Genomic DNA, 57,671 nt, shown 5'->3' with positions numbered 1-57,671 from the left:
TTAAAAAAGATTGAGGAGTGTATACCGTTTCATTTTTGTAGTCTTTTAACTTCAACTACAAAACAACAGCAAGTTTGTTATGAAAATCCTACTTATTAGTATAAAACGGAATAACTAAAAGAAGTTTTCATAGATGAGTTTGATACTCATAATAGTGGAAACGGTAATAAGCATTGGTCTTATCAATTTTCGCCCTTTAGCGATAACCATTTTGGCCCCTAATCTTGCGCCAATAAATTGACCAACAAGCATAACAAGACCAATTGACCATACCACTTCTCCACCAACAATAAAAAAGATTAAGCCCGCTAAGTTAGAGGTAAAATTGAGTACTTTGGTATGTGCAGTGGCTTTGGTTAAATTAAAACCGGCAAGGGTGATATAGGCTACTGCGTAAAATGAGCCAGCTCCGGGCCCAAAAAAACCGTCATAAAATCCGATAGCTAATGCTGGTAATAAGGCGAATTGGATTATGGTTAGGCGACTTTTACGGTCATTTTCACCAATGGTCGGGGAGAGTAAAAAATAGAGCCCGACACTAATAGTTAAGATCGGTAAGAGTAATTTTAAGAAGTCAGCTTGTATATGCATGACAGATAATGTGCCAAGCGCCGAGCCAATAAAGGCACAGGTAATTGCGAATTTTTGCTGTTTTAAATCAACCATGCGTTCACGAATAAAGTAAAGGCTGGCAGAGAAAGATCCCCCAGTACTTTGTAATTTATTGGTGGCTAAAGCGCTGGCTGGCGGTAAGCCTACCGCCAAAAGTGCCGGTACTGTTAATAGCCCACCGCCACCAGCAATAGAATCAATAAAACCAGCCAACATGGCTATAAAAAAAAGTAAAGCCAGTAATTCGTAACTCATGATTATTTTACATCACTACATTGTGCAAGGTGTCGAAGATAATGATCCATTAAAACAATTGCAACCATTGCTTCAGCAATTGGTACTGCTCGGATCCCCACACAAGGATCATGTCGACCATGCGTCGATACTTCAACGCTATCACCATAAACATTAATCGACTGCCCGGCAATTTCAATACTTGGCGTAGGTTTTAAAGCAATACTTGCCAAAATGGTTTGCCCGGAGCTAATACCGCCTAAAATACCGCCAGCGTGATTAGATAAAAAGCCTTCAGGGGTAATTTCATCACGATTTTCACTTCCGCGTTTGTTGACAGTAGCAAATCCGTCACCTATTTCTACCCCTTTGACGGCATTGATGCTCATTAGGGCATGGGCAAGATCGGCGTCGAGTTTGTCAAAGACTGGTTCTCCTAACCCTACTGGCACATGCTCAGCCACTATACAAACTTTAGCTCCGATAGAATCACCCTCTTTTTTTAGTTTTCTTAGTAATTCATCAAGAGCTTCCAATTTGCTTTCATCAGGGCAAAAGAAAGGATTTTGGTCTACTTGTTGCCAATCTTTTAGTTGGCACTCGATATCACCCATTTGAGCTAAATAGCCGCGAATAGTGATACCCAGTTTTTCATGTAAATATTTTTTAGCAATAGCACCTGCAGCAACTCGCATGGCGGTTTCACGAGCTGATGATCGACCACCACCACGATAATCACGAATTCCGTATTTTTTTTGGTAGGTGTAGTCAGCATGACTAGGTCTGAAGATATCTTTTATTTTGCTATAATCTTGCGAACGTTGGTCAGTATTTTCAATAAGTAATCCAATGCTGGTTCCTGTAGTTACCCCTTCAAATACACCTGAAAGAATTTTTACTTGATCCGCTTCGCGACGCTGAGTTGTATAGCGAGATGATCCTGGGCGACGACGATCAAGGTCATGTTGCATATCGGATTCGTTTAAACTCAGTCCTGGTGGTACACCATCGACAATGCATCCTAATGCAATGCCATGTGATTCACCAAAGGTAGTGACTTTAAATAATTTACCAATTGAATTTCCTGCCATAGTTCTCTATTCCGATTTTATTTTTTATATTTAATTTATTTAAAATAGTGTTGATAAGCTTTTAGGTCATTATAGGTCAGTGAAAATACACCTAGTCCACCATGTTCAAAAGTTATCCAGTTAAATGGTACGTCTGGATACTGTTCTTGTAAAGATACCCAGCTGTTGCCGACTTCGCAAATTAATAAGCCTTCTGGTGTTAAATAGTTACTTGCATCATGTAAAATTCTTTTCACTAAATCTAACCCATCAAGCCCAGCTTCAAGCGCCAATTTTGGTTCATATAAAAATTCGTCTGGAAGATCATTCATGTCTTCATCATCGACATAAGGCGGATTAGTGACGATTAAGTCATATTTGTTATCAGGTAATCCATTAAACAGATCAGATAGAATTGGGGTGACTTGATATTGCATATCGTGCATTTCAATATTGGTTTGAGCAACATCAAGAGCTTCAAGTGAGATATCGGTAATATCAACTTGCGCCTCAGGGAAGGCATAAGCACAGGCAATCCCAATACAGCCACTACCGGTACAAAGATCTAAGATTTTCTTTGGTTGACTAATAATTAAGTCTTTAAATTGATTGTTAATCAATTCGCCTATCGGAGAGCGAGGTATTAATACTCTTTCATCAACATAAAAGCAGTGACCACAAAACCATGCTTGATTGGTTAAGTAAGGTGTTGGTAAGCGATCAGTAATTCGCTTATTGATGATCGCATTTAATTGTTGTTTTTCATCGCTAGTTAGATTTGATGCATAAAACTCAGGGGGAATAAATAATGATAAGCCTAACGTTGCTAAGATAAGTTGTTTAGCTTCATCTATAGGATTATCTGTTCCATGCCCTAGAAAGATATCTGATTGACTAAGTTGTGACGTGGTCCAGCGTATATAATCCTGAACGGTGCGTAAATTTTCCATATTAACTCCGGAAGATCAAGGAGAAGATGAGGTTACTCGTCAGGTCATTAACCTTGTGCGAATATGTCACCAGTAATGAGATAGAACCTCTGGGTTCTTTGCTGCAATGACTAAATAAATTTTAATGGCGGTGAGGAAGGGATTCGAACCCTTGATACGTTGCCGTATACACACTTTCCAGGCGTGCTCCTTCAACCACTCGGACACCTCACCTTAATTTAGCACCCGCTTTAAAAAAGCAGGGTGCATACTATAATTATCTGGACCAAATTAATCAAGTCTTAATTCATGCAAACAACAACGCCAAAAGCTGCAATAATGGATAAAATTAATACGGTTGCAACTAAAGCATATTTTAAGTCAGTACACATAGTCTTTTCTCCTTACTTTTGTTTTAACACTATTCAATTGGTGTATCTAAAGATAAAAATCCACCTAAGTTTTTACTTTCTTCAATACTTGGATAATTAGGTATTAAGTCAAACAAGATCTCTACCGATTCATCTAAGAATGGATCTGGCTGTTTATAATCTTTAGGTAGTTCCTTTAAATTTTTAATAGGTGCTAGACCTGCACGGTTTAAACGTTCATTCATACGCTTAAGGTCTCGCTCTTCTTTAGTTTTTTGCTCTGTTTCACGTTCATTTTTATTTAATGAGACAGTGAGATTGTCATTTTTTTTGCTATTAAATTCTTTAATGTCTTCTTCGATATAGTTGAATTCTGGGTTTTTAGCAATTCGAGCTTCATGTTGCGATTTTAAGTTTGCTAATAGTGGTTTGATGTTTGCTACAGTTAAATAGTCTGCAGAAGGAATTTTATCCCATGGCATAGCATTATCTAAGAATCGTTCACCAGTTTCATCAACATATTGGCTTTTGGTCATTTCAATATCAGGATCAACACCCTTTAATTGGGTACTGCCACCATTAATACGATAGAATTTTTGGACAGTATATTGAGCACCACCAAGTTCAGGCCAGCTTGGGTGTAAACGGGCATCAACTGGGTATGAGATACCTCGTGAAGTTTGTACTGTTCCCTTGCCATAGGTGGTTTCACCAACAATTACTGCCCGACCATAATCTTGCATCGCTGCTGAGAAAATTTCTGATGCTGAAGCACTATAACGGTTAATCATCACAACAATTGGACCGCTGTAATCAATACCTTTATTTTTGTCATCATAAGTCGTGATTTTTTGAAGGTTATCACGCACTTGTACGACTGGACCATTGTCAATAAATAAACCTGTTAACTCAATAACTTCAGCTAAGGAACCACCACCATTATTGCGCAAATCAATAACTAGGCCTTGTAATTTTTCGCTGTTAGCTTCCATTAATAATGATTGAACCTTTTTGCTTAACCCAATATAGAAGCTTGGTATTTCAATAATACCGACTTTGCCTCGGCTATTATTGATAACTTTTAATTTTGCTTCTCGATCTTCAAAATGAATTTTGTCACGTTTGAGTTCAATGATTTTAGGTTTGCTGTTATTGCCCGCTGGTAAAATTTCTAATTTTACTATGGTGTTTTTAGGACCGCGTATTTTGTCAACAATATCCTCTAATCGCCAACCGATTACATCTTCTATAGGAGAATTGCTTTGCCCTACCCCGATAATTTTATCGCCAACTGTTAATAATTTACTTTTTTCGGCTGGGCCGCCAGTTACAAATGACATGATTACAGTATAATCATCTTGTTGACTAAGTGTGGCACCGATTCCTTCAAAAGATAAACTCATTTCAGAATCAAAATCCCGTTTTTTACGCGGCGCTAAATAGCTAGTATGAGGGTCAATTTCGCGAGCAAACGCATTCATAAAGACTTGGAAACAATCTTCATTATTAGATTGTTCAATAGTTTTTAATACGCGTTTATATCGTTTAGTTAATACTTCACGAATCTGAGTCTCGTTTTTACCCGTTAATGCTAAATTTAGCTCGTCATATTTAACGCGTTTTTCCCAATAGTCATCAAGTTCTTTTTCATTAGTTGCCCATGCTAGGTCTTCACGCTTAAAATTAATTTCGTCTTTAGCGCTAAAGTCCATTGGACGTTGCAATACTTCAAGCGCATATTGATATCGGTTGTAGCGTTTTTGTAAAAAAAGGTTGTAGATATCATAAGCTGTTTTTAGATCGCCATCTCTTAATTCTTGACCTAATTGTTCTTGGTAAATACGGAATTTGTTTACATCATCTTGAAGAAAGATAGTTTTATTACCATCTAATAATTTGAAATAGCGATCGAAAATTTTAGCTGAAAATGCACCATCTAAGGAAAAATCACGATAATGTGATTGAGTAAAGAAATTAGTTACTCGTTTGGCAACAACTTGATGAACTTCATCTTGTTTTAAAACTGGAATTTGTTCCGTTGCAGGAGCTTTGGCCTGAGCCGTTGTACTAATAATACATATAATGAGACCGAATTTAACAAAACCTTTCAGTAACTTATTCATATAAATTCTCTATCGATTAATAATATGCTCAGGTTTGACTGTTAGTTCCATTCCTGTTCCTACTTTGACTTTGATGTGCTCTTTTTCAATAGTAATGATCTGTCCTTTAACTGGTTTTTGACCAACATTGACTCGAACAAAATCACCAATTTTCAAAGCTCTAGGTTTTCGAGAAGGTTTAGGGGCTGCTTTACGTTTTTGTTTTGCCCTTTCCTTAGCTTGCTCCTTGCTTTCTTTTAATTGTTGCTGAGCATGTTCCATTTGTTCTTTGGTAATAACTTCAGTTGGGTTACCATCTAAGTCAACGCGATTTGCACCTTCCTTTATGCAATATAGATAGCGCCAACCCATGGTGTAGGCTCTAAGTGCAATGCGAAGTTTGGTTTTGCTCAATAATTCACTATTTTCTAGGCGAGAGATAATATCTTGAAAGATGCCAATTTTTAAAGGCTTTGCTTCCCCTTCAATAGTAAAACAATTAGGAAACTGCTGGTTTAAATAATTAATAATCTCTTTAGTATTTGTTAATTGAAACTGATTTTCCATTGATTATTCCATTGCTACTAAAAATTTTCTGACTATAAAGTATATCTCAGCTTGTACAATAACACTAATTATCTTTTTTGTGTTTGTTAATAAAAGAAACAAAATCTTTGATACCATTTCGCATTATCCATGAACTGACAATCGTTTGTTCTTCTGCAGATAATTGTTCAAATGCTGTCATCCACAGTTGTAGTGGATTAATTGGCGAAACAACATAAGTTGCACTCTCTTCCTCAAGATACAAAGCTTTTTTAACTTCTATTGACAAGCTGCTAATGTGATACTCAATAGCTTTACCACGAACACCTGAACGTTTACGAGAAGTCCAGTTTTCAGATCTTGCTTTACGATTTATACCTTGTGTTGTTGATGGCATCCCTGCAATACTTAATAGTTCTTTTGGTGAGAACCACTCTTTCATTCTAATAATCCTATTTTTAAGAAACAAGAAAAAGTTATAGAAATTAAAGAAACTTTGTTACAATACTAAGAAACTACCTACCATTGTTATTTAAAGTTAAATTATAAACTTACTGGTTTTGATAACTAGAAAGCATAACATAGATATTTAAGGTTATAAACTAAGAAGGAAGAAAAAAATGGAGATTAAATCTAATGATTGGCATAAAGCAGACATTATTGCCGCATTAAAAAAGAAAGGGACAACTCTCGCTGAACTATCTCGTCAATCCGGACTAAGTTCTTCAACACTTAGCAATGCGCTTGTTAGACCTTGGACAAAAGGAGAGTCAATTATCGCTAAAGCTCTCAATTTAAAACCTTCGCAAATTTGGCCAAGCCGTTATATCAATTCAATGACAAGACAGCCAATTAAGCGAGTTTTGAGAAAAAGTTCAGATAATACATCTTCAAATTATTAACTGACAACAATCTAATTAACACTTTTTTACAAACATATGGAAACATATAGAAACACTTGTTTTCATGTGTTCGTTTTTGCTTTATTCTTTTATCAATTCAATTCATCTATTCTCCTTATTTAAACTAACTTGATTATTTTCATCAATATTAATCCTATGCTATGATTAGCCATCTTTTGATATAAATCATAGTTTAATAGGCAATTATTATGAAAAATCTTAGTAAAATTTTGGTGCTTTTATTTTCAGTATTAGCATTATCCGCATGTTCACAAAAAAATTATTTAGAACAAGGTACCCCACTAAGTCATGAGAAGGTGGATAAAATTGTTGAAGGCTCAACCACTGAGGCACAACTGCTGCATATTTTTGGTCAACCAGCAAGTAAGGTTAGTATTAATGCTAACGAATCAAAATGGACTTATACATATCTTAAAAAAAGTTCAACCAAAAATGCAATTTTTGGGGAAACTCAATACGACATTCTTGAGGGTACGTTAGAAGTAGTGGTAAACCAAGGTGTTGTAACTTGGTTTAACTATTCGCAAAACAATAAACAGAAGAAGTGGTAATTATCATTTGATTATTAAGCACATCAATTAGATGTGCTTTTTCATCTATTTGCTTAATGATTGTTTTTACCGTTAAATCACATTATTCTCAGATTTTCATTTCATATTTTGTTTAGATTCCATTCATATACATTATTCCGCTCTGGACAAAAGTCTTTATTACGTTATACTCGTTTGCGAAATTAACCAGACAATCGCTGCTTTGTTGTTGTCCTTTGTAAAAGGGAGACAAACAGAGGGGAGGAAAGTCCGGGCTCCATAGGGCAGAGTGCCAGGTAACGCCTGGGGGGTGTTGGCGAGAGCGAATACTCACGACTAGTGCAACAGAAAGTATACCGCCGATGGCTTAGCAATAAGATCAGGTAAGGGTGAAAGGGTGCGGTAAGAGCGCACCGCGCAGCTGGTAACAGTTGTGGCACGGTAAACTCCACTCGGAGCAAGGTCAAATAGGGATTCATTGGCGCGGCCCGCGTTGAATCCGGGTAGACTGCTTGAGCTAATGCGTGAGTATTAGCCTAGAGGAATGATTGTCCACGACAGAACCCGGCTTATCGGTTAATTTCACCTTTTTATTCTTTACGGTTTTGCTTTGCTTGTTTTTTATTACTTAACCAACGCTTTACTGCTAACCAAATCGAAAATACTAATCCTAATACCAATAAAAATACTGGTATTAACATTAATAAAGACATAATCTGTTTTTCGTATGTTTTAAAAATTGGTGATAAACCAAATAAATAGCCTAATGTAACAATCAAAAATATCCATAATGTTGCACTTACCCAATTGTAGATGTGAAATTTACGGCTATGCAAACCTGATAACCCCGCCATCATTGGTAATAATGTGCGAACAAATGCAATAAATCGTCCAATAAATAGTGCTTGTAAGCCATATTTGTGGAATAGTACCTCTGATTTATGGTGATATTTTTCTGGCAAATGTGCCATCCAATTCTGTACAGTTTTGGTATTACCCAGCCACCGGCCTTGTGCATAACCGAGCCATGTGCCGAAGGCAGCACCAGCAATTAGAATTAAGTTTATAAGACCAAAATGAAAAACATCAAGACTTATCAATACGCCAGTTAGAAACAGTAAACTATCACCCGGTAAAAAAGCTGCGGGTAACACACCGTTTTCTAATAGAATGATGACAAATAGCATTCCATATAATATCCATAACACATCTGGGTTTGAGAGTGTTTTTATATCCATATGAACAAATGCTTGGTATAGTGTAATGATTGTATCCATTTAGCTTATTTTCTCATTAATGTATTATTATTAGTGGTTAATAGTACCACCTACGGTTAAATTATTCACTTTTAAAGTCGGTTGACCAACTCCAACAGGAACGCTTTGCCCTGCTTTACCACAAACACCAACACCTGGATCAAGTTCGAGATCATTGCCTACCATTGAAATCTGTTGCATCGTTTCAATACCTGATCCAATAAGCGTTGCACCTGTGACCGCCGTAGTAATTTTACCTTTTTCAATTAAATAGGCTTCTGAAGTTGAGAAGACAAATTTTCCTGAAGTTATATCGACTTGCCCACCTGCAAAATTAGGTGCATATAGTCCATAATCTACACTTTGGATGATTTCATCAAAACTCGATGTTCCCGCTAGCATGTAGGTATTGGTCATTCTAGGCATTGGTAAACAGGCGTACCCTTCACGGCGACCATTGCCAGTCGAATGGCAATTCATTAATTTTGCGTTGAGCTTATCAAACATGTAGCCTTTTAAAACACCGTTTTCGATTAATACCGTTTTTTGACTTGGCGTACCTTCATCATCAATAGAGAGTGAACCTCGACGATTTTCAATGGTTCCATCATCAACGATAGTACAAAGCTCTGAGGTAACTTGTTCGCCAATTTTTCCTGAAAACACAGAACTATTTTTACGATTAAAGTCTCCCTCTAGCCCGTGTCCTACTGCTTCGTGAAGTAACACACCTGGCCAACCTGCACCTAAAACAACTGGCATAGTCCCTGCTGGAGCCGGTTTGGCTGAGAGCAAAACTAAAGCTTGACGCACAGCTTTTCGGGTATAACTATCTACATAACTTTCACCTGTTTCGGCGTTAGTCGTTAAAAAATAGTCATAACTAAATCGACCACCACCGCCACTACTCCCTCGTTCACGTTTACCATCTTGTTCGACAAGGACGGATACTGATAAGCGAACTAAAGGCCTAACATCTGCACATAAGGTACCATCAGTGCTAGCGATTAAAATGTCTTCATAACTACCAATTAAGCTTGCTGAAACTTCAATGACTCTTGGATCAATTGAACGTGCTAACTTATCAACTTGGTGTAATAAGGCAATTTTTTGCTCTTGCGAAAAGCTATTTATCGGATTAAGCGATGGATACTTGATGATATTGTTAGCCGTTTTAAATGGAGTAACCATAATTGGTGTTTGATTTTTAGTAATAGAGTTTGCGGCTAATACACTTTGCTCTAATCGAGCTAAAGAAAGCTGATCAGTATAGGCAAATCCTGTTTTTTCACCAATAATCGCTCTAACACCAACACCTTGATCGCGATGAAAAGAGGCATTTTTAATAATGCTATCTTCAAGAGACCAACTTTCGTAATAACCAGATAAAAAATATAAATCACCAAAATCAATTTGCCTTGAACTAAGCATATCAAGCAAATTTACTATATCTTGCTGATTTAAGTTATTTGGATTGAGTAACCGTTCACTCACTTGGGCTACGTTCATAAATTCCTTAATCTAATGATTATCAATATAAAAACTGTAAAATTTATTATTACATAAGTACTACATCATATTGTTCTTGAATATAAAGTGGTTCAACTTTTACTTCAACACGTTTACCAACAAACACTTCAACTTCTGCTAGCGCATGTGATTCATCCGTCGTTAATGCATTAGCCACTGCAGCTGAGGCATAAACCAAAAAGTATTCAGAGCGGTGAGCTTTGTATATACGAACAATTTCACGGAGTATTTCATTACAAACCGTTTCTACTGATTTAACAATCCCTCGACCTTTACATGCAGGACACTCTTCACAAAGTATATGACCAATACTTTCTCGAGTCCGCTTACGTGTCATTTCAACTAACCCCAAACCAGAGAAAGTGTTCACAGATGTTCGTGCTCGATCTTTAGCTAAAAAGTCTTGTAAAGATAATAACACTCGTTCACGGTGAATATCTTCTTGCATATCAATAAAATCGATAATGATAATACCGCCTAAATTGCGTAATCGTAATTGACGCGCAATCGCAATAGTTGCTTCGATATTGGTGTTGAAAATAGTTTCTTCTAAATTACGATGACCTACAAATGCACCAGTATTAATATCAATGGTCGTCATAGCTTCGGTTTGATCAATAATTAAATAACCACCCGATTTTAATTTGACTTTACGGTCTAACGCTCGTTGAATTTCGTTTTCAATATCATACAGATCGAAAATAGGGATATTACCGCGATAATGGGTTAATTTGTTGGTAACTTCTGGCATAAATTCCTGTGTAAACTCAACCAACAAATCATAAGTAAGTTTTGAGTCAACCAAAATTCGTTCAATTGGGTCGCCAACAAAATCCCGTAATACTCGCTGAGATAAAGCAAGCTCACCATAGACTAAATATTTGCTGATTGGACGCGCCATTCGTTCTTGAATTTTTGCCCATAAACGTTTTAAAAAATTGGCATCTTGTTCAAGTTCGTGAGCATTTGCTCCTTCGGCAGCAGTTCTAACAATAAAACCACTTTCATCGGTAACATATTGTTCAACAATTTTTTTTAGCCTTTCACGCTCTTCTTCCGATTCAATTCGTTGCGATGTCGCTACATGAGCAGAGTTTGGACCAGGCATTAAAACTAAATAACGCGAAGGTAAAGTTATATCTGTAGTAAGTCTGGCACCTTTAGTCCCCAAAGGATCTTTAACAACTTGTACCATTAAATCTTGGCCTTGACGTACCAATTCAGAAATATCTTTAACTTGAAACTGTTCTTGTTCACTGTCCGATACGCATTCGGTATGCGGCATGATATCCGAAGCGTGCAAAAAAGCAGCTTTTTCAAGACCGATATCAACAAACGCAGCTTGCATACCCGGTAAAATACGAATGATTTTGCCTTTATAGATATTACCGACAATACCACGACGTGATTCACGATCTACGTGGATTTCTTGTAATATCCCATCTTCAATATATGCCACCCGAGTTTCTGATGGCGTTACGTTCATTAATAATTCGACAGACATAATGATCCCTTATTAATTAATAGCAAAGTTCCGTCTTATTAGTCGTAAGAATAGATAAATCACTATCCATAATACCCCATCAACAAAACTAGATACTAAAATTAAAGGTGAAATCGTTATGGTATGATAAATACTAACTTGAAACAGAAATACTAATATATTATAACAAAGCGAAACGGCAAAAATAATAATTGATTGTTGCCATAAAGCTAAATTACGGATTAACTGGAATTTAAACATTAACAAATAAGCCACGCATGAAAAAATAAATGCGTGAATACCTAAAAGCGATCCTGAGAATAGATCTAAAATGATACCTAATAAAAACGCCATGCCCATACCAATTCGGTGCGGTAATGCTATTAACCAATAGGCCATAATTAACATTAATAAATGTGGCTTAAACATATTATATTCAGGTGACCACGGTATAATTTGTACACATAAGCCAATTAGCAACGTTAACCAAATAACCAGTATACTAATTCGATTATTACCCCTCATGTTTTACTCCTTGATCGCCCCACAATAACAGTAGATAACGTAAACGTTTTAAATCTGCGGTTGGCGTAGCAGAAATAATGGGGGTGGAATCACTTATATCAAGCTTTACTGAACTAACCACAGCCACTGGGTACCCTTCTGGGAAGCGACCATCAAGTCCAGAAGTGACTAAAACATCACCAACTTTGACATCAACATTGTTAGGTAAAAAATCAAGCGTTAAATCGTTACTGCATCCATTACCAACAGCTACCATTGAAATATCATTTCTTAATACTTGTACTGGAATTGCATGTTGATAATCACAAACTAAGATTGCTCGGCTTGTTGATTGAGCGGTTTGATAAATTTGTCCAACGATACCTTTTTCATCTACTACCGGCTGACCTATATATACACCGTCATTTTTACCTTTATTAATTACCACTTGATAAACGTAAGGATCAGTATCAGCTAATAATACTTGAGCAGCCATTTTATGTTCATCATGTCTTAAAGGTGAACCTAATAGCCCTCTTAGGCGGTCATTTTCATGCTTTAAATGTTCAAGCAATAATAGATTACTTTTTTGTTGCATTAAGGTTTCTTGCAGTTCTGCATTTTCTTTAATTAGTGTCTCTTGTGTTTTCGACATTTCATACAGCGAATCAAATGATGATTTTGGTGCATTTGAAACATGATAAAGTGGCGAAATTAAGGTATCTAAATAATAACGAACCTCTTTAAAAGGACGATAATTGATATCTAACACTATTAACGTCAAAGCGAGTGCCAGTGATATAAATAATTGAACACTCAGAGGCGAACGTTTAGAAAAAAGTAATTTCATTGTCCAGTATTTACCTGTTATATATCTAGAATTTAACTATTTTAAGATATGACTCCGCCGACAATGTCGGCGGAAAAAATGAAATATTCGTTACTTGCTAGTAATATTATTACTCTTCACTGAAGAGATCACCACCATGCATATCTACCATATCAAGAGCTTTACCACCACCACGAGCTACGCAAGTAAGTGGGTCTTCAGCTACAACAACGTGAATCCCTGTTTCAGCAGATAATAATTTATCAATATTACGTAATAATGCACCACCACCAGTCAATACCATACCATGTTCTGAAATATCAGAAGCTAGTTCTGGAGGACACTGTTCTAGAGCAACTTTAACAGCACTAACAATACCACTTAATGGCTCTTGTAATGCTTCTAAGATTTCATTCGAGTTTAGTGTAAAACTACGTGGCACACCTTCAGCTAAGTTACGACCACGTACTTCGATTTCAAGGACTTCATCACCTGGATAAGCACTTCCAATGAAGTGTTTAATTTTTTCTGCGGTCGCTTCACCAATTAATGCACCATAATTGCGACGAACATAATTGATTATTGCTTCATCAAAACGGTCTCCACCAATGCGTGCAGAAGCGGAATAAACTACACCATTTAATGAAATAACAGCAACTTCTGTTGTACCGCCACCGATATCAACAACCATTGAACCAGTTGGTGCAGAAACTGGTAAATCAGCACCAATTGCCGCAGCCATTGGCTCTTCAATTAAATAAACTTCACGAGCACCAGCACCTAATGCTGATTCACGAATAGCACGACGTTCCACTTGTGTTGCGCCAACTGGCACACAAACCAATACACGAGGGCTTGGTCTTAAGAAGCTATGGCTATGAACTTGTCGAATAAAATACTGTAACATTTTTTCAGTGACGGAAAAGTCTGCAATCACACCGTCTTTCATTGGTCTGATAGCTGCAATATTACCAGGTGTTCGCCCTAGCATCTGTTTCGCAGCATGGCCAACGGCAGCAACACTTTTAGGTGTTCCTGAGCGATCTTGACGAATGGCAACAACTGAAGGTTCGTTAAGCACAATGCCTTGCCCTTTTACATAAATAAGCGTGTTGGCTGTACCTAAATCAATCGATAAATCATTTGAAAACAAGCCGCGAACTTTTTTGAACATAATAAAAACTCTTCCTAGAATTAATCTTGTTTAAATATATTTGAGTATTAGAAGCAAACTTAGGCGTCTACAAAATATATATTTTAATTTTATCCGACAAATAATAGTTCATTTAGCAGATAAAAACCACAGCCAGCCTCAATAATAATTAAGGGTTATATTGTATCGCAATTTAAAAATAATACCTAGAAAATAGTATAACAAGTGTTTGTAAAGGAGATATATAATGACAAATTATGATTTACAGTGTATCCTTCCGCGTTAATGTTGAGTTACTATTTTTAGTATCGAATTAAAAGATTACTTTTAAGATATTAAAGGTACATTAAAATAATTGTTATTTATATCAAATAAACACGGTGTAATTCATGGATATACGTAAAATTAAAAAGTTAATTGAATTAGTAGAAGAATCAGGTATTTCTGAGCTTGAAATTTCTGAGGGTGAAGAATCGGTTCGAATTAGTCGGTCGACACCTACCTATACAGCTCCAGTGCAAAACATTCAAATTCCCCAACCGGTTGCTGTTCCTGCTCCAACAGTCACTGCGGCTACAGTTGAAGCAGAAGTCATCACAGAAACTAATAGTGGCACAACCATAAAATCACCAATGGTTGGTACGTTCTATCGAACTCCAAGCCCAGAATCTAAAGCATTTGTTGAAGTCGGTCAGTCTGTAAATGTTGGTGATGTGCTTTGCATTGTTGAAGCAATGAAAATGATGAACCAAATTGAATCAGAAAAAGCAGGGACTATTAAAGCTATCTTAGTTGAAAATGGTCAACCAGTTGAATTCGATCAACCACTATTCATTATTGAATAATCAGAATTATTTGTTAACTTAGACGATTAAGAGATTGAATATGCTTGATAAAATTCTTATTGCTAACCGCGGAGAAATCGCTCTTCGTATTTTAAGAGCATGTAAAGAACTTGGAATTAAAACTGTCGCTGTTCACTCTTCGGCAGATAAAGACTTAAAACATGTGCTACTTGCAGACGAAACCGTTTGTATAGGTCCAGCAGCTTCAGCCAAAAGTTATCTTAATATCCCTGCATTAATCTCTGCTGCCGAAGTAACCGGCGCAGCAGCTATTCATCCTGGATATGGATTTTTATCAGAAAATGCGGATTTTGCTGAACAAGTTGAACGTTCAGGCTTTATATTTATCGGTCCAAAACCTGATACTATTCGTTTAATGGGTGATAAAGTTTCAGCCATTGAAGCAATGAAAAAAGCAGGCGTACCTTGTGTTCCTGGTTCTGATGGTCCTCTTGGCAGTAATATGGACCTTAATAAGCAAATTGCTAAAAAAATTGGTTATCCAGTTATTATTAAAGCGTCCGGCGGCGGCGGTGGTCGTGGAATGCGTATTGTTCGTGAAGAAAAAGATCTCGAACAATCAATCAAAATGACTAAACTTGAAGCAAAAACCGCATTTAATAATGATATGGTTTACATGGAAAAATTCCTAGAAAACCCACGCCATATCGAAATACAGGTTTTATCTGATGGACAAGGTCATGCAGTTTATTTAGGTGAACGCGATTGTTCAATGCAAAGACGTCACCAAAAAGTACTTGAAGAAGCACCAGCGGTTGGTATTACACCGAAAATGCGTAAATTCATCGGTGAACGTTGTGTTAATGCATGTATCGAGATTGGATATCGTGGTGCAGGTACTTTTGAGTTCTTATTTGAAAATGGTGAATTCTACTTCATCGAAATGAATACTCGTATTCAAGTAGAACACCCAGTTACTGAAATGGTTACTGGAGTTGATCTTATTCGTGAACAAATTCTGATTGCAGCTGGACAACCTTTGTCAATTAAGCAAAGTGACATTGAAATTAAAGGCCATGCAATTGAATGCCGAATCAATGCCGAAGATCCTAAAACATTTATGCCATCTCCGGGCAAAATAACACGTTTCCATGCTCCGGGGGGATTTGGTATCCGTTGGGAATCACATATATATGCTGGCTATACTGTACCACCATATTATGATTCAATGATCGGTAAATTAATCGCCTATGGTGAAACTCGTGAAGTCGCTATTGCCCGCATGAAGAATGCATTAGCAGAACTGGTTATTGATGGTATAAAAACCAATATCGAACTTCATCTAGAGATTTTAAATGATGAAGGCTTCATAAAAGGTGGCACGAACATTCACTATTTAGAAAAGAAATTAGGTATTTATGAGTAAAATAAGCCCTCAATAATTTGAGGGCTTATTGCTGTATAGAAGTAAATAAAGTATAGGTAATACATATGAAAAATTGGAAAAAAAGCGCTGAAGAAATTTTAACATTAGGTCCAGTAGTTCCTGTTATTGTTATTGAGCGTTTAGAAGATGCCGTTCCTTTAGCAAAAGCATTGATTGCTGGTGGAGTGAAGGTTTTAGAAGTCACATTAAGAACAGCTTGTGCACTTGACGCAATTAAGAAAATTATTAACGAAGTTCCAGAAGCTGTAGTCGGTGCCGGTACTGTAACCACAGTAGAGCAACTTAAACAAGTAACTGAAGCGGGTGTAGAATTTATCATCACTCCGGGTATTACTGACTCTATTTTAAAAGCAGCAGTTGAAGGCCCTGTGCCAGTTATTCCTGGGATTGCAACCATTTCAGAATTATTAACAGCTCAAGAATATGGTTTAACAGCATTAAAATTCTTCCCTGCTGAAATTAATGGCGGTGTTGCTGCATTAAAAGCGTTTGCTGGCCCTTGTGGTTATATGAAATTCTGCCCTACTGGCGGTGTGAATCCTAAAAACTATCGCGATTATTTAGCGCTTGATAATGTTCTTTGCGTTGGTGGAACTTGGTTTATTCCAACTGATGCAATTGCTAAAGGTGATTTTGCTAAAATTACTGAAATGGCAAAAGAAGCCGTTGCAGGAGCAAAATAAGTTTTATCTTACCGCCGACATTGGTCGGCGGTTTAGTCAGTTCTGTCTAACTTCTAAGACCTCTTCCACTTTCAATTATTCGCCATGCTATAAAATATAAAATGCTAACAAATAATATAAGCATCGAAAAAGTAATGACTAATGAAACATCACTAATACCTAAAAAACCATAGCGAAATCCATTAATCATATAAACAATAGGATTAAGTTTAGAAACCCATTGCCAAAAAGTCGGTAACATAGTGATTGAATAAAAAACTCCGCCCAAGTAAGTTAACGGTGTTAATACAAAGGTTGGAATAATACTTATATCATCAAATGATTTTGCAAATACTGCATTTAACAATCCAGCTAATGAAAACAAAATTGAGGTTAATAATAAGGTGAAAACTACAAAAGTCCACGAATGAACTTCATATCTAACAAAAAATAACGATACAGCAGTGACCAACACACCAGTTAATAAACCACGCATTACACCACCACCAACATATCCCCAAATAATAATATGAGTCGGAACAGGAGCAACAAGTATTTCTTCAATATTACGTTGAAATTTAGCACTAAAAAATGAAGAACAGACGTTTGTATATGAATTGGTTATGACCGACATCATAATTAAGCCTGGCACAATGAATGCCATATAACTAAAGCCACCCATATCACCAACTCGCGAACCGATTAAATTACCGAAAATAATAAAATATAGTGACATTGTAATAACAGGAGGAATCAGTGTTTGGATCCAAATTCTTAAAAATCGGGTAACTTCTTTACGCCAAATACTTTTTAAGGCAATCCAATATAAATTATTCATCAATAGCTCCTTTGGTATCATTTCGCAACAAATCTACAAATAATTCTTCTAATCGATTAGCTTTATTACGAACACTAATCACTTTTATGTTTTGTTGATTGAGTTGTTCAAATAACTGATTTAATCCTTGTTGTTTATCTACATTTACTTCTAACATGCCAGATTCAATATCAGTATAATTATACCCTTTAAGGGAGATTGGTGTTGATGTTGGTACATAATCAATAATAATTGTTTCAGATTGACTTTTTGCTAGTAAATCACGCATTGAAGAGTTAGCAATTAATTCTCCGTGCTGGATTATACCAATGTGACGGCAAAGCATTTCTGCTTCTTCCAAATAATGCGTGGTTAATATAATGGTGATGCCTTGTTTATTAATCTCACGTAGAAAATCCCACATGGAACGACGTAACTCTATATCAACCCCAGCAGTAGGTTCATCCAGAATTAATAATTTAGGTTCGTGGACAAGTGCGCGAGCTATCATTAGTCGTCTTTTCATCCCACCTGATAACATATTAGCTCGACTATGTCGTTTATCCCATAAATCTAAAATACGCAGATACTTTTCAGCTCGTTGTAAAGCCAATTTTCGTGGCAACCCATAGTAACCACCTTGATTGGTAACAATTTGGATTACTTCTTCAAATTGGTTAAAGTTAAATTCCTGAGGAACAAGTCCTAATTGTCTTTTTGCATTAACAAGATCTGTATCTAAGTCATATCCAAAGATTTTAACTTGGCCTGAGGTTTTAGTAACTAAAGAGCTAATAATACCAATGGTGGTTGACTTACCTGCACCATTTGGTCCAAGTAAAGCATAAAAATCTCCTGCCGCTACAGTTAAATTAATTCCTTTTAATGCTTCTACACCATTTTTATATTTTTTCTTAAGCGCTATAAGTTCTAGTGCAGGTGTTGACGACATAAATGTATCCTAATTGAGTAAATTGCTATTTGAATAATATGATATCATGTTTAATCAATTGACAATATTGTTTAATATTTAGATAAATATATGGATTAAGGAATAAATGTTATGGTTAAAATTGGATTAGTTTCAATATCAGATAGAGCATCACAAGGCGTTTATCAAGATGAAGGTATTCCAGCATTGTTATCATGGTTAAAATCTGCATTGAAAACAGCTTTTATTACCGAACAACGCATTATTCCCGATGAACAAATCATCATTGAAAAATCATTATGCGAATTGGTTGATGATTTGCAATGTAATCTGATTTTAACCACAGGCGGCACAGGACCAGCAATAAGAGATGTAACACCTGACGCAACTTTAGCTATAGCAGATAGAATAATGCCCGGATTTGGCGAACAGATGCGGCAGATTAGTTTACATTTTGTTCCAACTGCGATTTTATCCAGACAAGTTGGTGTTATTCGTAAGCAATGTTTAATTTTGAATTTACCAGGCCGACCAAAATCAATCAAGGAAACACTTGAAGGTGTAAAGGATGATGAAGGTAACACTATTGTTACTGGCATATTTGCAAGTGTTCCATATTGTATTGATCTGCTAGAAGGTCCTTACATCGAAACACATGATCACATCATTAAATCATTTCGTCCCAAAAATGCTATAAAATCTAATCTTTAATTTTATGCAAATGTCATGCATAATTATGTAGATTATATTCAATATTTGAATGAAGCTTTATAAGAACACTTGCTTAATTAGCAATCATTAAAAATAACTGACCGTAATCAAGCATTTTAGTTAACCCGTTAATATGACTTATTGTTTTAATCAGTTAGTCATAAATTAAATTTAAAGGAACAGTATGAAACAAAAAGATCTCACTAAAACTTTCAAAGAAATGCTTTTACAAGAAAAGTTTAGTTCTCAGATAGGTATCGTACAAGCCTTACAAGAACAAGGATTTGATAATATAAATCAATCTAAAGTATCGCGAATGTTAACTAAATTTGGCGCTGTAAGAACTCGCAACGCAAAATCTGAGATGGTTTATTGTTTACCTGCTGAAATGAGTGTCCCAACAACAAGCAGTCCATTAAAAAATTTAGTGTTAGATATTGATTACAATAGTTCAATGGTTGTTATTCGAACAAGCCCAGGCGCAGCTCAGCTTATTGCGAGATTGTTAGATTCAATCGGTAAATCAGAAGGGATTTTAGGCTCAATTGCCGGTGATGATACGATTTTTAGCACACCAACTAAAGATTGTTCTGTGAAAAAACTATATCAAACGATTATTGAATTATTTGAACGGAGTTTATAATTAACAGTTTATTTTAACAAAGCTCTATAATTTTTTTTAATATTTAACCTATTGACACATTTGGTAAAATCGTTAATCCTATACGACACTGAAATCAGAATTAAGAAGAGGCGCATTACTCAGGCAGATCATTTTAGGGACTGGAGCCGCAAATAAATGATTGAGGGGATGTAATGCCGAGGTTTAATTGTTATTCCAGAAAGCAATTAAATCGACTGCAAGGGCTGAATCCCTTGGGTTGTCACCCTAACAGGTGGAGCGCTTCATGGTATGTATTTTTTTAATTGTATTAGGACATGCCCGCTCTATCTCTGTTAAAAATAAAAATTTTTAATATGAGGAATACATGGAAAGATCATTTATAATTGCTAAGTTTGGCGGTACTAGTGTTGCAGATTATCCCGCAATGGTTAATAGTGCCAATATTGTTATAGCTAATCCTAGTGTCAAAGTTGTTGTGTTGTCTGCCTCTGCAGGTATAACAAATTTACTGGTAGCATTAGCTGAAGGTCGTGATGCCAATGTAAGAGCAAAACATATCGCTAAAATTCAATCGATTCAATACAACATATTAGAAAATCTTCCTGAAAATCCAACCCTACGCGCTGAAATTGACCAAATAATTGCAAATATTGCCTCATTATCAGAAGCAGCAAGCTTGGCAACTTCCCCTGCTTTGACGGATGAATTAGTCAGTCATGGCGAAATAATGTCATCAAAACTATTTGTCGAAATATTAAAACAAAAACAAAAAAATGCCCTATGGTTTGATGTACGTAAAGTCATGCGTACCGATGACAAGTTTGGTAAAGCCGTACCAAAAATTGACGAAATTAAACAACTTTGCTGTGCACATTTGAAATCTTTGAATCCAGAAGCTATCGTAGTTACTCAAGGATTCATTGGTAGTGAAAGTACGGGCAAAACCACAACTTTAGGTCGTGGTGGTAGTGATTATACCGCAGCTCTTCTTGGTGAGGCTTTAAACGCCACGCAAATAGACATTTGGACCGATGTTGCTGGTATTTATACTACTGATCCTCGTATCACATCAGGTGCGAAACGAATTGACGAAATATCATTTGCTGAAGCAGCTGAAATGGCGACCTTTGGTGCTAAAGTTCTACACCCTGCAACACTCGTTCCTGCTGTACGTAGCAATATTCCAGTATTTGTTGGTTCAAGTAAAGCGCCAGAAGCTGGTGGAACTATCGTTTATAACACACATAGCATAAAATCTGCACTACCTTCATTTAGAGCGTTAGCGCTTCGTCGCAAACAAACATTATTGACTTTAACTAGCTTAAATATGCTACACGCACAAGGCTTTTTAGCTAATGTCTTTACCATATTGGCTAAACATAATATTTCGGTTGATTTAGTCACCACCTCTGAAGTTAGTGTCGCATTAACCATTGATACTACAGGCACTAATACCAATGGAAATAGCCTATTAACAAAAGCATTATTCGATGAATTATCAACAGTTTGCCATGTTGAAGTTGAAGAAGATTTAGCACTAATTGCCATCATTGGTAACAATCTAACCACAACAAAAGGTATCGCTAAAGAAGTCTTTGGCGCTTTAGATGACTTTATTATTCGACTTTGTTGTTACGGTGCTAGCACCCATAATCTTTGCCTTCTAGCAAGAAGCAATGATGCTGAAGATGTAATAAAGGTTCTACACAAAACGATTTTCGAATAGTTTAATATCAGGGGCGATTACATTATCGCTCCTAATCATTAATCATATAAATCAACAATTAAACAAAATACCTAGAATATTTGAAAAAATAATTGTAAACTACGCCTAATATTTGTATGAATTTGTGTTTCATACATCTATAGCTTCATACTGTTCTACATAATAATCATTTTTCTTCATATTTAGATAACAATTTTTAAAGCTGTAAATTTACGTTTTATTAATATCTGTTCAACAACTATCATCGTTATTTTTTAGCTATACTAGTAACTTTCAACTTAATTAGACGAAGGAAATTATTATGGGTATTTTAAGCTGGATTATTCTAGGATTAATTGCTGGATGGATCGCTAAGTTTTTTATGCCATTAGGCCGTGTTGGTGTGATAAAAACTATCCTGCTTGGTGTAGCTGGTGCATTAGTCGGCGGTTATATCAGTACCTTCTTTGGTTGGGGTAGTGTGACTGGTTTTAACTTCCCAAGCTTGTTTATCTCTGTGCTTGGTTCTATTTTACTTATTTATCTTTACCGCCTTTTTAAATAAATTCAATAGTAATTTAAATTGGCGAGTTTACTCGCCAATTTTCACTGATCTATCCAACCAAAGTTCTCTCATTTATATCGATGTTTAAAACCTATTAACTTAAATAGCTTTTTAAGTATCCAAATTAATATATATACAATTATGATAATGCTTAGTAAAGCAACCAAAGCCCCTAAAAGGCATACTAAAAAAATAACAAAAAGTGCAATAAACTTATAAAATCCTATATCGCCAAAGCCACCTAACCTCCTGTTAACAGCCTCCACAAATAATAATATTGCTAAAAAAATCCACGCAAGCCAAAATAGTAATTTTTTAAAGCGATTATTAAATTCAATTTCCATTACAAAACTAATAACTTCAATGGCCATTAATATTACAATGAAACTATACAAAAAAGTTATTCCCAAAATTTGTGATATCATCAATTAATTCCATTTAATTTATTTAACGAGATTATAAGAAGTAATTTCGCCACTTCCAGTTTTTTGTTATATTAAACACTAAAATTTATCAAATTTATTCTGCAGGATAAAATGCTCAAAATATTTAATACATTATCACGTGAGAAAGAAATATTTAAACCAATTACACCAAATAAAGTTGGGCTATATGTTTGTGGTGTTACTATCTATGATCTATGCCACATTGGCCATGGCCGTACTTTTGTCGCATTTGATGTCGTTACTCGTTATTTACGTTTTTTAGGTTACGATCTCACTTATGTTCGTAATATTACCGATGTCGATGACAAGATCATCAAGCGTGCATTAGAAAATGGTGAAACTTGTGACGAATTAACTGAACGTATGTTAAATGAGATGTATGCCGATTTCGATGCACTTAATATCAAACGACCCGATGTCGAACCTCGAGCAACTCGTCATATGTCACAAATCATTGAACTTGTTGAAGAGTTAATAAGAAAAAATCACGCTTATATTGCTGACAATGGAGATGTGATGTTTTCGGTAGATAGTGATCCTAACTACGGTATTTTATCACGCCAAAATTTAGAACAGTTACAAGCAGGTGCTCGAGTTGATGTAGTGGACGTAAAACATAATCCAATGGACTTCGTTCTCTGGAAGATGTCAAAACCCAACGAACCAAGCTGGGATTCACCATGGGGGAAAGGTCGACCTGGTTGGCACATTGAATGCTCTGCAATGAACAGCCATCAATTAGGCAACCATTTTGATATTCATGGCGGTGGTTCTGACTTAATGTTCCCACATCATGAAAACGAAATTGCCCAATCAACCTGTGCCCATAATGGTCAATATGTAAATTATTGGATGCACTCAGGCATGGTAATGATAGACCAAGAGAAAATGTCCAAATCACTGAATAACTTTTTCACTATCCGTGATGTTTTAAAACATTATGATGCTGAAACTGTTCGATATTTCTTATTATCAGGCCATTATCGTAGTCAACTTAACTATAGTGAAGAAAATCTAAAACAAGCTCGTACCGCTTTAGAAAGACTTTATACGGCTTTGAGAGACACCGATGCTAACTATCCGCACAACACGCCAGATAGCGATTATCATCGACAATTTTGTCAGGCAATGGATGATGATTTCAATACTCCTGAAGCTTATTCAACTCTATTTGATTTGGCTCGAGAGATCAACAAAGCTAAGTCAGAAAATAATATGCCATTAGCTAATGAACTAGCTGCTGAGTTACGTTATTTATCTTCTGTACTTGGTTTACTTGAACAAGATCCGGTTAAATTCTTACAAGGTAATAGTCAAGATGATGAAGATACACAGCTAATTGAAGCGTTAATTAAACAACGCAACGATGCTCGAGCAAGTAAGAATTGGGCTTTAGCTGATGAAGCTCGAGACAAACTCAATCAGATGAATATTATTTTAGAAGATGGTGCTAACGGCACAACTTGGCGTAAAAAAACTTAATAATATAAATGAAAAATCCCCTAGATTTACACAAAACTAGGGGACTAATCTCACTATTTTTTATCTATTGACGTTAAAATTCCCCGTAAAATATTGAGTTCTTGCTGTTCAATACCAGCTCGCGTAAATAATCTACGTAAACGACCCATAATCTGCCCAGGATGATTAGGATTAATAAATCCGGTTTTTAATAACGTCTGCTCTAAATGCTGATAAAACCGTTCAATATCTTCGCTTTTAGGATACTGAACCTCATTCAGATTATCATCATCATGTTTTAAAGATGCCTCTAAAGTTGACAACATTGACATTCGAATTTCGTAAGTTAGAACCTGAACTGACATAGCTAAATTTAAAGAGCTATAATCTGGATTAGCTGGAATACCAACATGAAAATGGCACTTTTGTAATTCATCATTAGTTAATCCAACTCTTTCTCGACCAAAAACTAAAGCCACTTGAGCATGATGCGCGGTTTCAGCAATAATTTTGTCGCCACATTCTTTCGGGGTTAAGTTTGGCCATTGCAAACTTCTAGGGCGCGCACTAGTACCTATAACCAATGAACAATCTGCTACCGCCTCCTCAAGGGATGAAAAAATCTGTGCCTGTTTGATAATATCACTCGCCCCGGCTGCCAGTGAAATCGATTGGGAATCGGGTTTTATTACAGGGTTCACTAAACATAAACGAGTTAATCCCATCGTTTTCATTGCACGAGCAGCAGACCCCATATTACCAGTATGCGAAGTTTCAACTAAAACAATCTTAACATTATCTAAATAGCTCACATATTCCTCATTAAATAACTAAACTTAATACTTTAAATCAATCTAAATAAACCACAGTATATAATAAAAAACAGATTAAAAGCAGTTCTGTGCTACCTAATATCAAATACCAATAAATTATTTTAGACAAAAGTCACAAAAATCTTAATATAAACCTAATAACCTATTGACGAAATGTGAAAAATTTGTCAATGTAATCAATATAATAATAGCTCAATTAGTAAGTAAACATAGTGGAGGTCAATTATGACTTTAAGTATCACAAGTAAACAAATGGACATTACTCCTGCAATTCGTAGTTATCTTGAAGATAAGTTTTCGAAATTAGATAAATGGAGAGCTCTACTAATCAACCCTCACTTTATCTTATCTAAAGAGCCCGATGGATTTATTATTGATGCAACCATTGCAACCAAAGGCTCGCCACTAGTTGCTTCCGCTAAACACACTGACATGTATGCTGCAATTAATGATTTAGTTGGTAAACTTGAAAGACAACTAAATAAACTCCAACATAAAGGTGAGTCGCGCCGTGCATTTGACAGTATTAAAAATACAGTAATTGAAGAAGAATAATAATTTATAATTTAACAAAAAGGCACTTTAATAGTGCCTTTATTTTTTTGCTTGTTATAATATTACCCATCGAATTTTTAATCTATTAATGAATATGACAACCAGTCCCTTATTGCCTTTACGAAACAAAATTAACCAACTTGATCAAAAATTAATTGAAATCATTGCTGAAAGACGCCAAATTTCAGCCGAAGTTATCCAGGCTAAAATAAAAGCAAATATCCCTGTGCGTGATTTAGATCGTGAACGTTTATTGATTAAGGCATTAATCGAACAAGGTAAACAATATCATCTTGATGACCTATTAATTAAGCGTTTATACCAAATTATTATTGAAGATTCGGTTCTACTACAACAGAAGTTTTTACAAGAAAAACTCAACCAAGGCGTTATCTCATCAGCTAAAATTGCTTTCTTAGGACCAAAAGGTTCATATTCACATTCAGCAACTCGCCGTTATGCTAGTGCCCATTTTGATCAATTGACTGAATCAAGTTGTAATACATTTAAAGATGTTTTTGAAAAGATTGAATCAAAAGTTGTTGATTATGGAATTGTACCGATAGAAAACTCGAGTTCGGGATCTATTAATGAAGTGTATGATTTGTTACAAAAAACCAATTTACATATTATTGGTGAACTATCCTTAATGATTGATCACTGCATTTTAGCTCTTCCTAACACTAAACTTGAGCAAATAGATACTATTTATAGCCACCCGCAACCATTCCAACAATGTAGTAATTTCTTAGAAAAGTATCCGCATTGGAAAATTGTTTATTGTGATAGCACTTCGTCAGCAATGGAAACCGTAGCTAAATTAAATCAACCAAACATTGCAGCTATGGGAAATAAAGACGGTGGTGAATTATATTGTTTACAAGTTCTGGAGCACAATTTTGCTAATCAAAAAGAGAATATCACCCGCTTTATTGTGTTATCGCGTGAATCGATTGAAGTTTCCGATCAGATTCCGGCCAAAACTACAATCTTGATGAAAACGGGCCAACAAGCTGGGGCTTTGGTAGATGCTTTATCCGTATTACGTAATCATAATATTGTTATGACAAAACTTGAATCACGCCCTATCCATGGCACATCTTGGGAAGAGATGTTTTATATTGATTTACAAGGTAATATTAACGATTACGAAATGCAGATCGCACTTAAAGAATTAGCTTCCATCACTTTATATACTAAAGTGCTTGGTTGTTATCCTAGTGATTCTATTACCGCTGTCATGTAATGACTAACTTAAGTTTTTCAAATGCCGTACTCAAATGGTATGGACAGTACGGCAGAAAATCATTACCATGGCAAATTGAAAAAAGCCCTTATCATGTTTGGTTGTCAGAAGTTATGCTGCAGCAAACACAAGTTTCAACTGTTATTCCATACTTTAAACGCTTTACTAAACAGTTTCCTAAAATTACCGATTTAGCGAAGGCTCCAATTGATGATATCTTACATTTTTGGACTGGACTTGGTTATTATGCACGTGCTCGTAATTTACATAAAGCAGCACAAGTTATAGCTGACAAGTTTGGGGGAAAATTTCCAACCAAATTTGAGGATGTTATCGCCTTACCAGGCGTTGGGCGCTCAACCGCTGGGGCTATCCTATCTCTATCACAAAATCAACATTATCCAATATTAGATGGTAACGTAAAACGGGTTTTAACCCGAACTTTTGCTATAGACGGATGGCCTGGTAATAAAAATGTCGAAAATCAACTTTGGCAATTAAGTGAGCAAGTCACGCCTAAAAATGAAGTTGCTAAATTTAATCAAGCCATGATGGATATTGGTGCAATGGTTTGTACTCGTTCTAAACCCAAATGCACTTTATGCCCTTTACATCAATTATGTATTGCTTATAAGACCGACAGTTGGCAACAATATCCAACTAAAAAACCTAAAAAGACTATTCCTGAAAAAACCGCCTACTTTTTAATGCTTGAACATGACAACATGATTTGGCTTGAAAAAAGACCGCCTGCTGGTATTTGGGGCGGATTATATTGTTTACCACAATTTGCAAGCGAGCAAGCATTAACTGACTGGCTAGACAGCCATGGTATTAAAACTAGCAAACCCAAACAGTTAATTGCATTTCGACATACTTTTAGCCATTTTCATTTAGATATTGTGCCTATTTACTGTGAGATCAAAGGCAATACTAAATGTCTAGATGAATCGAATGGTTATTGGTATAAACTAAAATCGGAAAATGCAAAAATTGGCTTAGCAACACCTATTTATAATCTATTAAATCAATAATCAACACAATCTATCAGTATCTAACAACCTTTTGATATATAATTACACATTATTTATTTTCTAAATTGTTTATTATGAATAGCAAACAAGCTCAAGGGCTATCTGCATGGTTAGTATTCCTAATGGCATTTGCCATTGGCGTCGCGGTAGCGAGTAATTATTATGCGCAACCACTATTACACTCGATAACTAATGATTTACATATTGCAATTAAACATGCAGGTTTTATCATTATGGCTGCACAATTTAGTTATGCTGTTGGCTTGCTGTTCATTACCCCACTGGGTGACAAAATAGAACGTAAACGATTAATATTGACCTTGATGATATTATCAACCTGTGGGCTAATTATTAGTGCAACTTCACAAAACTTATGGTTACTTATGCTTGGTACGGCTATGACAGGTCTATTTTCAACCGTAGCCCAAGTATTAATTCCATTTGCCGCAACACTATCACGACCAGAGCATCGAGGTAAAATTGTCGGTACATTGATGAGTGGTATGTTGCTAGGTATATTATTAGGTCGTGCATTCGCTGGTTTTGTTTCTTCGATGACAGATTGGCATTATGTTTATTGGATTGCCGCGTCAGTAATGATCATTGTTACTTTGCTACTTTGGTTATCATTACCAACTTATAATAACACCATCAGTATTAACTATTTTCAACTGTTATTATCAATTGGCTCACTATATAAACAAGAACCTGTTTTACGAATTCGCTCATTGTTGGCAGTTATTTCCTTTGCGTTATTTTCACTGTTATGGACGCCGCTTGCCTTTTTATTAAGTAATAAACCTTACTATTATTCTGATTTTATAATCGGTTTATTCGGCCTAGCCGGTGCCGCTGGTGCACTAGGTTCGCCTATCGTTGGCAAATTATCAGACAAAGGAAAAGGCTTTTTAGCCACGACCATTGGCCTAATATTACTTCTTGCTTCATGGGTACCACTTTCTCTTGCTGAATATTCACTTTTAGCCTTAATTATTGGGGTAGTATTGCTGGATTTTGCTGTTCAAGTTACTCATGTATCAAACATGAATGCCATTTATCAAATTCGACCAGAAGCACGTAGCCGTATGAACACAGGTTATATGGTAAGTTATTTTATCGGAGGCATGTTGGGTTCTATCGCTTCTACTTATTTGTATAGCAACTATGGTTGGATCGCGATAATTATTGCTGGAACAGTTTTAGGATTATTGGGTTTATTATGTTGGCGCTACTATCTTAAATCAGTTCGCAAACCATAAACGATTTAATTGCAAAAAAAAGTTGAGGAACGGGGTTTTTTAACGTTTATTTGCTCTAATATTCCGTTTTTAAACACTATATACTATTCGTCAGTTAACTTAAACATTTGCACCATTAATAAAAACAGGAGTCATCCATGGCTAAAATAGCCTATATTAATACGCCATTTAAAGTAAAAAATTTATCACTCAAAAATCGTATTGTTATGTCGCCGATGTGTCAATATCAAGCAAAAGACGGATTGGCTAATGATTGGCACTTTGTTCATTATGTTTCACGAGCGGTTGGTGGCGTGGGTTTAATAATTTTAGAAATGACCAATATTGCTCCAAATGGTCGAATATCGCCAAATTGCTTAGGTCTATGGAATGACGAGCAACGCGATCAGCTTAAACGTATCGTTGATGCGGTTCATGCTCAAGAAGGAAAAATCGCTATTCAAATTGCCCATGCAGGACGTAAAGCTTTGGGTGAGTCTGACGTCGTATCCTGTTCTCCTATCCGCTATGATGGGAACGTCGAAGCGAATCAAAAATGGCAATATCAAACGCCAAGAGAATTAACCAAAAGTGAAATCGCTGATATTATCGAAAAATTTAAACAATCAACCAAACGTGCGGTTGAAGCAGGTTTTGACGCAATTGAAATACACGGTGCACATGGTTATTTAATCCATCAATTCAGCTCATCAAAAACGAATATTAAAACGGACGAATATGGTAAGGATAAATTATTATTTGGTGAACAAGTAATTAAGGCAGCAAAATCAGTGATGCCAAAAGATATGCCACTAATTGTTCGGTTTTCGGCTCAAGAATACGGTACTAATGGTTACGATATTAATTATGGTTACCAAATTGCTAAACGTTTTACACAAGCAGGCGCAGATGTTTTAGATGTGAGTGGCGGTGGTGATGGTCAGTTAGATCCAAAGCATACGCCTCTATTTCATGCTGGATACCAGGTTTATTTAGCGCGTGCTATTAGGAAGGTCACTAATTTGCCAATTATTACTGTTGGTATGCTTGAAGACCCTTATCTTGCTGATTATGTATTAAGTACTGGCGATGCTGATTTAGTTGCAATTGGTCGAGGTTTATTGAAAGATCCTTACTGGCCACTAAGAATTCCAGCATCTCCATTTATCCCAACATCTTATCAAGTAGCTTTTAAATAAACTAATGATAATCCTGTAGTGTTAGCTACAGGATTAATTTACAAACTAAATTTTCATGGCATATTTGATGAGACGTTTCTTTATTGGCGAAAAGTTATCAATTGCGTTCATCCCAACTGTTCTCACCATTTTTTTAAAAGCATTATCGCCATTAAACATATCTTGAATAGTTCGCATTGCGGTTAACATGACTAAAGCATCTTTACGGCGAGTGAATTGGAATGATTTTAAGTTTTCTACTAAACCAATATCTTTATGTTCATCAATAAGTTTATTAATGGTTGCCACCAATAATGCAGAATCTTCAAATCCTAAATTAACTCCTTGACCAGCCAATGGATGAATAGTATGGGCAGCATCACCAATTAGCACTAATCGATGTTTAATAAATTGTTTTGCAAACCGGGCTTTTAATGGAAACACCATTCTCGGATTGACCAACTGACATTGTCCTACTTTATCACCGCTTAATTTAAACAGCTCTTGGCAAAACTCAGATTCAGTTAACGAAGTTAAAATAGCTGCTTGCTCTGGTTTAGTTGACCATACTAAACAACTGTAATTGGGTTGCCAAAGTGGTAAAAATGCTACAATACCATTAGGGTAAAAAATCTGCCTAGCACATGCTTGGTGAGGATATTGTGTTTCAACAGTTGTAATCACTGCATGATGAAGGTAATCACGCTCAAACACAGAAATTTTTTCCTGTCTGCGCAGCCAAGAGTGTGCGCCATCAGCACCTATAATCAGTTTTGCTTGTAACCGAGTATTATCCGAAAGCGTTAAAAAAGCATAATCTTCATTATAGCTATTGTCTATAGCGGCCAAATTGAAAATAGTGATATTTGAATTTGCTTGAGCATGTTGATACAGGTAATAAGAAATTAAATTATTTTCGATGATATACCCAAGATTTGGATAACCATAATCTTTAGCATGTGCAGTAAGATGCGCTAAACCGTTTTTTTCCCAAACACCGATCTCGCTAAAAGAATGAACACGTTCGCTCGCACATAAATCGTTCCAAATACCAATTTGAGAAAAATATTGCTGACTTGCGCCATTAATTGCAGAAGCTCTAATTCCTATTTCGTCAAAAGCAAAATTTTGATTATCATTAACGTTAACATCAACAATAGCTACAGTTAAATTAGATTGGCTAAGAGCACATGCAGTTGCTAAACCAACCAATCCACCACCAACGATGGCCACATCAAATTGCGTTTTCATATCAATAAATAGGGTTATTTCTTATCAAGCTTATTATCATCTTCAACATCATCATTCATCGCTTTTTTAAAACCTTTCAATGCTGAACCAAGATCAGAACCTAAATTACGTAACTTCTTTGTTCCGAAAATGAGAACCACCACGGCAAGAAAAACTAATAGATGTGGAATGCTAAATGACATAATTAAAACCTCATTTAAAAATGTATCGCTATTTGAACAAGCTAAACGAACAAATAGATTATTAAATATTGGAATTGATTATACTCTTTTTATGATGGGATTTCATGACAAGTTAATTTAGATAAAAAAAAGACCCGCATAAAATATACGGGCCAACATGAAATATAAGGAATATAAGGAAAGAAAACAATGAAAAATCCTTACGCTGCTTATTATCCACTTTTTTTCTTTTTAGTCAACGTTTTTATTTGCCTTTCAGCAAATGTAGCAATTTTAGCTAAAAAATGACTTTAACCATTATAAATCAATAAATTAAAATAACACCCAACATATAAATAAGAATAATACATATTTGATAAATATCAATTACGCATTAAAAAAAACTTAATATCTATAAAACTACTTGAAATTTCAACGGAAAAACAAAGACAATAAAACGGAAAAAAAAGCCATACTTCTTATTATAACACTCGCTGTTTTTTTATTTTTATGCGAGAAAAGAATATTTTTCCATAATATAAAACGCGTTTAAACAAAAAATCGCATTAAAACTTAATAAAATTAAGAAGATTGATTCAAATTCATATATAAAACTCATAAAAAATACAATATAATTATCAAACGGATGAAAAAATAAAAACGAAATAAGTATGATTAAAAATAAAAATGTAAAAACTTTTAAAGATAGGCTACATTCGTCAATGCAAGGATTATCTGTTTCATCCTTTGCAAAAAAATGTGATATGTCAGAAACGGTAATACGAGATTATTTGTCTGGAAAAACCTACCCTTCACTAACTCGTTTAGAAGTAATTGCTGAAAAATGTAATGTTTCATTCAACTGGTTAGCTACCGGTTATAAATTGGAAGTGTTGGATCCTAAAGACGATGATAATAACGAAGTTTATAATGAAAATATCTATCGTATCCCGGTTTATAAAAAACAATTACCAACTAAAGAAGAGGCGCAAAATCAACGTTACGTACGTGAAACGCCACCAGTAATGAATTATCCTATTGTTGAAGGTTGGGCTTCTCATCGTGGTTTAGATATCAAAAAACTTATAATCTATTGGGCGAAAGGTGATTTAATGGCACCTGAAATCGAAAATAATAATGGATTAATTATTAATACAGAAATAAACGAAATAATCGATGGCGCAATTTATTTAATTGAATACGAGAATTTCACTCTACTAAGAAAAATTCGCCTATCACTCGGAAATTGGATTTTGATTTGTAATAATCATCAATACCCAACGATTGAGGTTCCTAAAGCTCATTTCGAAAAATATAATATTGTCGGACGCGTTGTACAAATTATTAAAGATGTTTTTTAAGACAATTATTAGTAATCTAGTACTTTTAACTATATAATTTGCCATGAGGAAAGCTCAAAAACCCCTTTCCTCAACTTTTTTTAATTTTTATTAATGTTAGTTTAATAGGTATTGGAGTGATGTCTCTTTTAATTTAAAAATATCATATTTCGCTTATAGCACTTAGCATTTGGTAATAAAACCCTCACTTTTTAGATCATTGGTAAACCTATCAATGAATAACCTTTTAACTAATAGGTCTAATATGTATCGATTTTTTGAAAAATTGGTATCACCTTATCCACAAGATGAACCACAGCCGATGGCTAAAAGTTTTTTTAGTTTTATTTGGCAATCGACGAAAGGCACACGTTCTTTCCTTCTATTATTAATCATACTGAGTTCATTAGCTGGCGCTTTTGAAGCCTTTTTATATGCTGCACTCGGTAAAGTTGTTGACTGGCTGGCAGCTGTTTCACCAAGTCAATTTTGGCAGCAGGAAAAATCAACCTTAATTGTATTTACGATTATTATATTAGCTAGCACGATCATTATTGCCTTACAAACCATCATTAAACATCAATGTTTGGCGGGAAACTTTCCAATGCGACTGCGTTGGAATTTACATCGATTAGTGCTAAATCAAAGTATGCGCTTTTTCCAAGATGAATTTGCCGGCCGTATATCAGCAAAAGTGATGCAAACCGCACTTGCGGTTAGGGATACCTGCTTTTTGGTTGCTGATATCTTTATCTATGTTTTGATTTCGTTTATTACTATGGCAACAATCATAGGTCAGTTAGATCTTTGGTTATTAGTACCGTTTATGGTTTGGTGTTTTGTTTATGGCATTGCAATGTATTACTTTATTCCACGACTAAGTAAAGTGGCAAGTATGCAAGCAGATGCACGTTCTACCATGACAGGCCGAGTGACTGATGCTTACACGAATATTATGACAGTTAAACTGTTTTCTCATGCAGGCAATGAAGCAAAATATGCACAAGAGTCGATGGACGAATTTTTAGTTACCGTTAATAAACAAATGCGTTTAGTTAGTAGTTTTGAAATTGTTAATCATTTATTGTCTATTTTTCTCGTTCTTGGTACTACTGGCTTATCATTATGGCTATGGACTAATGATTTAATTGGTGTTGGAGCTATCGCCACTACAACTGCTGTCGCACTTAGATTGAACGGCTTTTCACATTGGATTATGTGGGAAATGGCAGCATTATTTGAAAATATCGGCGTGGTTAAAGATGGTATGAATACGTTTTCTGTTGCTAAAACCGTTGTTGATGAACCTGATGCACCAACTCTTAAGGTGACTGATGGTAAAATCGAATTTAAAAATATTAATTTTAGTTACGATGCAAAATTAAACAATGCCATTATCGACAACTTAAATTTAACCATTAAACCAGGTGAAAAGATCGGTTTAGTTGGCAGATCAGGGGCGGGTAAATCCACTTTAATCAATTTATTGTTACGATTTTATGATTTACAAAATGGTCATATTTTTATTGATAATCAAGACATCACCAAAGTCAATCAAGAAAGCTTACGCGCTCAAATTGGTATGGTTACCCAAGATACTTCACTATTACACCGATCAGTAAGAGATAACTTATTATACGGTAATAACCATGCCACCGAACAAGAGATGATAATCGCAGCTAAAAAAGCCCATGCCGATAGTTTCATTGAAACCTTAGTAGATGCTAATGGAAGAACTGGATATGATGCTTTTGTTGGTGAACGTGGGGTTAAATTGTCCGGAGGACAACGCCAACGTATCGCTATTGCTCGAGTTATTTTAAAAAATGCACCAATTCTATTGTTAGATGAGGCAACTAGTGCGCTTGATTCTGAAATTGAACAAGCTATTCAAGAAAGCTTATATACGTTAATGGAAGGTAAAACGGTTATTGCTATTGCCCATCGATTATCTACAATTGCGGCGATGGATCGATTAATCGTTTTAGATCAAGGAAAAATCATCGAACAAGGAACACATCAAGAGTTGCTTAGTAAAGATGGACTTTATGCTCAACTTTGGAAGCATCAAAGTGGAGGTTTTTTAGCTGAAAATTTTTAACTTAAAATTTAGGGCGATGAGTAAATAACATCGCCCCAAAATCTTAATTCTCAAATTAGTCAAATCTAATTAATGAAATTTTTATAAAACTCAGATTCGAACTTCATAACTGCCCCGTTTTTAGGTTCCCCTTTACTATCAGCCCGATACCCTGATAATAATTGAACAAAAGCGACATAACGTCCGTCTGATTTTTGAATAAATCCGGCTAAATTATAACTACCTTGAATATAGCCTGTTTTAGCCATAACTACATCTTTAAATGGTGCTTGACTGAAGCTTTTACGGTTTTGCAACGTTCCATCAACACCCGCAATTGGTAATTTTTCAATAAAAGCGAGTTGATTGTTATGTGCTGAAATATACTGCAACACTTCCATTAGTTTGTTGGCGCTAACTAGATTAAGACGAGATAAACCCGAGCCATCGGCAATCACTAAGTTTTCTAAGTCAATACCTGCTTTTTTGCGAAGGATTTGTTTAACCGCATCACCACCATTACGCCATGTTCCTGCAGTATTATAATAGCGTGCGCCAAGTGTTCTAAAAATGGTGTCAGCATACAAATTATTTGATTTTTTGAGCATAACCGTTATTAACTCAGAAAGCGGTGCTGATTGACTTGATGTTAATAACGTTAAGGAACCAGTGGATTTTTGTTTTCTTTCAAAAACACGTCCACCATAAGTTATTTTTTGTTGTTTTAATTCATTTTTTAAAACAGTCGAAAAATATTCAGTTGGATCCATTACTGCAAATTTTAATGGTGTTTTATCCGCATTAGAAGCGATGCATCCAGATAAATAGTAGCGATTTTTATCGGCATTAACATCAAGCTCACAATATTTATCATGTGCATCTTTACTACTAGCGGAAATCGTTCTGACATCACCTGAAACCATAACTGGAATATTAGATGAAACAGAAACTGATGCTTTACCACCTACTTTACCCGGGGTTATTGTTGCATAAAAGCAGTTATCATCAATTGTTGCAGCTGATGCAGGGGCATTGTAACAAGCAGTTAAATTATTCCATGACCACCCTTCTGCTTTATCATGACTAGCAAAAATTGAAGTGTCTAAAATAACATTACCTGAAATTTTTTCTACACCCTTTTGACGAAGGGCGCTAATCATATTTTTTAATCTTTCTCGACTAAAAGTGGGATCACCACTCAATTTGATAATCAGATCACCATTGAGTTGTTTATTACTAACTGAACCATTCGCGTACATTCCAGTAACAAACCGAAAGTCACTACCTAGTTCAAGCTGTGCAGCTAGTGCAGTTATTACTTTTTGTGTACTAGCTGGCTGTTTAAATTGATCACTTTTGTATTTGGCTAATGTTTTAGGATTGCCATCAACAGTTTGCACTAAAATTGATAAATCACTCCCTTTGGGTAATGATGATATATATGGTTCAACCGATTGTGCTTGCAATAAGCTTGAATAAAAAGCAACGATAAATAGAAAAGATACCCTTATATTTGTCATGAATGTATGCTCAAAAAATTTATTAAATATATTAGTGTGGAAACAAATATATCTTTTTTTGATAAGCCTATCAATATATACTCAGTCTCTTTAAAAATAATGTTCTAAATACCATTATATTTTATATTTTTGAATTTAATCCAAGAGATAATTTAATATAGGTAACAAGGCTATGATTCATCATTCATTAGGTTTTCCAATCGAAACTGTACTGATGTTCGTCATTTTGGCTTTAACTGCGATTATAATTGATTTATATGCTCACCATAACGATAAACCCATTAGCCTAACCAGCGCAATATTATGGTCTTTATTCTGGGTTGCTGTTGCATTAGGTTTTGCACTTTATCTTTATCTTCACCATGGAAGTGAGATAGCAAGTTTATTTATCACAGGTTATGTGCTTGAAAAAGCGCTTTCGGTAGATAACTTATTCGTTATTATGGCGCTGTTTTCATGGTTTGCTATCCCTAACAATTATCGACATCGATTACTTTATTGGGGCGTAATTGGTGCGATTATTTTCCGAGCTATTTTTGTTGTAATAGGTACGGGTTTATTATCGTTAGGTCCTTGGATGGAATTGTTCTTTTCAGTAGTGGTTGCATTAACTGGATTTATGATGCTGAAAAACCAAGGTCAAGATGAAAAAATTAAAGATTATTCAGAACATTTTGCTTATCGTATTGCTAAACGTATTTTCCCCTCTTACCCTAAGATAGTTGGTCATCACTTTTTATTAACCCGAAAACAACTAAACGCGGAGTTAACGAAGCCAGAAAATAGCGACCTGATTCATAAAATGCCAAAAAGTGCCTTATATGCAACACCACTATTTTTATGTGTTGTGGTGATTGAGTTGAGTGATGTTATGTTTGCATTTGATTCTGTTCCCGCAGTAATCGCGGTCAGCCAAGAACCTCTCGTTGTTTATAGTGCAATGATTTTCGCTATTTTAGGGTTACGGACTATGTATTTTGTTTTAGAAGCAATGCAACAATATCTTGTTCATTTAGGCAAAGCTGTAGTCTGCCTACTATTTTTTATCGCAGCAAAACTGGCTTTAAATGCTAGCGACCATCTATTTAATTATGGTATTAACATAAGCCCTACTCTCAGCCTTTATATAGTATTAGGCATTTTATCTTTAGGTATTGTTGCAAGTTTTATTTGGCCAAATAAATCATAAAAAATAATAAGGGAATTGATAATCGGCAGTAAACCTGCCGATTAAAGATGAGAGCTATTGGCGTGTTGATGAACGAATAAAGTAACTCACACCTAAAATAATAAACCATAGTGGGGTCGCGATCAGCGCTTGGCGAGTATCAGCTTCAAATGTCAATAACACAATCACAAAAGCAAAAAACGCTAAACAAACATAACACATAAAAATTCCACCAGGCATTTTAAATTGTGATTCATGATGCAAATTAGCTTTTTTACGGCGATAAGCAATATAGGAAATCAATATCAACGACCAAATAAACATAAATAAAATGGCAGAAATAGTCGTTACAATAGTGAATGCTTCCATCACATTTGGTACTAAATAAATCAGTACTACCCCACCGAACAAGCAGGTACATGAAAATAACAAACCATTAGCGGGGACTGAACGTCTTGATAATTTACCAAATGGTTCTGGTGCATCTTGTTTTTTAGCAAGACCAAACAACATTCGACTGGTTGAGTAAATACCACTATTTGCTGAAGAAGCCGCCGAAGTTAATACCACAAAATTGATAATACTTGCCGCAGCAGGTAAGCCAATCAAGGTAAATAGTTCAACAAATGGGCTTTTATTGGGTGAAATAAACTGCCAAGGTGTTACACTCATGATAATAATCAAGGCAAAAACATAGAAAAAGATAATTCGTGCTGGCACTGAATTAATTGCCCGTGGTAAATTTTTATTTGGATCTAGTGTTTCAGCCGCTGTAGTTCCAACAAGCTCAATACCAACAAAAGCAAAAATTGCAATTTGGAAACCAGCAAAAAATCCCATCGTACCATGGGGAAAGAAACCACCATACTCCCAAAGATTAGAAAACGCAGCCGTAGTATTGGTTTGTTCTGAATGATAAGCCGTGAAGACTAAAACAAGTCCAATAGCTATCAAGGCTAAAATGGCCACTATTTTGATCATAGAAAACCAAAACTCAGTTTCACCAAACATCCTAACAGTTAACAAATTCAAAGTTAAAAGCACAATAACTGTAAGTAGCATTGGGATCCATGCTTGTAGTTCTGGAAACCAGTGTTGAGCGTATCCTGCGATAGCAACAACATCTGCAATTCCGGTAATTACCCAACAAAACCAATAAGTCCAACCAGTAAAAAAACCAGCCCAAGGACCCAATAAATCGTTAGCAAAATCACTGAATGATTTATAATTTAGGTTGGATAATAAAATTTCTCCCATTGCCCGCATAACAAAAAATAAAACAAACCCAATAATCATGTACACAAAAACAATAGATGGTCCGGCAAGGCTGATTGTCTTCCCAGAACCCATAAATAATCCCGTACCAATTGCACCACTTATTGCTATTAGTTGAATATGTCTACTGGAGAGATTTCGTTTAAGATCATTATTTGAAGACGTACTGTTCATCGTATCGATTACCTGTCGTTTTTACAATTTTCGTTTTTTTATAAGAAGTAAAGGACTATAAAGTCTACAGCGCTAAATCGCAAGCTCAATCACATGAAAAATTTTTATAGCAATATCATAATTATTGGTAGTTTCTTATAATAGAATTGTGTAGCATAACCAACCATATCATTTAACTTATTACAATAAATTATCAAGATGAAAGAAAACAAATTTCACATTTATCTATTATGTTTAGCATTTATCATGTCACTACTTGCTGGCTGCCAGAGTGATCCTAATTCATCAAGTAAACAATTTAAAGACGGTAAACTACCACATGATTTAAATGCCAGTCGTCCGCATTTAGCTGTGCCTGTAAATATTTCTGACTATACGATTCAAATTGAAAAAATAAAAACAACCTCGCCTTCTTTGTATCGTAAAAATGAACATATTTATAAAGCCGTTGATGCCTGGATTAATCGCTCATTGGGCTCAGCAGAATTCCATAAAGTGGGTCTAAAAAGTTATGAAATGGCTGGTAAAGATGGATATGGTAATGTACATCTAACCGGTTATTACACTCCGGTTATTAAGGCTAGATACCAACCAACTGGTGAATTTAAATATCCAATTTATAGAATGCCAACCCAATCTAAAGGGCAATTACCAAGTCGAGAACAGATCTACAATGGCGCATTAGCTGGAAAAGGACTGGAGATCGCTTACAGTAATTCGTTAATGGACAATTTCATAATGGAAGTCCAAGGAAGTGCCTATATCGATTTTGAAGATGGCAATCCACTCGTTTTCTTCTGTTATGGTGGAAAAAATGGCCATGGCTATTCAAGTATAGGACGCTTATTGGTTGAATCAGGAGAGATCGCTAAAGAAGATATGTCTATTCAATCCATAAGAGATTGGGCAAAAAGTAAGAGTGAAAAGAAAGTCAAAGAGCTATTAATCCAAAACCGATCATTTGTGTTTTTTAAACCGCAATATAACGCCGAAGTAAAAGGCGCAGCAGCAATACCCTTAGTTGCCAATGCGGCAGTGGCATCAGATAAAACATTAGTCCCAACCGGTTCAGTTGTATTAGTTGATGTACCACTCCTTGATAATGATGGTCAATATCGTGGAAGGCGCGAAGTTCGTTTAATGGTTGCGCTGGATGTTGGCGGGGCAATTAAAGGCCATCACTTTGATCTTTATCTAGGTATTGGAAACAAAGCAGGTAAACAAGCAGGTTATTACAATCATTTTGGTCGAGCTTGGGTGATACAACCTTAACCAACCAACATCGACGCCATCAAAAGAACCTGCTAGAATAAGATAAAAAGCAGACTTTAAGGATAACTTATGAGATTATGTGACCGTGATATTGAAGCATATTTAGATAGTGGTAAATTAAAAATCACGCCACAACCTGCATCAAGTTGTATTAATGGAGCAACAGTAGATGTGCGATTAGGTAATCAATTTCGTACTTTCAGAGAGCATACAACACCTTATATTGATTTAAGTGGACCTAAAGAAGAAGTTGCAGCCGTTCTGGATCGCGTTATGAGCGAAGAGATGATATTAGCTGAAGGTGAAGCATTTTATTTACATCCTGGCGAGCTTGCTTTAGCAGTGACACTTGAATCAGTTACTATTCCTGATGATTTGGTTGGCTGGTTAGATGGCCGTTCATCATTAGCTCGCTTAGGACTTATGGTACATGTTACTGCTCATCGTATCGATCCAGGCTGGCATGGACAAATTGTTTTAGAGTTTTACAACTCAGGAAAGATACCAGTAGCACTTAGACCTGGTATGACTATTGGTGCGTTAAGTTTTGAAACACTTAGTGGACCAGCTTCTAGACCATATAATCGCAGACAAGATGCAAAGTATAAAGACCAACATGGCGCTGTCGCCAGTCGTATTGATAAAGACTAATACAGTTCATAACCTTAATAAAGGACATTAATATGATAAAAAAAATATTGGTTACGCTATTTATCTTAATTTTGGTCATTGTTATCAGTATCGCTTCCCTTATTATATTTGTTGATCCTAATAATTTTCGTGGTTACATCTCACAAACAGTGAAAGACAAAACAGGGTATGAACTGACTATAGAGGGTAATCTACGTTGGCATATTTGGCCTCAAGTTAGTATTTTAACTGATTCGGTTAAATTATCCGATAGCGGTGCAACAAAACCTCTTTTAACCGCTGACAACATGAGGCTTGATGTTGAGCTTCTTCCTTTGTTTTCAAAAAATTTAGCAATTAAAAATGTATTTATTAAATCAGCAACAATCAATATTACGGATGAAAGCAAAGGTGAAAATGCTAAAAATAGCACTCAAGCTATAACTAATTCTTCAGAAAAACAACCATCTGAAGATAAAAAAAATCCATCTGATTGGAAGTTCAGTTTAAATAAGTTTGAAATAGCGGATAGTACAATTGCATTTCAGCATAATCGTGATTTGATAAATTTTAGAAATATTAATCTGTTATTAGAAAAAAATAACGATAAAAACCTTTCTCTTGAACTCAATGGGAATATCGATAAAAACCAGCAAGACTTATATTATTCATTAAACGCCAATATTGATTTAGTCCAATTCCCTGAAAAAGCAGTTATTGATTTAAAAAAATTGGATTACACGTTTAACGGCATAGTCAATTCAGAAAAAGAGATAAAAGGTAATGTAACTGGTGTATTTAATTATCAAAAAGCACCAATGCAATTGGATAGCCAAAATTTGCTTTTTTCAATTAACGATAATGATTTTACAAGTAAGATCAATATCCGTTTTGATAACAAACCGGTGATCGATTTCCAATTAAATTCAAATAAATTTGATTTAACACCTTTTATCCAAAAAAATGAAAATTCAACGAAAAGTACTAACGTTCAACAAACTTCGCCAGTTGTATCGAATGTTTCCAAAAATGATAATGAATTAAGTATGCTTAATTCATTTGATGGAAAAGCAAAAATAAATATCAAAGAAGTCAAAGCGGATAAAATTGCATTAGGTAATTTGAATGTTGAAATTGACAATCAAGATGGTATAGCAAACTTAAAAAATCTAACTTTCAATTTTGCAAATGGGCAAATTGCTGCCAACGGCACCGCTAATGGTAAACAAAAAAACCCACAAGTTAAATTGAATACTAAAGTTAGCAATATCAATTTAAGCTCATTTTTTACGCAGATGAATATGGCTTATGATCTTGATGGTATATTCAATGCTTCTGGAGTATTAGAAGCCAATACATTATCAACAACTAAATTATTAGAGAACATTAAAGGTAATGCTAATATCGTCATTACTAATGCTAAACTAAATAATATTAACATCCAAAGCATCATCGAAAATGCCGCCGCGAAATATAGCAATGGTAATATAAATTCTGAAAATCATAAAAAATATACTGAGTTTCATAAAATCACAACCAATGCTTATATAAATCAAGGTAACATTGATCTTAATTCACTCAATGCAAACTCTGAAACATTAGATGTGATAGATAGTTCAGGAAGAGTGGGAATGGTTAATCGTGATTTAGATGTTAATCTAAATATAAAAATATTAGGTGGTTGGAATAGTAAAAGTGAAACTATTGCAAAACTACAAAAAGTGACTATACCACTACGCATATATGGTCAATTTTCTAATTTACACTATCAACTAGATATTGCCAAAATAGTATCTGATGTGCTTAGTGATAAATTACAACAACGTTTAGATAAGCTACGTGATAAATTAGAAAACAATGGTTCCAGAGATAAAGATAAATCTAGACAAAAAGCAGTTGATATTTTAGGTGAATTTATCAAGAAATAAATATTTGATGAAATAATTATAATGGATATAAAAAAGGTGAGCTAAATAACTCACCTTTTTTTATTCAATTAATCTAGTTGATTATAAAATGAATTTGCTCAAATCTTCATCAGCAACAAGTTTATCAAGATGATCGCTGACATATTTAGCATCAATTGTAATGGTTTGACCACCCAATTCACTGGCTTCGAAAGAAACCTCTTCCATCAAACGTTCAAGCACAGTATGCAAACGGCGAGCACCGATATTCTCATTTTGTTCATTAACTTGCCAAGCAGATTCAGCAATTTTACGAATCCCATCTGGTGTAAAATCAATATTAACACCTTCTGTTGCCATTAATGCTTTATATTGCACTGTTAACGACGCATTAGGTTCCGTTAAAATACGCTCAAAATCTTCACTAGTTAATGCTTGTAATTCAACGCGAATTGGTAAACGTCCTTGCAGCTCAGGAATCAAATCTGAAGGACTTGCAGTTTGGAACGCACCTGATGCGATAAACAAAATATGATCAGTTTTTACTGAACCATGTTTAGTTGAAACAGTACAACCTTCAACAAGTGGTAGTAAATCACGCTGAACACCTTCACGTGAAACATCAGGACCAGATGAATTACCACGCTTACACACCTTATCGATCTCATCGATAAACACAATACCATTTTGCTCGACAGCTTCAATGGCTTCGTGTTTAAGATCATCGGGATTAACCAATTTAGCAGCTTCTTCTTCAATTAGCTGTTTCAAGGCATCTTTGATCTTCATTTTACGAGCTTTGGTTTTTTGACCACCTAAATTTTGAAACATTGACTGAAGTTGGTTGGTCATCTCTTCCATACCTGGCGGTGCCATAATTTCAACACCAATATTAACGCCAGCTATTTCAATCTCAATTTCCTTATCATCAAGAGCGCCTTCACGTAATTTTTTTCTAAATGCTTGTCTAGCAGTTGAATCATTATTGTTTTCAACTTGTCCCCAACCATCTTTTGCTGGCGGTACTAGCACATCTAAAATACGTTCTTCAGCTAATTCTTCTGCTCTATTACGATTTCGTTCAATTGCTTCTTGACGAATCATCTTAACAGCAGAATCGGTAAGATCACGAATGATTGAGTCAACTTCTTTACCTACATAACCAACTTCCGTAAATTTTGTGGCCTCTACTTTGATAAATGGAGCATGTGCAAGTTTAGCTAATCGTCTTGCGATTTCTGTTTTACCCACCCCTGTTGGGCCTATCATAAGAATATTTTTTGGGGTAACTTCATGACGTAATGCTTCATCAAGTTGCATACGACGCCAGCGATTACGTAAAGCAATAGCAACAGAACGTTTTGCTTTATCTTGTCCAATAATATGTTGGTTTAATTCGCTTACAATTTCGCGAGGAGTCATTTCAGACATAATAATATTTCTCTTAAATCAGTTTTAATTAGTAATTAAGCTCTTCAATAGTTTGGAAGTTATTGGTGTAAACACAAATGTCACCAGCTATTGATAGCGATTTTTGTACAATATCATGTGCAGATAATGAAGTATTATCTAATAAAGCTCTTGCAGCAGCTTGAGCATAAGGTCCACCAGATCCAATCGCAATCAGATCATCTTCTGGTTGAATAACATCCCCTGTACCAGTAATAATTAATGATGCGGTTTCATCAGCTACAGCAAGTAATGCTTCTAACTTACGCAACATCCTATCGGTTCGCCAATCTTTGGCTAGTTCAACTGCTGCTTTAGTTAAATGACCTTGGTGCATTTCTAATTTACGTTCAAATAATTCAAATAATGTAAAAGCATCTGCTGTACCTCCAGCAAATCCTGCTATCACTTTATTATTGTATAAACGGCGAACTTTTCGAGCATTACCCTTCATAATAATTCGTTCACCTAATGTAACTTGCCCATCGCCTCCAATAACGACTTGACCTTCACGACGGACACTGACAATTGTTGTCATATTCTGCTCCTTCTCTTACTAAAACACTTATTTCGGAATGAATAGAGAATATATTGGGATGATTAGTAAATTTTCAACATCTGATTATTAAAATGCGAAATATTTATTTATTAATAGATGGAATAGTTAAATATGGTATTGAGATTTAAGCAGTTCAGATCTTACTTATTTGGGTTGGAAATCAATAGTCATTGTTTTAACTTCATTGTATAACTTACTAGAAGGTTTTGGTATAACCGCTAATTTAGTAGCTGCTAAAGCCTCTCGACATAAATCAGCATCACCGCCTTTTGAGGTTACATTCAGCAATAAACCATCAGGCGCTATCTGGATTTGTAATGTACAAGTTTTTCCTCGATAAAGATTTTGCGGATTAATAAACTTATTGCTAATTGCATTTTGTACTAACGATCGATATTTATTTAATTCGCCATCTGAGACACCTCTACGACTAGCTGCACCACCGGAAACATCAGGAGAGCCTGATGTAAGACCGCCTAAGAGATCATTAAGCGCTTTATCCTTTTTTGCTTGCTCAGCCCTTTTTGCAGCTGCGGCCTTTTCGGCGGCAGCTTTCTCGGCAGCGGCTTTCTCTGCAGCAGCCTTTTCTGCAGCGGCTTTCTCAGCAGCAGCCTTTTCTGCAGCGGCTTTTTCTGCGGCAGCCTTTTCTGCAGCAGCTTTCTCTGCAGCAGCCTTTTCTGCAGCAGCTTTCTCTGCAGCGGCTTTTTCTGCAGCAGCTTTTTCGGCAGCGGCTTTTTCAGCAGCAGCTTTTTCGGCAGCGGCTTTTTCAGCGGCAGCTTTTTCGGCAGCGGCTTTCTCTGCAGCGGCTTTCTCAGCAGCGGCTTTCTCAGCAGCAGCCTTTTCAGCAGCAGCTTTTTCGGCTTCGGCTTTTTCGGCTAATTCTTTAACTTGTTTGTCTAATTGCTCTTGACGCTGTTGATTTGCTTTTTCCTGATTAACTTGCGCCTGCAATTGTCTTTGATATTGTTCGGTCATAACTGACGGATCAATCATGATTGCGTCAATAGAATTACCATTAATGCTACCGTAATTTTCTCCATTATCATCAGGAATAAATTGATATCCTAAAACAATAATCAATATACCATGTAAAATAATGGATATGATAACTGGTAGACTTAGTTTTGATCTTAACTTGTTAGACATTGCTGACATTTTTTATAATTATTAATTTAAATTGGTTGAGTCATCAAACCGACAGATTTAACACCCGCAGATTGAAGCAAATTCAAAGCTTTTATAATTTCTTCATAAGGAACTTGTTTAGCTCCACCGACTAAAAATACTGCTTTATCATTTAATGACATTTGCTGTTTAACTTCTGCAACAATTTGCTCTTGAGGTATATTCGATTGTCGATTTTGATCAATAATTATTGCATAAACACCAACTCCGGAAACCTCAATAATAATTGGTTTATTATCGGAAGGTGAAACAGTTTTTGACTCTGTCGCTTCAGGCAGATCAACTTCAACACTTTGACTAATAATTGGGGCTGTCGCCATAAAAATCAATACTAATACAAGCAATACGTCAAGTAACGGTACAATATTGATTTCTGATTTGGTTGAATAGCGTGAACGTCTACTCATAATTATTTCCTAACAGCTACTGCTTGACGTTGTAAAATTGTAGAAAACTCATCAATGAAGTTCAAATAGTTTTGTTCCATTCGACTTACACTTAATGATAATCGATTATATGCTAATACCGCTGGAATCGCCGCAAACAAACCAATAGCTGTTGCAATTAACGCTTCCGCAATACCTGGTGCAACCATTTGTAATGTAGCTTGCTTAACTGCGCCAAGTGAAATAAAGGCATGCATAATACCCCAAACAGTACCAAAAAGACCAATATATGGACTGATTGAACCGACTGTTCCTAAGAATGGGATATGCAATTCTAAGTTATCTAATTCACGATTCATTGCTAAACGCATTGAACGAGATGCGCCATCTAATGCAGCTTCAGGCATATTTGGATTAATTTGATATAAACGAGAAAATTCTTTAAATCCCGAATAGAAAATATGTTCTGTGCCACAGATCTCTTCTTTATTGAATTTTGCTTTATCAAAGAGCACATTTAAGTCTTCGGCAGACCAAAAACTATCGTCAAACTGTTCGACTTGTTTTTTTGCTTTGCTTAAAATTTTGCTACGTTGGAAAATGATAGCCCAAGACATTACCGAAAATGCTAATAACAATAACATAACACCTTGTACTAAAAGTCCAGCTTGTAAAAATAGATCAATAATATTGAGATTATCCACTTAAATTAACTCCAAAACTAATAACTTGGGAAGCGCACACGGCTTCATTTTAGTCATATTGACACAAGCAATAACGACATCAGCGCTGCTGATAATTTGCTTATTCTGGTTTAAAATTGTCTGTTTAAAAATAATAGACGCCTTACGAATTTGCTCAACCTTAGTGCTGATAGTTAGCATGTCATCTAAACGGGCTGGAAAATCGTAGCTAATATCCATCTTTTTGACAACAAATGCAATACTTTCCTGTAATAACTTTTGCTGACTAATATCAAGATGTCTTAGCATTTCCGTTCTAGCTCGTTCAAAGAAGGCTAGATACCTAGCATGATAAACTACTCCGCCAGCATCTGTGTCTTCATAATAGACTCTTGCATTCCAATTGAATTGTTTCATATTTTATAATTTGAACAAAAAATTTGCGTCATTATATATGATTATAAAATTCGCTGCACTATGATATAAAAATAGTTAAATGAAAACAATTATCATTTGTTAATTATTTGTCTAATATACAGCCCTATAACTAAAAAGGTGGCAATTTGCCACCTTTTTATCTATTTTATGACTCTTTAGTTTCTTTATCGTTATTTTCAAGCCAAAGTCCTGTAACAACTGCAAGCATACAAGCTGCAATTAATCCTGCTAACCATAGAAAGTAATACATAATAAATCCTTAATAAAGTGAATGTTTATTATTTTCAATATGATTTTTATCTAAACGGCCAAACATCTTAATGTAACACCATGTGGTATAGAACAGAATGAGTGGTACAAAGATTAGTGCTACACCAAACATGATATTAAGTGTTAATTGGCTAGAAGATGCGTCCCAAATTGTCAAACTCGCATTTGGCATAATGCTTGAAGGAATGATGAATGGGAATGTCGCAATACCATATGTCAGTAATACACAAGCAATGGTTAGTGCAGAAGATAAAAACACTAATCCATTTTTATTTAAACTAGAAAATAAAATAGTAAATAAAGGTAATAAAACACCTAAAGCTGGTACAACCCATAATATTGGATAGTTCATGTAATTTTTTAACCATGAAACATCTGTCGAAACAGTTTTGCTCAATGGGTTTGAAACACCATTAGGATCTATAGCGCTAGTTACCTCATAACCATGAATACCGAAGGCAACCCAAACTCCAGCTAATACAAATGCAATTAACATAATTAAACTAGCTATTTGAGTTGCTTTTCTTGCTCTTAAATAAAGTTCACCAGAAGTTTTCATTTGCAACCAAGCACCACCATGAGCAACGATTAACATTAAACTCACAACACCTGCTAATATTGCAAATGGGTTAAGTAAACCAAAAAATGAACCATCATAAAAAGAGCGATAACTATTATCAAATCTAAATGGAACGCCTTCTAACAAGTTTCCGAATGCAACACCGAAAACAAGAGCAGGAACAAAGCTACCTAAAAAGATTGCAATATCCCACATATTACGCCATTTAGAATTTTCTAATTTACTACGATAATCAAACCCAATTGGTCTAAAAAACAGTGCACATAACACCAAAATCATCGCAATATAAAATCCGGAAAAAGATACCGCATAAGCCATCGGCCAAGCAGCAAAAATACCTGCACCACCAGTAATTAACCAAACTTGGTTACCATCCCAGTGCGGTGCTATTGCATTTATCATAACACGGCGTTCAGTATCAGTTTTGCCAATAAATGGTAGTAAGATACCAACACCCATATCAAATCCATCGGTGACAACAAAGGCGATTAACACAACGCTAATCAGCACCCACCAGGTGACTCTTACAATTTCATAATCAATCATTGTATATACTCCCTATGCCTTACTCTGATATCGATTGTGTTTTTTCATAATGATAGCTGCCAGTACCTAAAGAGCTTGGTCCTAATCGAGCAAACTTAAACATTAAGAACATCTCAGCAACTAAGAACATTGTATAAAGTCCACAAATAAGAACCATAGTGAATAGTACTTCACCTGGAGTTAATGATGAATTAGCTACTCCAGTTGGCAATATGTCTTGAATTGCCCAAGGTTGACGACCATATTCTGCAACAAACCAACCACATTCACATGCTAACCAAGGGAATGGGAGTGATAAAAGAAGTAAACGGCATAACCAACGTTTTTCACCAATTTTATTTTTGTAAGTTGACCATAAAGCAAGGCCAGTACCTAAAATCATTAATAAACCAAAGCCAACCATTCCTCTAAATGCCCAGAATAAAGGCCATACAGCTGGGATTGAATCTTCAGTCGCTGCTTTAATATGTTCTTCAGTAGCTTCTGGAATTGTTAGGTTATCTTTATCGGTAAAACGTTTAACTAGGTAACCATAGCCTAAATCAACTTTATTATCTTCAAAGGCTTTTAAAACCGCAGGGTCTTTATCGCCTTTTTGAATTTTTTCTAAACTAGAATAAGCGACAATACCATTACGAATTCGAGTCTCATTATCCGCTAAAATATCTTTTAAACCAGTTACTTTGGTATCTAATGAGCGAGTTGTCATAATTCCCATCACATAAGGAATTTCAACCGCAAACAAGTTCTCTTTTTTCTCTTGTGAAGGGAACGCTATAACGTTGAACGATGCAGGTGCTGGTTGAGTTTCCCATTCAGCTTCAATTGCAGCTAATTTAACCGGCTGTACAGTAGTCATTTCATGACCAGCTTCATCACCCATAATAGCGACCACAATTGACATAATAAAACCAAATACTGCAGCTACAGCAAAAGAGCGCTTAGCAAATGGTAAATCACGTTTTTTGAGTAAATAATATGAACTAATACTTAAGACAAAAATAGCACCAGTTAAATAACCCGCTGCTACGGTGTGAACGAATTTATATTGAGCAACAGAATTGGTAATTAACTCAAAAAAACTTTGCATTTCCATTCTTGAGTTAATCGGATTAAAGTCTGAACCGACAGGGAACTGCATCCAACCATTGGCAACTAAAATCCAGAGCGCAGAAAGATTAGAACCAAAAGCCACGCACCAAGTGACCATTAAATGCTTGCCACGGCTTAATCTATCCCATCCAAAAAAGAATAAACCAACCATGGTTGATTCTAAGAAAAATGCCATTAATCCTTCTATTGCAAGCGGTGCACCGAAAATATCACCTACATAATGCGAATAATAAGACCAATTTGTACCAAACTGAAATTCCATAGTTAAACCAGTAGCAACACCAACAGCGAAGTTGATACCAAATAGTTTACCCCAGAATTTAGTCATATCTTTCCAGACTTGCTTACCACTAACAACGTATACCGTTTCCATAATTGCAAGCATAAACGCCATACCAAGCGTTAATGGTACAAAAATAAAATGATACATCGCAGTGAGTGCAAACTGAAGGCGTGACAGTTCTACTATATCTAACATAAAGCGCTCCCTTATCCTTAAATGCCCACAAATTTTGTAACGTTATTATTGTACAACAAAATTTAATGAATAAAAATTGATTAATGTCAAAAAAATAAAACTTAAAAATGTTTTTTTATTGCTTCACCAATTTGCGCTAAGCTACTTACAACAGTAACACCTGCTGATTGCAGTGCTTTAGTTTTTTCTGCTGCAGTACCTTTATTGCCAGAAATGATTGCACCTGCATGTCCCATACGTTTGCCGGCTGGGGCCGAAACACCAGCTATATAAGCAACCACAGGTTTAGTAACATTATGTTTAATATAGTTGGCGGCTTCTTCTTCTGCGCTACCACCAATTTCACCAATCATAACTATTGCTTCTGTTTTAGGATCTTGTTGGAGTAATTTTAATATTGAAATAAAATCACTGCCGGGAATGGGATCACCACCGATTCCGACGCAAACGGATTGGCCTAATCCAATATCGGTTGTTTGTTTAACTGCTTCATAAGTTAGCGTACCTGAACGCGAAACAATCCCAACTTTACCAGCTAAATGAATATGTCCAGGCATGATACCAATTTTACACTCATCAGGAACAATAATTCCTGGGCAATTTGGACCAATCATCACAACATCATTTTGGGTTAATTTTTCTTTAACAATAAGCATATCCATGGTTGGAATGCCTTCTGTAATACAGACGATTAATTTTATACCTGCATCAATGGCTTCTAAAATTGAATCTTTACCAAATGCAGCGGGAACATAAATAACGGTTGCAGTTGCACCTGTTGTTTCAACCGCTTCTTTAACAGTATTAAAAACAGGTAAACCTAAATGTGTCGTACCACCTTTGCCTGGTGTTACGCCACCAACTAATTTAGTACCATAAGCCAGTGCTTGTTCAGAATGGAATGTACCTTGGCTGCCAGTAAATCCCTGACAAATAACTTTTGTATCTTTATTAATCAAAATTGACATAGTAATTATTCTCCACCCATTCTCTTATTGTGCAACACTGACGATCTGTTGGGCTGCATCGACTAAACTTTTTGCGGTAATAACATTTAATTTACTTTTAGCTAAAATATCTCTTGCTAGTTCTGCATTATTACCTTCAAGACGAACGACAACAGGAACAGTCAAACCTATTTCCTTAATTGCATCAATAATGCCATTAGCAATAAGATCGCAGCGAACAATACCACCAAAAATATTGACTAATATTGCTTTCACATTTTTATCAGAAAGTATCAATTTAAAGGCTTCGGCAACCCGTTCTTTTGTCGTGCCACCACCAACATCTAAAAAGTTTGCTGGCTCACCACCATAAAGTTTAATCATATCCATAGTTGCCATAGCAAGGCCTGCGCCATTAACCATGCAACCAATATTGCCATCTAAAGATACATAGCTAATGCCTTGTTTAGCCGCTATCGACTCCCGTTCGTCTTCCTGTGTAGTATCTCTTAATACGACTAAATCAGGATGTCTAAACATAGCATTATCATCTAGCACAACTTTAGCATCTAGACAGATTAACTCCTGTGTATCGGTAATAACTAAAGGATTGACTTCTGCTAAAGAAACATCTTTTTCAATGAAAAGATTAGCAAAATTAACAAATAATTTAGCAAATTGATTGACTAATTTACCGGTTAAACCAAGTTTAAAAGCTAACTCTCGGCCTTGATATCCGCATGGTCCTGTTAAAGGGTCGAGTGATATTTTATGAATTAAATGTGGCGATTGCTCAGCGACTTTTTCGATCTCAACACCACCTTCGGTAGATGCCATAATCACAATGCGTTTTGTACTACGATCAACAACCGCCCCTAAATAAAGCTCTTTCTCTATATTAGACGCTTTTTCAATTAAAATTTTATTAACTGGTTGCCCTTTAGGCGTTGTTTGATAAGTCACTAAATATTGACCTAACCATTTTTCAGCAAACAATCTAATTTCATTAAAATCTTTAGTACAAATTACCCCACCTGACTTACCACGTCCACCTGCATGAACTTGGCACTTTGCTACCCAAGCATTAGATTGAGAAGAGAGCTCAGCCAATGTATCTTGTATTTCATCGATTGAATTACACACATAACCTTCTGGCACTGGCAAATTATATTGTTTAAATAGGTGTTTTGATTGATACTCATGCAGATTCATAAATAATTCCGAAACGTCGATTGCCATAAAATAGTGGCTAATTTTAATTCAAGTTGAAAAAATTGTGTAGTAAATAATTACTTATGTTTGGAGTTATTGAGAATTATTGCTGATAACTACCGACAGTGTTATACTCAAAATATGTATATTGTAAAAACAGTAAAGGTAAAAATATGGCACAAGTTGGAATTTTTTTTGGTAGTGACACAGGCAACACAGAAAATGTAGCTAAACAAATCCAACAAATTTTAGGTATAGACAAAGCAGATCTTTTTGATATTGCAAAAACAACAAAAGAACATATCGAAAAATATGACTTCTTATTTTTTGGTATCCCAACTTGGTATTACGGCGAATCTCAAGCGGATTGGGATGATTTTTTTCCTAACTTAGAAAACGTTGACTTTAATGGCAAAACAGTCGCAATATTTGGCTGTGGTGACCAAGAAGATTATGCTGAATATTTTTGTGATGCAATGGGAACAATTCGCGATATTATCGAACCTAAAGGCGCAAAAATTGTTGGTCATTGGTCTACTGAAGGTTACAGTTTTGAAGCATCTAAAAGCTTAGTTGATGACAACCACTTTGTAGGTTTAGCCATTGATGAAGATCGCCAACCAGAATTAACAAAAGAAAGAATTAATAATTGGGTAAACCAAGTAAAAACCGAAATGAATATTTGATCTATCAAACTGATTTATTTTATTTTCCGTTCATATTTTATAATATGCCTAATTAATTAACTAAATTGGAATGTAATATGACAAATCATGATAAAGATAACAATGCAGCACTCAAAAGTGCGGGTTTAAAGGTTACGTTACCGCGATTAAAAATTTTAGAATTACTACGCGATCCTTCATGCCAACACATTACTGTGGAAGATCTTTATAAAAAACTACTTGATATGGGCGAAGAGATTGGTCTTGCTACTGTATATCGTGTATTAAATCAATTTGATGATGCGGGTATTGTAACACGCCACAATTTTGAAGGAGGAAGAGCCGTTTTTGAGCTTGCCTCACAAAAACATCATGACCACTTAATTTGTTTAGATTGTGGAGAAGTTTTTGAATTTCGAGACGAAATTATCAACAAACGTCAAAAAGAAATTGCAGAGCAATATGGCGTGGAACTCACCTTTCATAGCTTATATCTTTATGGTCATTGCAAATCAGGTAACTGTAAAACTCATCCGGAACTTCATACAAAAAAATAAGCCTATTTAATAGGCTTTTCACTTATTGAGAACTCTTACTTTTATCTTTCAGGTTAATAATTAAATGAAGCAGCTATTAAATTTTATACCACTTATCGTCTTTTTTATATTTTTAACAATTTACGATATTTTTGTTGGCGTACAAGCCTTGATGGTTTCAGCAACCATCTCATTTTTAATTATTCTTGTTATGTATAAAAAAATTGATAAAGTCGAGCTCGTCTCCTATCTGATGATAATGATTTTTGGTGGCATAACACTTTATACGCAAAATCAAGACATAATTAAATGGAAAGTAACCATCATAAACTTCTTATTTGCTGCTGCATTATCTATTAGTCAGTTTGGTTTCAAAAAAAATCTACTACAAAAAATGTTAGGTAAAGAGATACATCTCGATATCGCTATTTGGAATAAACTCAACTTGATATGGATCGCTTTTTTTACGGTTTGCGGTTCATTTAGCCTAGTTGCAACCTATTATGCATCAAGTGATTTCTTCTGGATCTTCAAAGTATTTATTTTACCGATTGCATCATTAGTCATGTCATTGATATCGGGCATTTACATCTATCGGCATATGAATAAAATGGCTGATAACGGATAAAAAAATATAAGTAGGAGTACTTTCAACATGACGCAAGACAACCCTAATGGACAACTCGTTTTACGCACTTTAGCCATGCCAGCAGACACCAACCCTCATGGCCATATATTTGGCGGGTGGATAATGTCACAAATGGATTTAGCCGGTGGTATTTTAGCTAAAGAAATTGCTAAAAGAAGAGTAGTAACAGTAAATGCAAGTAGTATCACCTTCTACAAACCAGCAATGGTTGGCGATGTTGTTTGTTGTTATGCTCATTGTATAAAAACCGGTACAACATCCATTACAATTGGTATTGAAGTTTGGATAAAAAAAATAACAGATGCTGACAATGCAACACAACGCTTCTGCATTACTGACGCGACATTTACTTATGTTTCTGTAGATAAACATAATAATCCAAAACCGTTGCCTGAAATATTTCAAAATTTCGATTGTACTAAAGACCCAATTAGTAAACTAAACTTAAGTTATAGCTGATAATTATGCAATTTACATCATTTCATGCCTTAGTAAGTACATTAATATTTCTTGTTTACTGGTTGCTTATTGTGTCAACCACCTTACGTATTGTCTTTAAAAGACGACCAACCACTTACGTAATCGCATGGATGTTAGTAATATATATATTACCTATAATTGGTGTCATTCTCTATTTTGCACTAGGTGAAGCTCATCTTGGGCAACAAAGAGCTAAACGTGCGCAAAAAATGCGCCCGACTATTACAAAATTTATTAATCGATTAAGTGCTTTTCCTGACATCTTTACCACCAAAGTCAGCCAAGTTAGCAAACCTATTTTTCAACTCTGTAAACATCAAACAGGTCTTGATGGGATCAGAGGCAACCACATTGAATTACTGAGCAATACCGATACCATTTTTGACCAACTAATTCAAGACATAAACCAAGCCAAGTCAAATATCGAAATGGTCTTTTACATTTGGAACGAAGGTGGTAGAGCTGACGATGTTGAACAAGCGCTTATACAAGCCACACAACGAGGCGTCACCTGTCGCCTAATGATTGACTCAGCCGGTAGTCGACATTTTATCCGCTCCAAAGCCAGTCAAAGAATGCGAGACGCAGGCATAACCATCGTCGAAGCATTGCAGGTTAATCTATTAAGATTTATGTTTAGACGACTTGATTTACGACAACATCGAAAAGTCGCCATTATTGACAACTACATCTCATATACTGGTAGCATGAACATCGTAGATCCACGATTCTTCAAACAAAATAAACATGTTGGGGAGTGGGTTGATATCATGATCAGAATGTGTGGTCCAGTAACCACACTAATGGGTGCAATATATGCCAGTGACTGGGAGCTAGAAACAGGAAAATATTTAGCCCTACCTCAAATTACTGATTTCGCAGAGCCGCCAGAAGATAAAAAACATATTATGCAACTGATTGCTTCAGGTCCTGGTTATACTGAAAACATGATCCATCAGGTACTCTTAACCGCAATCTACTCAGCTCAAGAACAAATTATATTCACAACGCCATATTTAGTACCAAGTGATGATATTTTACATGCAGTATGTACAGCCGCTCAACGAGGTGTTGAAGTAATCATTATCGTCCCTAAAAAGAATGATTCGCTAATGGTTAAATGGGCAAGTCGAGCATTCTTTTCTGAATTATTAAACGGTGGGGTTAAGCTTTATCAATTTAATGATAATTTACTCCATACCAAAAGTGTATTAATCGACAACCAACTTAGTTTAGTTGGAACCGTTAACTTAGATATGCGAAGTTTATGGCTCAATTTTGAAATCACAACGGTAATTGATGATGCACAGTTTGCAAAATCACTATCTACACTGTTGGAACAATATTTATCACAATCAGATAAAGTGGATATTGAAAAATGGAAAAAAAGACCAATCTGGCAACGGATTGTTGAACGACTATTTTACTTTTTTGCTCCATTGCTCTAAACAATCGTTGTAAAAATTAACGTTTGAGTAAACTTTGAAAAGATAAATATTAATATCCTTTTTGCGAAACATCAGGCAAAAACAGATTATCTGCAATACGGAAAACGCTAGATTCGATTGTTCCATCTTCATTAAGCGTAATTTCACGCCAGCCTGGAGCTTCATCATTAGATAATTGAAACTCATAACAATTTGGCTTGAATTGAAAACAAGTAGATGGTGTAGAAAACGCGTGGCAATTATGCCAAACATGATCTTGTTGTTGATGAATATGCCCCCAACCAAGACCTTTTATTGAAGGAAATTTTTTAACGATTTCCTCAAGTTCATTACTATTTTTTAAAATATGCTCATCTAACCAATAACAACCCGAATTAATAGGATGGTGATGCAAAAAGACCATCACATTTTTATCAGTATGAGCTAATAACGTCTTTTCAAGAAATTGCAACTCAGATTGAGGTAACAAACCACATGCCTGACCAACAACTTGGCTATTTAAAAGCACAATCAACCAATTATCACCAAGCGATACCACTTTATTTTCAGCCAGTTGGTAATTCGAAAAAACTTCCTGCATATAACTAAAATTATCATGATTACCAGCCAACCAAACACATGGCGTATTAAACTGCTTAATCTGCTCGGCAAAGCGGGCATAGGATTTCTTCGAACCATCTTGCACAAAGTCACCTGTTGCAACGATCAAATCATACTTTCTATTACCGCGCTTAATTTCATTAATAACCGATAAAAAACTCGCATTTGACTTAATGCCTAATAAAGCACCATCCTCATCAGCAAACAGATGTGTATCAGTAATATGCAAAATATTTGCACAATGCTTATTCTGTATTTGAAGCGTTAAAAGTGACGCCAAAATCTACCTCAATAATTATATATATGAAATCATGCCAGCAATAGAATTGATATTGTG

Annotated in this window: 59 protein-coding genes, 1 tRNA gene, 1 other RNA gene and 1 riboswitch; of the genes, 27 read left to right on the top strand and 34 right to left on the bottom strand. The window is 35.5% G+C overall.

Annotated elements, in window-relative coordinates; all coding sequences use genetic code 11:
- Positions 1–114: 114 nt before the first annotated feature.
- The 8 genes from J3U09_RS06565 to J3U09_RS06530 form a co-directional block, all read right to left on the bottom strand.
- On the bottom strand, positions 115–867 hold the full coding sequence (locus tag J3U09_RS06565) for a TSUP family transporter (protein WP_267357572.1): 753 nt from the start codon (positions 865–867) through the stop codon (positions 115–117).
- Between the two features lie 2 nt (positions 868–869).
- The gene (gene aroC, locus J3U09_RS06560; RefSeq protein ID WP_267336766.1) at positions 870–1,937 is read right to left on the bottom strand and encodes a chorismate synthase; all 1,068 of its coding nucleotides are present in this window, start codon (positions 1,935–1,937) and stop codon (positions 870–872) included.
- 35 nt (positions 1,938–1,972) lie between these two features.
- Entirely contained in the window at positions 1,973–2,866 is an 894-nt protein-coding gene (gene prmB / locus J3U09_RS06555; protein ID WP_065734290.1) for a 50S ribosomal protein L3 N(5)-glutamine methyltransferase, read from the bottom strand.
- Between the two features lie 125 nt (positions 2,867–2,991).
- Positions 2,992–3,079 (bottom strand) — tRNA-Ser (locus J3U09_RS06550).
- 68 nt (positions 3,080–3,147) lie between these two features.
- Positions 3,148–3,237, bottom strand: coding sequence for a YnhF family membrane protein (locus tag J3U09_RS06545; protein ID WP_141673908.1), 90 nt, complete (start codon positions 3,235–3,237; stop codon positions 3,148–3,150).
- A gap of 29 nt (positions 3,238–3,266) precedes the next feature.
- Positions 3,267–5,339: a carboxy terminal-processing peptidase gene (gene prc / locus J3U09_RS06540; RefSeq protein ID WP_267357571.1), complete on the bottom strand. Its 2,073-nt coding sequence runs from the start codon at positions 5,337–5,339 to the stop codon at positions 3,267–3,269.
- A 9-nt stretch (positions 5,340–5,348) separates the two neighbouring features.
- Entirely contained in the window at positions 5,349–5,885 is a 537-nt protein-coding gene (gene proQ / locus J3U09_RS06535; RefSeq protein ID WP_065562206.1) for an RNA chaperone ProQ, read from the bottom strand.
- A gap of 64 nt (positions 5,886–5,949) precedes the next feature.
- Positions 5,950–6,306, bottom strand: coding sequence for a DNA-binding protein (locus tag J3U09_RS06530; RefSeq protein WP_065562207.1), 357 nt, complete (start codon positions 6,304–6,306; stop codon positions 5,950–5,952).
- 178 nt (positions 6,307–6,484) lie between these two features.
- On the opposite strand from J3U09_RS06530, the gene J3U09_RS06525 reads away from it, so the two are divergent.
- From J3U09_RS06525 to rnpB, 3 genes are all read left to right on the top strand, one after another.
- On the top strand, positions 6,485–6,766 hold the full coding sequence (locus J3U09_RS06525) for a helix-turn-helix transcriptional regulator (RefSeq protein WP_324123926.1): 282 nt from the start codon (positions 6,485–6,487) through the stop codon (positions 6,764–6,766).
- 209 nt (positions 6,767–6,975) lie between these two features.
- Positions 6,976–7,338 (top strand): outer membrane protein assembly factor BamE domain-containing protein, encoded by a 363-nt coding sequence (gene bamE, locus J3U09_RS06520; RefSeq protein WP_065562209.1) that lies wholly within the window; start codon positions 6,976–6,978, stop codon positions 7,336–7,338.
- Between the two features lie 178 nt (positions 7,339–7,516).
- Positions 7,517–7,905: RNase P RNA component class A (gene rnpB, locus J3U09_RS06515), an RNA gene on the top strand.
- Positions 7,906–7,907: 2 nt separating this feature from the next.
- On the opposite strand, the gene J3U09_RS06510 is transcribed toward rnpB, so the two are convergent.
- The 6 genes from J3U09_RS06510 to J3U09_RS06485 form a co-directional block, all read right to left on the bottom strand.
- Positions 7,908–8,594, bottom strand: coding sequence for a DedA family protein (locus J3U09_RS06510; protein WP_065562210.1), 687 nt, complete (start codon positions 8,592–8,594; stop codon positions 7,908–7,910).
- 30 nt (positions 8,595–8,624) lie between these two features.
- Positions 8,625–10,082: a metalloprotease TldD gene (gene tldD, locus J3U09_RS06505; protein ID WP_267357570.1), complete on the bottom strand. Its 1,458-nt coding sequence runs from the start codon at positions 10,080–10,082 to the stop codon at positions 8,625–8,627.
- Positions 10,083–10,131: 49 nt separating this feature from the next.
- The gene (gene rng / locus J3U09_RS06500) at positions 10,132–11,607 is read right to left on the bottom strand and encodes a ribonuclease G (RefSeq protein ID WP_065562212.1); all 1,476 of its coding nucleotides are present in this window, start codon (positions 11,605–11,607) and stop codon (positions 10,132–10,134) included.
- Positions 11,608–11,619: 12 nt separating this feature from the next.
- Positions 11,620–12,111, bottom strand: a complete 492-nt coding sequence (gene mreD, locus J3U09_RS06495; protein WP_220225053.1) for a rod shape-determining protein MreD — start codon at positions 12,109–12,111, stop codon at positions 11,620–11,622.
- Positions 12,101–12,940: a rod shape-determining protein MreC gene (gene mreC, locus J3U09_RS06490; protein ID WP_065562214.1), complete on the bottom strand. Its 840-nt coding sequence runs from the start codon at positions 12,938–12,940 to the stop codon at positions 12,101–12,103. Before mreC ends, mreD begins: the two co-directional genes overlap by 11 nt.
- 109 nt (positions 12,941–13,049) lie before the next feature.
- The gene (locus tag J3U09_RS06485) at positions 13,050–14,093 is read right to left on the bottom strand and encodes a rod shape-determining protein (protein ID WP_065562215.1); all 1,044 of its coding nucleotides are present in this window, start codon (positions 14,091–14,093) and stop codon (positions 13,050–13,052) included.
- Positions 14,094–14,461: 368 nt separating this feature from the next.
- Between J3U09_RS06485 and accB the strand changes: the two genes are divergently transcribed.
- The 3 genes from accB to J3U09_RS06470 all read left to right on the top strand — a co-directional run bounded on the left by accB (position 14,462) and on the right by J3U09_RS06470 (position 17,008).
- On the top strand, positions 14,462–14,917 hold the full coding sequence (gene accB, locus J3U09_RS06480; RefSeq protein ID WP_065562216.1) for an acetyl-CoA carboxylase biotin carboxyl carrier protein: 456 nt from the start codon (positions 14,462–14,464) through the stop codon (positions 14,915–14,917).
- 40 nt (positions 14,918–14,957) lie between these two features.
- Positions 14,958–16,304: an acetyl-CoA carboxylase biotin carboxylase subunit gene (accC, locus tag J3U09_RS06475; protein ID WP_065562217.1), complete on the top strand. Its 1,347-nt coding sequence runs from the start codon at positions 14,958–14,960 to the stop codon at positions 16,302–16,304.
- A 65-nt stretch (positions 16,305–16,369) separates the two neighbouring features.
- Entirely contained in the window at positions 16,370–17,008 is a 639-nt protein-coding gene (locus J3U09_RS06470; protein WP_065562218.1) for a bifunctional 4-hydroxy-2-oxoglutarate aldolase/2-dehydro-3-deoxy-phosphogluconate aldolase, read from the top strand.
- 46 nt (positions 17,009–17,054) lie between these two features.
- On the opposite strand, the gene J3U09_RS06465 is transcribed toward J3U09_RS06470, so the two are convergent.
- Both J3U09_RS06465 and J3U09_RS06460 read right to left on the bottom strand, forming a co-directional pair.
- On the bottom strand, positions 17,055–17,825 hold the full coding sequence (locus J3U09_RS06465; protein ID WP_065562219.1) for an ABC transporter permease: 771 nt from the start codon (positions 17,823–17,825) through the stop codon (positions 17,055–17,057).
- Positions 17,818–18,756: an ABC transporter ATP-binding protein gene (locus tag J3U09_RS06460; RefSeq protein ID WP_065734285.1), complete on the bottom strand. Its 939-nt coding sequence runs from the start codon at positions 18,754–18,756 to the stop codon at positions 17,818–17,820. Before J3U09_RS06460 ends, J3U09_RS06465 begins: the two co-directional genes overlap by 8 nt.
- Before the next feature lie 111 nt (positions 18,757–18,867).
- Here J3U09_RS06460 and mog point away from each other — a divergent pair, with 111 nt between their 5' ends.
- From mog to J3U09_RS06440, 4 genes are all read left to right on the top strand, one after another.
- On the top strand, positions 18,868–19,446 hold the full coding sequence (mog, locus tag J3U09_RS06455) for a molybdopterin adenylyltransferase (RefSeq protein ID WP_267331227.1): 579 nt from the start codon (positions 18,868–18,870) through the stop codon (positions 19,444–19,446).
- 184 nt (positions 19,447–19,630) lie between these two features.
- Positions 19,631–20,089: a transcriptional regulator ArgR gene (gene argR / locus J3U09_RS06450; protein WP_065734283.1), complete on the top strand. Its 459-nt coding sequence runs from the start codon at positions 19,631–19,633 to the stop codon at positions 20,087–20,089.
- A gap of 97 nt (positions 20,090–20,186) precedes the next feature.
- Positions 20,187–20,361: riboswitch (Lysine riboswitch) on the top strand.
- 74 nt (positions 20,362–20,435) lie between these two features.
- Positions 20,436–21,797 (top strand): lysine-sensitive aspartokinase 3, encoded by a 1,362-nt coding sequence (gene lysC, locus J3U09_RS06445; protein ID WP_220225055.1) that lies wholly within the window; start codon positions 20,436–20,438, stop codon positions 21,795–21,797.
- A 301-nt stretch (positions 21,798–22,098) separates the two neighbouring features.
- Positions 22,099–22,341, top strand: coding sequence for a GlsB/YeaQ/YmgE family stress response membrane protein (locus J3U09_RS06440; protein WP_065562224.1), 243 nt, complete (start codon positions 22,099–22,101; stop codon positions 22,339–22,341).
- A 68-nt stretch (positions 22,342–22,409) separates the two neighbouring features.
- Here the strand turns inward: J3U09_RS06440 and J3U09_RS06435 are convergent, their stop codons facing one another.
- Complete coding sequence (locus tag J3U09_RS06435; protein ID WP_267331226.1) at positions 22,410–22,766, bottom strand: hypothetical protein; 357 nt, start codon at positions 22,764–22,766, stop codon at positions 22,410–22,412.
- Positions 22,767–22,877: 111 nt separating this feature from the next.
- On the opposite strand from J3U09_RS06435, the gene cysS reads away from it, so the two are divergent.
- The gene (cysS, locus tag J3U09_RS06430; RefSeq protein ID WP_267352764.1) at positions 22,878–24,269 is read left to right on the top strand and encodes a cysteine--tRNA ligase; all 1,392 of its coding nucleotides are present in this window, start codon (positions 22,878–22,880) and stop codon (positions 24,267–24,269) included.
- A gap of 53 nt (positions 24,270–24,322) precedes the next feature.
- Here the strand turns inward: cysS and trmJ are convergent, their stop codons facing one another.
- Complete coding sequence (gene trmJ, locus J3U09_RS06425; RefSeq protein ID WP_081303351.1) at positions 24,323–25,060, bottom strand: tRNA (cytosine(32)/uridine(32)-2'-O)-methyltransferase TrmJ; 738 nt, start codon at positions 25,058–25,060, stop codon at positions 24,323–24,325.
- Positions 25,061–25,306: 246 nt separating this feature from the next.
- Between trmJ and raiA the strand changes: the two genes are divergently transcribed.
- From raiA to J3U09_RS06400, 5 genes are all read left to right on the top strand, one after another.
- On the top strand, positions 25,307–25,636 hold the full coding sequence (gene raiA, locus J3U09_RS06420) for a ribosome-associated translation inhibitor RaiA (protein ID WP_065562226.1): 330 nt from the start codon (positions 25,307–25,309) through the stop codon (positions 25,634–25,636).
- Positions 25,637–25,730: 94 nt separating this feature from the next.
- Positions 25,731–26,882, top strand: coding sequence for a bifunctional chorismate mutase/prephenate dehydratase (pheA, locus tag J3U09_RS06415; RefSeq protein ID WP_267357569.1), 1,152 nt, complete (start codon positions 25,731–25,733; stop codon positions 26,880–26,882).
- On the top strand, positions 26,882–27,916 hold the full coding sequence (mutY, locus tag J3U09_RS06410) for an A/G-specific adenine glycosylase (RefSeq protein WP_267357568.1): 1,035 nt from the start codon (positions 26,882–26,884) through the stop codon (positions 27,914–27,916). The genes pheA and mutY overlap by 1 nt, the downstream gene beginning before the upstream one ends.
- A gap of 74 nt (positions 27,917–27,990) precedes the next feature.
- On the top strand, positions 27,991–29,175 hold the full coding sequence (locus tag J3U09_RS06405; protein ID WP_267357567.1) for an MFS transporter: 1,185 nt from the start codon (positions 27,991–27,993) through the stop codon (positions 29,173–29,175).
- A 137-nt stretch (positions 29,176–29,312) separates the two neighbouring features.
- Positions 29,313–30,353 carry an NADH:flavin oxidoreductase/NADH oxidase gene (locus tag J3U09_RS06400; protein WP_267357566.1) on the top strand — a complete coding sequence of 347 codons (1,041 nt, stop codon included), beginning with the start codon at positions 29,313–29,315 and terminating at the stop codon, positions 30,351–30,353.
- A 45-nt stretch (positions 30,354–30,398) separates the two neighbouring features.
- On the opposite strand, the gene J3U09_RS06395 is transcribed toward J3U09_RS06400, so the two are convergent.
- Both J3U09_RS06395 and tatA read right to left on the bottom strand, forming a co-directional pair.
- Positions 30,399–31,583, bottom strand: coding sequence for an FAD-dependent monooxygenase (locus J3U09_RS06395; protein ID WP_267357565.1), 1,185 nt, complete (start codon positions 31,581–31,583; stop codon positions 30,399–30,401).
- 14 nt (positions 31,584–31,597) lie between these two features.
- Positions 31,598–31,768 (bottom strand): Sec-independent protein translocase subunit TatA, encoded by a 171-nt coding sequence (tatA, locus tag J3U09_RS06390; protein ID WP_141673909.1) that lies wholly within the window; start codon positions 31,766–31,768, stop codon positions 31,598–31,600.
- Positions 31,769–32,415: 647 nt separating this feature from the next.
- Here tatA and J3U09_RS06385 point away from each other — a divergent pair.
- Positions 32,416–33,105 (top strand): LexA family transcriptional regulator, encoded by a 690-nt coding sequence (locus tag J3U09_RS06385; RefSeq protein WP_065562232.1) that lies wholly within the window; start codon positions 32,416–32,418, stop codon positions 33,103–33,105.
- Positions 33,106–33,349: 244 nt separating this feature from the next.
- A complete protein-coding gene (locus J3U09_RS06380; RefSeq protein WP_065734275.1) occupies positions 33,350–35,185 on the top strand; it encodes an ABC transporter ATP-binding protein in 1,836 nt (611 codons plus the stop codon).
- Positions 35,186–35,250: 65 nt separating this feature from the next.
- Here J3U09_RS06380 and dacB read toward each other — a convergent pair whose 3' ends face one another.
- Positions 35,251–36,684, bottom strand: a complete 1,434-nt coding sequence (gene dacB, locus J3U09_RS06375; protein ID WP_267352771.1) for a serine-type D-Ala-D-Ala carboxypeptidase — start codon at positions 36,682–36,684, stop codon at positions 35,251–35,253.
- Between the two features lie 172 nt (positions 36,685–36,856).
- Here dacB and J3U09_RS06370 point away from each other — a divergent pair, with 172 nt between their 5' ends.
- Positions 36,857–37,873 (top strand): TerC/Alx family metal homeostasis membrane protein, encoded by a 1,017-nt coding sequence (locus J3U09_RS06370; protein WP_065562235.1) that lies wholly within the window; start codon positions 36,857–36,859, stop codon positions 37,871–37,873.
- A gap of 54 nt (positions 37,874–37,927) precedes the next feature.
- Here J3U09_RS06370 and cycA read toward each other — a convergent pair whose 3' ends face one another.
- Positions 37,928–39,301 (bottom strand): D-serine/D-alanine/glycine transporter, encoded by a 1,374-nt coding sequence (gene cycA, locus J3U09_RS06365; RefSeq protein WP_220225065.1) that lies wholly within the window; start codon positions 39,299–39,301, stop codon positions 37,928–37,930.
- Between the two features lie 198 nt (positions 39,302–39,499).
- On the opposite strand from cycA, the gene mltA reads away from it, so the two are divergent.
- From mltA to asmA, 3 genes are all read left to right on the top strand, one after another.
- Positions 39,500–40,573, top strand: coding sequence for a murein transglycosylase A (mltA, locus tag J3U09_RS06360; protein ID WP_267357564.1), 1,074 nt, complete (start codon positions 39,500–39,502; stop codon positions 40,571–40,573).
- Positions 40,574–40,642: 69 nt separating this feature from the next.
- Positions 40,643–41,224, top strand: coding sequence for a dCTP deaminase (gene dcd, locus J3U09_RS06355; protein WP_065562238.1), 582 nt, complete (start codon positions 40,643–40,645; stop codon positions 41,222–41,224).
- Positions 41,225–41,256: 32 nt separating this feature from the next.
- On the top strand, positions 41,257–43,131 hold the full coding sequence (gene asmA, locus J3U09_RS06350) for an outer membrane assembly protein AsmA (protein WP_267357563.1): 1,875 nt from the start codon (positions 41,257–41,259) through the stop codon (positions 43,129–43,131).
- Between the two features lie 81 nt (positions 43,132–43,212).
- On the opposite strand, the gene hslU is transcribed toward asmA, so the two are convergent.
- From hslU to sucC, 11 genes are all read right to left on the bottom strand, one after another.
- Positions 43,213–44,541, bottom strand: a complete 1,329-nt coding sequence (gene hslU, locus J3U09_RS06345; RefSeq protein ID WP_065734269.1) for an HslU--HslV peptidase ATPase subunit — start codon at positions 44,539–44,541, stop codon at positions 43,213–43,215.
- Between the two features lie 28 nt (positions 44,542–44,569).
- Positions 44,570–45,097 carry an ATP-dependent protease subunit HslV gene (gene hslV, locus J3U09_RS06340; protein ID WP_065562241.1) on the bottom strand — a complete coding sequence of 176 codons (528 nt, stop codon included), beginning with the start codon at positions 45,095–45,097 and terminating at the stop codon, positions 44,570–44,572.
- Positions 45,098–45,262: 165 nt separating this feature from the next.
- Positions 45,263–46,273: a cell envelope integrity protein TolA gene (gene tolA, locus J3U09_RS06335; RefSeq protein WP_416380043.1), complete on the bottom strand. Its 1,011-nt coding sequence runs from the start codon at positions 46,271–46,273 to the stop codon at positions 45,263–45,265.
- 17 nt (positions 46,274–46,290) lie between these two features.
- On the bottom strand, positions 46,291–46,710 hold the full coding sequence (tolR, locus tag J3U09_RS06330) for a colicin uptake protein TolR (RefSeq protein ID WP_086364301.1): 420 nt from the start codon (positions 46,708–46,710) through the stop codon (positions 46,291–46,293).
- A 2-nt stretch (positions 46,711–46,712) separates the two neighbouring features.
- Positions 46,713–47,393, bottom strand: a complete 681-nt coding sequence (tolQ, locus tag J3U09_RS06325) for a protein TolQ (protein ID WP_065734266.1) — start codon at positions 47,391–47,393, stop codon at positions 46,713–46,715.
- Complete coding sequence (gene ybgC / locus J3U09_RS06320) at positions 47,394–47,789, bottom strand: tol-pal system-associated acyl-CoA thioesterase (protein ID WP_220225068.1); 396 nt, start codon at positions 47,787–47,789, stop codon at positions 47,394–47,396.
- Between the two features lie 166 nt (positions 47,790–47,955).
- The gene (gene cydX / locus J3U09_RS06315; protein ID WP_065562246.1) at positions 47,956–48,060 is read right to left on the bottom strand and encodes a cytochrome bd-I oxidase subunit CydX; all 105 of its coding nucleotides are present in this window, start codon (positions 48,058–48,060) and stop codon (positions 47,956–47,958) included.
- 9 nt (positions 48,061–48,069) lie between these two features.
- Entirely contained in the window at positions 48,070–49,206 is a 1,137-nt protein-coding gene (gene cydB, locus J3U09_RS06310; protein WP_267357561.1) for a cytochrome d ubiquinol oxidase subunit II, read from the bottom strand.
- Between the two features lie 19 nt (positions 49,207–49,225).
- Entirely contained in the window at positions 49,226–50,797 is a 1,572-nt protein-coding gene (locus J3U09_RS06305; protein WP_220225069.1) for a cytochrome ubiquinol oxidase subunit I, read from the bottom strand.
- Positions 50,798–50,898: 101 nt separating this feature from the next.
- Complete coding sequence (gene sucD, locus J3U09_RS06300) at positions 50,899–51,765, bottom strand: succinate--CoA ligase subunit alpha (protein ID WP_220225070.1); 867 nt, start codon at positions 51,763–51,765, stop codon at positions 50,899–50,901.
- A gap of 24 nt (positions 51,766–51,789) precedes the next feature.
- Complete coding sequence (sucC, locus tag J3U09_RS06295) at positions 51,790–52,956, bottom strand: ADP-forming succinate--CoA ligase subunit beta (protein WP_267357636.1); 1,167 nt, start codon at positions 52,954–52,956, stop codon at positions 51,790–51,792.
- 173 nt (positions 52,957–53,129) lie between these two features.
- On the opposite strand from sucC, the gene fldA reads away from it, so the two are divergent.
- The 5 genes from fldA to cls all read left to right on the top strand — a co-directional run bounded on the left by fldA (position 53,130) and on the right by cls (position 56,734).
- On the top strand, positions 53,130–53,642 hold the full coding sequence (gene fldA, locus J3U09_RS06290; RefSeq protein ID WP_267357559.1) for a flavodoxin FldA: 513 nt from the start codon (positions 53,130–53,132) through the stop codon (positions 53,640–53,642).
- Between the two features lie 77 nt (positions 53,643–53,719).
- Complete coding sequence (gene fur, locus J3U09_RS06285) at positions 53,720–54,178, top strand: ferric iron uptake transcriptional regulator (RefSeq protein ID WP_065562252.1); 459 nt, start codon at positions 53,720–53,722, stop codon at positions 54,176–54,178.
- Between the two features lie 64 nt (positions 54,179–54,242).
- Positions 54,243–54,785: an inner membrane-spanning protein YciB gene (locus J3U09_RS06280; protein WP_220225071.1), complete on the top strand. Its 543-nt coding sequence runs from the start codon at positions 54,243–54,245 to the stop codon at positions 54,783–54,785.
- Between the two features lie 27 nt (positions 54,786–54,812).
- Positions 54,813–55,265: an acyl-CoA thioester hydrolase YciA gene (gene yciA / locus J3U09_RS06275; protein WP_065562254.1), complete on the top strand. Its 453-nt coding sequence runs from the start codon at positions 54,813–54,815 to the stop codon at positions 55,263–55,265.
- A 5-nt stretch (positions 55,266–55,270) separates the two neighbouring features.
- A complete protein-coding gene (gene cls, locus J3U09_RS06270) occupies positions 55,271–56,734 on the top strand; it encodes a cardiolipin synthase (protein ID WP_267357557.1) in 1,464 nt (487 codons plus the stop codon).
- A gap of 49 nt (positions 56,735–56,783) precedes the next feature.
- Here cls and cpdA read toward each other — a convergent pair whose 3' ends face one another.
- Positions 56,784–57,614, bottom strand: a complete 831-nt coding sequence (gene cpdA, locus J3U09_RS06265; protein WP_267357555.1) for a 3',5'-cyclic-AMP phosphodiesterase — start codon at positions 57,612–57,614, stop codon at positions 56,784–56,786.
- Positions 57,615–57,671: the final 57 nt, after the last annotated feature.

It is taken from the genome of Gilliamella sp. B2889 (assembly GCF_026536885.1).
Classification (GTDB): Bacteria; Pseudomonadota; Gammaproteobacteria; order Enterobacterales; family Orbaceae; genus Gilliamella; species Gilliamella apicola_E.
The sequence above is the reverse complement of the archived record's forward strand: the minus strand, read 5'-3'. Positions and strand labels throughout refer to the sequence as shown.

Bases quoted from the DNA above. Each gene is read 5' to 3' on its own strand.
- cydX (WP_065562246.1), bottom strand. From the start codon at position 48,060: ATGTATTACTTTCTATGGTTAGCAGGATTAATTGCAGCTTGTATGCTT.
- J3U09_RS06440 (WP_065562224.1), top strand. From the start codon at position 22,099: ATGGGTATTTTAAGCTGGATTATTCTAGGATTAATTGCTGGATGGATC.
- J3U09_RS06405 (WP_267357567.1), top strand. From the start codon at position 27,991: ATGAATAGCAAACAAGCTCAAGGGCTATCTGCATGGTTAGTATTCCTA.
- sucD (WP_220225070.1), bottom strand. From the start codon at position 51,765: ATGTCAATTTTGATTAATAAAGATACAAAAGTTATTTGTCAGGGATTT.
- J3U09_RS06565 (WP_267357572.1), bottom strand. From the start codon at position 867: ATGAGTTACGAATTACTGGCTTTACTTTTTTTTATAGCCATGTTGGCT.
- accB (WP_065562216.1), top strand. From the start codon at position 14,462: ATGGATATACGTAAAATTAAAAAGTTAATTGAATTAGTAGAAGAATCA.
- fldA (WP_267357559.1), top strand. From the start codon at position 53,130: ATGGCACAAGTTGGAATTTTTTTTGGTAGTGACACAGGCAACACAGAA.
- mltA (WP_267357564.1), top strand. From the start codon at position 39,500: ATGAAAGAAAACAAATTTCACATTTATCTATTATGTTTAGCATTTATC.
- J3U09_RS06530 (WP_065562207.1), bottom strand. From the start codon at position 6,306: ATGAAAGAGTGGTTCTCACCAAAAGAACTATTAAGTATTGCAGGGATG.
- tldD (WP_267357570.1), bottom strand. From the start codon at position 10,082: ATGAACGTAGCCCAAGTGAGTGAACGGTTACTCAATCCAAATAACTTA.
- J3U09_RS06485 (WP_065562215.1), bottom strand. From the start codon at position 14,093: ATGTTCAAAAAAGTTCGCGGCTTGTTTTCAAATGATTTATCGATTGAT.
- mutY (WP_267357568.1), top strand. From the start codon at position 26,882: ATGACTAACTTAAGTTTTTCAAATGCCGTACTCAAATGGTATGGACAG.
- tolA (WP_416380043.1), bottom strand. From the start codon at position 46,273: ATGTCAGCAATGTCTAACAAGTTAAGATCAAAACTAAGTCTACCAGTT.
- hslU (WP_065734269.1), bottom strand. From the start codon at position 44,541: ATGTCTGAAATGACTCCTCGCGAAATTGTAAGCGAATTAAACCAACAT.
- cysS (WP_267352764.1), top strand. From the start codon at position 22,878: ATGCTCAAAATATTTAATACATTATCACGTGAGAAAGAAATATTTAAA.
- J3U09_RS06280 (WP_220225071.1), top strand. From the start codon at position 54,243: ATGAAGCAGCTATTAAATTTTATACCACTTATCGTCTTTTTTATATTT.
- ybgC (WP_220225068.1), bottom strand. From the start codon at position 47,789: ATGAAACAATTCAATTGGAATGCAAGAGTCTATTATGAAGACACAGAT.
- dacB (WP_267352771.1), bottom strand. From the start codon at position 36,684: ATGACAAATATAAGGGTATCTTTTCTATTTATCGTTGCTTTTTATTCA.
- bamE (WP_065562209.1), top strand. From the start codon at position 6,976: ATGAAAAATCTTAGTAAAATTTTGGTGCTTTTATTTTCAGTATTAGCA.
- asmA (WP_267357563.1), top strand. From the start codon at position 41,257: ATGATAAAAAAAATATTGGTTACGCTATTTATCTTAATTTTGGTCATT.
- sucC (WP_267357636.1), bottom strand. From the start codon at position 52,956: ATGAATCTGCATGAGTATCAATCAAAACACCTATTTAAACAATATAAT.
- tolR (WP_086364301.1), bottom strand. From the start codon at position 46,710: ATGAGTAGACGTTCACGCTATTCAACCAAATCAGAAATCAATATTGTA.
- aroC (WP_267336766.1), bottom strand. From the start codon at position 1,937: ATGGCAGGAAATTCAATTGGTAAATTATTTAAAGTCACTACCTTTGGT.
- J3U09_RS06305 (WP_220225069.1), bottom strand. From the start codon at position 50,797: ATGTTAGATATAGTAGAACTGTCACGCCTTCAGTTTGCACTCACTGCG.
- raiA (WP_065562226.1), top strand. From the start codon at position 25,307: ATGACTTTAAGTATCACAAGTAAACAAATGGACATTACTCCTGCAATT.
- prmB (WP_065734290.1), bottom strand. From the start codon at position 2,866: ATGGAAAATTTACGCACCGTTCAGGATTATATACGCTGGACCACGTCA.
- prc (WP_267357571.1), bottom strand. From the start codon at position 5,339: ATGAATAAGTTACTGAAAGGTTTTGTTAAATTCGGTCTCATTATATGT.
- J3U09_RS06380 (WP_065734275.1), top strand. From the start codon at position 33,350: ATGTATCGATTTTTTGAAAAATTGGTATCACCTTATCCACAAGATGAA.
- cls (WP_267357557.1), top strand. From the start codon at position 55,271: ATGCAATTTACATCATTTCATGCCTTAGTAAGTACATTAATATTTCTT.
- fur (WP_065562252.1), top strand. From the start codon at position 53,720: ATGACAAATCATGATAAAGATAACAATGCAGCACTCAAAAGTGCGGGT.
- J3U09_RS06400 (WP_267357566.1), top strand. From the start codon at position 29,313: ATGGCTAAAATAGCCTATATTAATACGCCATTTAAAGTAAAAAATTTA.
- pheA (WP_267357569.1), top strand. From the start codon at position 25,731: ATGACAACCAGTCCCTTATTGCCTTTACGAAACAAAATTAACCAACTT.
- J3U09_RS06435 (WP_267331226.1), bottom strand. From the start codon at position 22,766: ATGATATCACAAATTTTGGGAATAACTTTTTTGTATAGTTTCATTGTA.
- J3U09_RS06385 (WP_065562232.1), top strand. From the start codon at position 32,416: ATGATTAAAAATAAAAATGTAAAAACTTTTAAAGATAGGCTACATTCG.
- rng (WP_065562212.1), bottom strand. From the start codon at position 11,607: ATGTCTGTCGAATTATTAATGAACGTAACGCCATCAGAAACTCGGGTG.
- proQ (WP_065562206.1), bottom strand. From the start codon at position 5,885: ATGGAAAATCAGTTTCAATTAACAAATACTAAAGAGATTATTAATTAT.
- J3U09_RS06465 (WP_065562219.1), bottom strand. From the start codon at position 17,825: ATGAATAATTTATATTGGATTGCCTTAAAAAGTATTTGGCGTAAAGAA.
- lysC (WP_220225055.1), top strand. From the start codon at position 20,436: ATGGAAAGATCATTTATAATTGCTAAGTTTGGCGGTACTAGTGTTGCA.
- mog (WP_267331227.1), top strand. From the start codon at position 18,868: ATGGTTAAAATTGGATTAGTTTCAATATCAGATAGAGCATCACAAGGC.
- J3U09_RS06510 (WP_065562210.1), bottom strand. From the start codon at position 8,594: ATGGATACAATCATTACACTATACCAAGCATTTGTTCATATGGATATA.
- cydB (WP_267357561.1), bottom strand. From the start codon at position 49,206: ATGATTGATTATGAAATTGTAAGAGTCACCTGGTGGGTGCTGATTAGC.
- accC (WP_065562217.1), top strand. From the start codon at position 14,958: ATGCTTGATAAAATTCTTATTGCTAACCGCGGAGAAATCGCTCTTCGT.
- J3U09_RS06395 (WP_267357565.1), bottom strand. From the start codon at position 31,583: ATGAAAACGCAATTTGATGTGGCCATCGTTGGTGGTGGATTGGTTGGT.
- mreC (WP_065562214.1), bottom strand. From the start codon at position 12,940: ATGAAATTACTTTTTTCTAAACGTTCGCCTCTGAGTGTTCAATTATTT.
- argR (WP_065734283.1), top strand. From the start codon at position 19,631: ATGAAACAAAAAGATCTCACTAAAACTTTCAAAGAAATGCTTTTACAA.
- J3U09_RS06460 (WP_065734285.1), bottom strand. From the start codon at position 18,756: ATGTCGTCAACACCTGCACTAGAACTTATAGCGCTTAAGAAAAAATAT.
- dcd (WP_065562238.1), top strand. From the start codon at position 40,643: ATGAGATTATGTGACCGTGATATTGAAGCATATTTAGATAGTGGTAAA.
- mreD (WP_220225053.1), bottom strand. From the start codon at position 12,111: ATGAGGGGTAATAATCGAATTAGTATACTGGTTATTTGGTTAACGTTG.
- J3U09_RS06470 (WP_065562218.1), top strand. From the start codon at position 16,370: ATGAAAAATTGGAAAAAAAGCGCTGAAGAAATTTTAACATTAGGTCCA.
- J3U09_RS06370 (WP_065562235.1), top strand. From the start codon at position 36,857: ATGATTCATCATTCATTAGGTTTTCCAATCGAAACTGTACTGATGTTC.
- J3U09_RS06545 (WP_141673908.1), bottom strand. From the start codon at position 3,237: ATGTGTACTGACTTAAAATATGCTTTAGTTGCAACCGTATTAATTTTA.
- hslV (WP_065562241.1), bottom strand. From the start codon at position 45,097: ATGACAACAATTGTCAGTGTCCGTCGTGAAGGTCAAGTCGTTATTGGA.
- yciA (WP_065562254.1), top strand. From the start codon at position 54,813: ATGACGCAAGACAACCCTAATGGACAACTCGTTTTACGCACTTTAGCC.
- J3U09_RS06525 (WP_324123926.1), top strand. From the start codon at position 6,485: ATGGAGATTAAATCTAATGATTGGCATAAAGCAGACATTATTGCCGCA.
- cycA (WP_220225065.1), bottom strand. From the start codon at position 39,301: ATGAACAGTACGTCTTCAAATAATGATCTTAAACGAAATCTCTCCAGT.